This window comes from Paraburkholderia sp. A1BS-2L (genome assembly GCF_051125205.1).
Taxonomy (GTDB): domain Bacteria; phylum Pseudomonadota; class Gammaproteobacteria; order Burkholderiales; family Burkholderiaceae; genus Paraburkholderia.
Window position 1 is genome coordinate 568631 of record NZ_CP120430.1, and the last position, 56064, is coordinate 624694.

General features: G+C 62.2%; 51 protein-coding genes and 3 pseudogenes (2 of these 54 only partly in view). 24 read left to right on the forward strand and 30 right to left on the reverse strand.

Annotated elements, in window-relative coordinates:
- The 3 genes from P5W98_RS27110 to P5W98_RS27120 all read right to left on the reverse strand — a co-directional run.
- Positions 1–425, reverse strand: the 5' end (the start) of a protein-coding gene (locus tag P5W98_RS27110) for a LysR family transcriptional regulator (RefSeq protein ID WP_421027810.1). It extends 505 nt beyond the left edge of the window; the window shows 425 of its 930 coding nt (coding positions 1–425); its start codon is at positions 423–425; its stop codon lies beyond the left edge, outside the window.
- 24 nt (positions 426–449) lie between these two features.
- Positions 450–1883 carry an NAD(P)/FAD-dependent oxidoreductase gene (locus tag P5W98_RS27115; RefSeq protein WP_421028042.1) on the reverse strand — a complete coding sequence of 478 codons (1434 nt, stop codon included), beginning with the start codon at positions 1881–1883 and terminating at the stop codon, positions 450–452.
- Between the two features lie 171 nt (positions 1884–2054).
- Positions 2055–2399, reverse strand: coding sequence for a cupin domain-containing protein (locus P5W98_RS27120; protein ID WP_421027811.1), 345 nt, complete (start codon positions 2397–2399; stop codon positions 2055–2057).
- 161 nt (positions 2400–2560) lie between these two features.
- On the opposite strand from P5W98_RS27120, the gene P5W98_RS27125 reads away from it, so the two are divergent.
- The 3 genes from P5W98_RS27125 to P5W98_RS27135 all read left to right on the forward strand — a co-directional run bounded on the left by P5W98_RS27125 (position 2561) and on the right by P5W98_RS27135 (position 6122).
- Positions 2561–3406 carry a helix-turn-helix transcriptional regulator gene (locus P5W98_RS27125; RefSeq protein ID WP_421027812.1) on the forward strand — a complete coding sequence of 282 codons (846 nt, stop codon included), beginning with the start codon at positions 2561–2563 and terminating at the stop codon, positions 3404–3406.
- 228 nt (positions 3407–3634) lie between these two features.
- Positions 3635–4585, forward strand: coding sequence for an agmatinase (speB, locus tag P5W98_RS27130; RefSeq protein ID WP_421027813.1), 951 nt, complete (start codon positions 3635–3637; stop codon positions 4583–4585).
- A 16-nt stretch (positions 4586–4601) separates the two neighbouring features.
- On the forward strand, positions 4602–6122 hold the full coding sequence (locus tag P5W98_RS27135) for an aldehyde dehydrogenase family protein (protein WP_421027814.1): 1521 nt from the start codon (positions 4602–4604) through the stop codon (positions 6120–6122).
- 33 nt (positions 6123–6155) lie between these two features.
- Here P5W98_RS27135 and P5W98_RS27140 read toward each other — a convergent pair whose 3' ends face one another.
- The 4 genes from P5W98_RS27140 to P5W98_RS27155 form a co-directional block, all read right to left on the reverse strand.
- Positions 6156–7007 (reverse strand): 3-hydroxybutyryl-CoA dehydrogenase, encoded by an 852-nt coding sequence (locus tag P5W98_RS27140; RefSeq protein WP_421027815.1) that lies wholly within the window; start codon positions 7005–7007, stop codon positions 6156–6158.
- A gap of 348 nt (positions 7008–7355) precedes the next feature.
- Positions 7356–8564, reverse strand: a complete 1209-nt coding sequence (locus tag P5W98_RS27145) for a CaiB/BaiF CoA transferase family protein (protein ID WP_421027816.1) — start codon at positions 8562–8564, stop codon at positions 7356–7358.
- 4 nt (positions 8565–8568) lie between these two features.
- The gene (locus P5W98_RS27150; RefSeq protein WP_421028043.1) at positions 8569–9723 is read right to left on the reverse strand and encodes an acyl-CoA dehydrogenase family protein; all 1155 of its coding nucleotides are present in this window, start codon (positions 9721–9723) and stop codon (positions 8569–8571) included.
- Between the two features lie 49 nt (positions 9724–9772).
- Positions 9773–11119: an MFS transporter gene (locus tag P5W98_RS27155; protein WP_421027817.1), complete on the reverse strand. Its 1347-nt coding sequence runs from the start codon at positions 11117–11119 to the stop codon at positions 9773–9775.
- 182 nt (positions 11120–11301) lie between these two features.
- Here P5W98_RS27155 and P5W98_RS27160 point away from each other — a divergent pair, with 182 nt between their 5' ends.
- Both P5W98_RS27160 and P5W98_RS27165 read left to right on the forward strand, forming a co-directional pair.
- A complete protein-coding gene (locus P5W98_RS27160; RefSeq protein WP_421027818.1) occupies positions 11302–12126 on the forward strand; it encodes an IclR family transcriptional regulator in 825 nt (274 codons plus the stop codon).
- Between the two features lie 78 nt (positions 12127–12204).
- Positions 12205–12481: pseudogene (locus P5W98_RS27165) on the forward strand (type VI secretion system baseplate subunit TssF); the annotation flags it as partial.
- Between the two features lie 266 nt (positions 12482–12747).
- Here the strand turns inward: P5W98_RS27165 and P5W98_RS27170 are convergent.
- The 4 genes from P5W98_RS27170 to P5W98_RS27185 form a co-directional block, all read right to left on the reverse strand.
- Positions 12748–13233, reverse strand: coding sequence for a hypothetical protein (locus P5W98_RS27170; protein WP_421027819.1), 486 nt, complete (start codon positions 13231–13233; stop codon positions 12748–12750).
- Positions 13172–13615: a hypothetical protein gene (locus P5W98_RS27175; RefSeq protein WP_421027820.1), complete on the reverse strand. Its 444-nt coding sequence runs from the start codon at positions 13613–13615 to the stop codon at positions 13172–13174. Before P5W98_RS27175 ends, P5W98_RS27170 begins: the two co-directional genes overlap by 62 nt.
- A 194-nt stretch (positions 13616–13809) precedes the next feature.
- On the reverse strand, positions 13810–15285 hold the full coding sequence (locus tag P5W98_RS27180; RefSeq protein ID WP_421027821.1) for an amidase: 1476 nt from the start codon (positions 15283–15285) through the stop codon (positions 13810–13812).
- Entirely contained in the window at positions 15282–15506 is a 225-nt protein-coding gene (locus tag P5W98_RS27185; RefSeq protein WP_421027822.1) for a hypothetical protein, read from the reverse strand. The genes P5W98_RS27180 and P5W98_RS27185 overlap by 4 nt, the downstream gene beginning before the upstream one ends.
- 143 nt (positions 15507–15649) lie before the next feature.
- Between P5W98_RS27185 and P5W98_RS27190 the strand changes: the two genes are divergently transcribed.
- A complete protein-coding gene (locus tag P5W98_RS27190; protein ID WP_421027823.1) occupies positions 15650–16570 on the forward strand; it encodes a LysR family transcriptional regulator in 921 nt (306 codons plus the stop codon).
- Between the two features lie 396 nt (positions 16571–16966).
- Entirely contained in the window at positions 16967–18739 is a 1773-nt protein-coding gene (locus tag P5W98_RS27195; protein ID WP_421027824.1) for a sensor domain-containing diguanylate cyclase, read from the forward strand.
- Here the strand turns inward: P5W98_RS27195 and P5W98_RS27200 are convergent.
- Entirely contained in the window at positions 18729–18947 is a 219-nt protein-coding gene (locus P5W98_RS27200) for a hypothetical protein (protein ID WP_421027825.1), read from the reverse strand. The two genes, P5W98_RS27195 and P5W98_RS27200, sit on opposite strands and share 11 nt — an antisense overlap.
- A 40-nt stretch (positions 18948–18987) precedes the next feature.
- Positions 18988–19345 (reverse strand): annotated as a pseudogene (locus tag P5W98_RS27205) (YSC84-related protein); the annotation flags it as partial.
- 148 nt (positions 19346–19493) lie between these two features.
- On the opposite strand from P5W98_RS27205, the gene P5W98_RS27210 reads away from it, so the two are divergent.
- Positions 19494–19907 (forward strand): hypothetical protein, encoded by a 414-nt coding sequence (locus P5W98_RS27210; RefSeq protein WP_421027826.1) that lies wholly within the window; start codon positions 19494–19496, stop codon positions 19905–19907.
- 121 nt (positions 19908–20028) lie between these two features.
- Here P5W98_RS27210 and P5W98_RS27215 read toward each other — a convergent pair whose 3' ends face one another.
- Positions 20029–20172 carry a hypothetical protein gene (locus tag P5W98_RS27215; RefSeq protein ID WP_421027827.1) on the reverse strand — a complete coding sequence of 48 codons (144 nt, stop codon included), beginning with the start codon at positions 20170–20172 and terminating at the stop codon, positions 20029–20031.
- 291 nt (positions 20173–20463) lie between these two features.
- Here P5W98_RS27215 and P5W98_RS27220 point away from each other — a divergent pair, with 291 nt between their 5' ends.
- Positions 20464–21234: a hypothetical protein gene (locus P5W98_RS27220; protein WP_421027828.1), complete on the forward strand. Its 771-nt coding sequence runs from the start codon at positions 20464–20466 to the stop codon at positions 21232–21234.
- A gap of 174 nt (positions 21235–21408) precedes the next feature.
- On the opposite strand, the gene P5W98_RS27225 is transcribed toward P5W98_RS27220, so the two are convergent.
- Positions 21409–22422: an AraC family transcriptional regulator gene (locus P5W98_RS27225; protein ID WP_421027829.1), complete on the reverse strand. Its 1014-nt coding sequence runs from the start codon at positions 22420–22422 to the stop codon at positions 21409–21411.
- 364 nt (positions 22423–22786) lie between these two features.
- On the opposite strand from P5W98_RS27225, the gene P5W98_RS27230 reads away from it, so the two are divergent.
- Genes P5W98_RS27230 through P5W98_RS27250 form a run of 5 tightly spaced genes read left to right on the forward strand, consistent with a single transcriptional unit; the run spans position 22787 to position 27699 of the window.
- Complete coding sequence (locus P5W98_RS27230) at positions 22787–24031, forward strand: dienelactone hydrolase family protein (RefSeq protein WP_421027830.1); 1245 nt, start codon at positions 22787–22789, stop codon at positions 24029–24031.
- A 36-nt stretch (positions 24032–24067) separates the two neighbouring features.
- The gene (locus P5W98_RS27235) at positions 24068–24856 is read left to right on the forward strand and encodes an SDR family oxidoreductase (RefSeq protein ID WP_421027831.1); all 789 of its coding nucleotides are present in this window, start codon (positions 24068–24070) and stop codon (positions 24854–24856) included.
- A 55-nt stretch (positions 24857–24911) separates the two neighbouring features.
- Positions 24912–26150, forward strand: a complete 1239-nt coding sequence (locus P5W98_RS27240; protein WP_421027832.1) for a styrene monooxygenase/indole monooxygenase family protein — start codon at positions 24912–24914, stop codon at positions 26148–26150.
- Between the two features lie 23 nt (positions 26151–26173).
- On the forward strand, positions 26174–26707 hold the full coding sequence (locus P5W98_RS27245; RefSeq protein ID WP_421027833.1) for a flavin reductase family protein: 534 nt from the start codon (positions 26174–26176) through the stop codon (positions 26705–26707).
- 38 nt (positions 26708–26745) lie between these two features.
- On the forward strand, positions 26746–27699 hold the full coding sequence (locus P5W98_RS27250; protein ID WP_421027834.1) for a SphA family protein: 954 nt from the start codon (positions 26746–26748) through the stop codon (positions 27697–27699).
- Between the two features lie 291 nt (positions 27700–27990).
- Here the strand turns inward: P5W98_RS27250 and P5W98_RS27255 are convergent, their stop codons facing one another.
- The 4 genes from P5W98_RS27255 to antA form a co-directional block, all read right to left on the reverse strand.
- Positions 27991–28989: an AraC family transcriptional regulator gene (locus P5W98_RS27255; RefSeq protein WP_421027835.1), complete on the reverse strand. Its 999-nt coding sequence runs from the start codon at positions 28987–28989 to the stop codon at positions 27991–27993.
- 97 nt (positions 28990–29086) lie between these two features.
- Positions 29087–30124, reverse strand: coding sequence for an anthranilate 1,2-dioxygenase electron transfer component AntC (antC, locus tag P5W98_RS27260; protein WP_421027836.1), 1038 nt, complete (start codon positions 30122–30124; stop codon positions 29087–29089).
- Positions 30125–30140: 16 nt separating this feature from the next.
- Positions 30141–30632 carry an anthranilate 1,2-dioxygenase small subunit gene (antB, locus tag P5W98_RS27265; protein ID WP_421027837.1) on the reverse strand — a complete coding sequence of 164 codons (492 nt, stop codon included), beginning with the start codon at positions 30630–30632 and terminating at the stop codon, positions 30141–30143.
- Between the two features lie 3 nt (positions 30633–30635).
- Positions 30636–32024 carry an anthranilate 1,2-dioxygenase large subunit gene (antA, locus tag P5W98_RS27270; protein ID WP_421027838.1) on the reverse strand — a complete coding sequence of 463 codons (1389 nt, stop codon included), beginning with the start codon at positions 32022–32024 and terminating at the stop codon, positions 30636–30638.
- A gap of 362 nt (positions 32025–32386) precedes the next feature.
- Here antA and P5W98_RS27275 point away from each other — a divergent pair, with 362 nt between their 5' ends.
- From P5W98_RS27275 to P5W98_RS27290, 4 genes are all read left to right on the forward strand, one after another.
- Positions 32387–33523 carry a muconate/chloromuconate family cycloisomerase gene (locus tag P5W98_RS27275; protein ID WP_421027839.1) on the forward strand — a complete coding sequence of 379 codons (1137 nt, stop codon included), beginning with the start codon at positions 32387–32389 and terminating at the stop codon, positions 33521–33523.
- Between the two features lie 28 nt (positions 33524–33551).
- Positions 33552–33842, forward strand: coding sequence for a muconolactone Delta-isomerase (catC, locus tag P5W98_RS27280; protein ID WP_421027840.1), 291 nt, complete (start codon positions 33552–33554; stop codon positions 33840–33842).
- A gap of 76 nt (positions 33843–33918) precedes the next feature.
- Complete coding sequence (catA, locus tag P5W98_RS27285; RefSeq protein WP_421027841.1) at positions 33919–34854, forward strand: catechol 1,2-dioxygenase; 936 nt, start codon at positions 33919–33921, stop codon at positions 34852–34854.
- Between the two features lie 261 nt (positions 34855–35115).
- On the forward strand, positions 35116–36150 hold the full coding sequence (locus P5W98_RS27290; RefSeq protein ID WP_421027842.1) for an SGNH/GDSL hydrolase family protein: 1035 nt from the start codon (positions 35116–35118) through the stop codon (positions 36148–36150).
- Between the two features lie 15 nt (positions 36151–36165).
- Here P5W98_RS27290 and P5W98_RS27295 read toward each other — a convergent pair whose 3' ends face one another.
- From P5W98_RS27295 to P5W98_RS27310, 4 genes are all read right to left on the reverse strand, one after another.
- Positions 36166–37239, reverse strand: coding sequence for an MBL fold metallo-hydrolase (locus P5W98_RS27295; RefSeq protein WP_421027843.1), 1074 nt, complete (start codon positions 37237–37239; stop codon positions 36166–36168).
- A 151-nt stretch (positions 37240–37390) separates the two neighbouring features.
- Positions 37391–38083: an RNA polymerase sigma factor gene (locus P5W98_RS27300; protein WP_421027844.1), complete on the reverse strand. Its 693-nt coding sequence runs from the start codon at positions 38081–38083 to the stop codon at positions 37391–37393.
- Between the two features lie 17 nt (positions 38084–38100).
- A complete protein-coding gene (locus tag P5W98_RS27305; protein WP_421027845.1) occupies positions 38101–38454 on the reverse strand; it encodes a cupredoxin domain-containing protein in 354 nt (117 codons plus the stop codon).
- A complete protein-coding gene (locus tag P5W98_RS27310) occupies positions 38451–38993 on the reverse strand; it encodes a DUF4142 domain-containing protein (RefSeq protein WP_421027846.1) in 543 nt (180 codons plus the stop codon). Before P5W98_RS27310 ends, P5W98_RS27305 begins: the two co-directional genes overlap by 4 nt.
- Positions 38994–39363: 370 nt before the next feature.
- Here P5W98_RS27310 and P5W98_RS27315 point away from each other — a divergent pair, with 370 nt between their 5' ends.
- Positions 39364–40281, forward strand: coding sequence for a hypothetical protein (locus P5W98_RS27315; protein ID WP_421073383.1), 918 nt, complete (start codon positions 39364–39366; stop codon positions 40279–40281).
- A gap of 61 nt (positions 40282–40342) precedes the next feature.
- Positions 40343–41440, forward strand: a complete 1098-nt coding sequence (locus tag P5W98_RS27320) for a TAXI family TRAP transporter solute-binding subunit (protein ID WP_421027848.1) — start codon at positions 40343–40345, stop codon at positions 41438–41440.
- Between the two features lie 70 nt (positions 41441–41510).
- Here the strand turns inward: P5W98_RS27320 and P5W98_RS27325 are convergent, their stop codons facing one another.
- Positions 41511–43991: a DUF3772 domain-containing protein gene (locus tag P5W98_RS27325; RefSeq protein WP_421027849.1), complete on the reverse strand. Its 2481-nt coding sequence runs from the start codon at positions 43989–43991 to the stop codon at positions 41511–41513.
- A gap of 208 nt (positions 43992–44199) precedes the next feature.
- Between P5W98_RS27325 and tssF the strand changes: the two are divergent.
- Positions 44200–45549: pseudogene (tssF, locus tag P5W98_RS27330) on the forward strand (type VI secretion system baseplate subunit TssF).
- Here the strand turns inward: tssF and P5W98_RS27335 are convergent.
- The 5 genes from P5W98_RS27335 to P5W98_RS27355 all read right to left on the reverse strand — a co-directional run bounded on the left by P5W98_RS27335 (position 45518) and on the right by P5W98_RS27355 (position 53028).
- Positions 45518–45793, reverse strand: coding sequence for a PAAR domain-containing protein (locus P5W98_RS27335; RefSeq protein ID WP_421027850.1), 276 nt, complete (start codon positions 45791–45793; stop codon positions 45518–45520). The pseudogene tssF and the gene P5W98_RS27335 overlap by 32 nt on opposite strands.
- 64 nt (positions 45794–45857) lie before the next feature.
- Positions 45858–46595 (reverse strand): putative type VI secretion system effector, encoded by a 738-nt coding sequence (locus P5W98_RS27340; protein ID WP_421027851.1) that lies wholly within the window; start codon positions 46593–46595, stop codon positions 45858–45860.
- A complete protein-coding gene (locus tag P5W98_RS27345) occupies positions 46595–49438 on the reverse strand; it encodes a T6SS effector BTH_I2691 family protein (protein WP_421027852.1) in 2844 nt (947 codons plus the stop codon). The genes P5W98_RS27340 and P5W98_RS27345 overlap by 1 nt, the downstream gene beginning before the upstream one ends.
- Before the next feature lie 45 nt (positions 49439–49483).
- Positions 49484–50485 (reverse strand): DUF4123 domain-containing protein, encoded by a 1002-nt coding sequence (locus P5W98_RS27350; RefSeq protein WP_421027853.1) that lies wholly within the window; start codon positions 50483–50485, stop codon positions 49484–49486.
- Between the two features lie 5 nt (positions 50486–50490).
- Positions 50491–53028 (reverse strand): type VI secretion system Vgr family protein, encoded by a 2538-nt coding sequence (locus P5W98_RS27355; protein WP_421027854.1) that lies wholly within the window; start codon positions 53026–53028, stop codon positions 50491–50493.
- Positions 53029–53282: 254 nt separating this feature from the next.
- Between P5W98_RS27355 and P5W98_RS27360 the strand changes: the two genes are divergently transcribed.
- From P5W98_RS27360 to P5W98_RS27370, 3 genes are all read left to right on the forward strand, one after another.
- Positions 53283–53483, forward strand: a complete 201-nt coding sequence (locus P5W98_RS27360) for a DUF2905 domain-containing protein (RefSeq protein WP_421027855.1) — start codon at positions 53283–53285, stop codon at positions 53481–53483.
- Between the two features lie 83 nt (positions 53484–53566).
- Positions 53567–53842 carry a formaldehyde-responsive transcriptional repressor FrmR gene (gene frmR / locus P5W98_RS27365; protein WP_421027856.1) on the forward strand — a complete coding sequence of 92 codons (276 nt, stop codon included), beginning with the start codon at positions 53567–53569 and terminating at the stop codon, positions 53840–53842.
- Positions 53843–53881: 39 nt separating this feature from the next.
- Complete coding sequence (locus tag P5W98_RS27370; protein ID WP_421027857.1) at positions 53882–54991, forward strand: S-(hydroxymethyl)glutathione dehydrogenase/class III alcohol dehydrogenase; 1110 nt, start codon at positions 53882–53884, stop codon at positions 54989–54991.
- Positions 54992–55057: 66 nt separating this feature from the next.
- Here the strand turns inward: P5W98_RS27370 and P5W98_RS27375 are convergent, their stop codons facing one another.
- Positions 55058–56064, reverse strand: partial view of an MFS transporter gene (locus P5W98_RS27375; RefSeq protein ID WP_421028044.1) — the 3' portion only. 262 nt of this gene lie beyond the right edge of the window; the window shows 1007 of its 1269 coding nt (coding positions 263–1269); its start codon lies off the right edge, out of view; it ends in the stop codon at positions 55058–55060.

Below are 56064 nucleotides of genomic sequence, written 5' to 3' on the forward strand. Positions count from 1 at the left end.
AGCTCCTGCGGCGGCGCGACGCGCATCGCGAAGCGCACGGCCTGGTCACGCTTGCGAAATGCGCCGATGGCTTCGGCAAGACGGGCGTTCTCCACCTGCGAGGCCTGCCCGATCAAGCCGATCGACAGCGTGCCCACGAGCTTGCGGTCGATGTCGCGCACCTGCGCGACGAACTGCGAAGTCGCCGCCAGCAGCGCGCGCGCCGACGCCACGAAGCGCTCGCCCTTCGACGTCAGGCGAAAGCCGCCGCGCCCGCGCTCGCACAGCGTGAAGCCCACGCGCGCCTCAAGCGCGGAAAGCTGCGAGCTGATGGTCGACTGGCGCACACCGAGCGTGGCTTCGGCGGCGGTGATGCCGCGCGCGTCCACCACCGCGAGAAAGACCCGCACGAGGCGCAGGTCGAGGTCAGAGGTATTGGAAAACATGCCGACTCACACTCACACCGCAACTCACATCGGAAAGCCCATGGCCTTGATGCCCTTGATCCACGCGCGCTTCCAGCCGCCTTCGGCGTCGGCGCCATCGAAGGCATGGAAGGTGACCTTGGCCGCCAGCCAGCGCACCGGCTCGGGCGGAATCCAGCTCGGTCCCAGCCTGGCGATATCGAGTTCCTGCTCCGGGCTGTTGCGGCCGAACAGGATATTGAGGCCCATGAATGCGCCGAAGCGGCTCGCGGCCACGCCAAAACCCGTGTAGCCCGCAACGAACACGCCCTTGCCGCCGAGGTAGCGCTTGGCGAACACCGAGCCGCGCGAGCAATAGTCGATCGGGCCACCCCATGCATGCGAGAAGCGCACGTCGGAGAGTTGCGGGAAGGTCTTGTAGAACGCTTCCGCGAGCCGATAGTAGGTTTCGCGCTGCCCGTCCTGCGGCGGATGCGGATCGCCGTCGAAGTGATAGCTCACGAGGCCGCCGAAAATAATGTTGTTGTCTTTGGTGAGGCGGAAATAATTGAGTTGCGTGCGCGTGTCGTAAATGCCCTGGCGGTTCTTCCAGCCAATGCGCGCAAGCTGTTCTTCGGTGAGCGGCTCGGTGGCGAGCACGTGATCGCGCACTTGCAGCACGCGCCGGTTGATATCGGGAATGCCGACCTTGGCCGTGCCGCTGCCGAACAGCACGCGCGGCGCGCGCACGCTGCCGCCGAGCGTCTTGACGAACACGGTCTCACCCTCATCCTTCACGCTCGTGAGCGGCGAGTGCTCGTATAGCCGCACGCCGAGCGCGAGCGCCGCTCGCTTGAGGCCCCATGCCAGCTTGGCCGGGTGCACGATGCCACTACGATTGCGCGACCACAGCGCGCCCGCGAACAACGGCGAATCCAGCTGCTCGCGCGTGGCCTGCTCGCCCAATAGCACAACGTCGTGGCCGTGCTGCTTGTGCAGTACGTAGTCGGCGCGCAGATGCTCGACGTGGTCGGGGTCCACCGCCACCGTCATTTCGCCGTTCCATTCGATGTCGGCGTCAATGCCGTAACGCTTGAGCGTTTCTTCGAAGCCATCCAGATTGCGATGGCCGAATTCCTCGAGCTGCGCGATATCGTTCGGAAACACCCGCACCGCATTGGGCAGGCCGTGCATCACCGAAGTCGAGATGATGCCGCCCGCACGGCCCGATGCGCCATGCGCGACGCGGCCCGCTTCGATCACCACCACGTCGAGCTCGGGCATCTGCTCCTTGGCCTGCACGGCCGCCCACAGCCCCGTGAAGCCGCCGCCCACGATCAGCAGATCCGCCTGGGTGTCGCACGTGAGCTTGGGCTCGGCCGGCGGCTGGTCAGGGTTATCAAGCCAGTACGGCGAGAGCCTGGTGCGCGAGAGCGCATCTTCGACGCTCAGCGCGTTGGGCTTGCGGCCCGCCTGGCGCGCGGCGGCGGGCGCCGGCATGCCGGCTTCGTAGAGTTGCGCACTTTTACTCATGATGGCGTTCACTGCTTGAGGCGTGAGGGGAGCATGCCGCCCTCAAGAGGACGGCACGGCTTGACGCGGTTCCGGATTTAATGCCTGGTTTAATTACACGCTATTCCAGGTTATTCCTGGTTATTCCGGGTTTAAGGCTTATTGCTTTTCGAGCAGGACGTAGAACTTCCTGGCGTCTTCGATGGTTTCCCAGCGGCCTGCAAAGCCCGCCGGCAGCAGATAGCCCTCGCCTGCCTTGAATTCCTTGCGGCCGCCGTTCGCATCGGTGAGCGCGATCTTGCCTTCGACGAGCCACACGGCTTCGTCAGCGGTCGTCTCGGGGAAGTCCACCGCGCCCACCTTGCCTTCCCACCAGCCGATCACGTATTTGCCGCTCTGCCCCTCGGCCGCACGCCAGTCGCTTTCGTCCATGCCGAAATCGAGTTTGGTGAATTCGCCCAGGTCTGCGCCCAGTTGCACGATGTCCTGAATCAGCTTGCTCATGTGTGTCCTGTTTTATTCAATGAAATCAGTGACGCCAAAGTTACCGATTCGCGACGTCCCGGTATGCCCTCCCTCAGGGGGGACAACGTGCGTTTTGACGGCTTCCGGGGGGCGCTCGAGGCTTCGGCTATAATGAGTTCGCCTTTCAATCGGGGCACGCCATGCAGATTTCCGTCCCCTCCCCAGCCAGCGATCCGTCGAATTTTCCGCTCTCGTTCAAGACCCTCGGCAACGTTATCGAGGCCGTCGGCACGCCCGATTTCGTGCGGCGCCTCACGTTGCTGCTCAACGAGATCATTCCGCTGAACGTCGTGCATCTCGAGCGCTCACGCGCGGACAGCACGATGCCCAACGGCTTTCTGTGCGAATGGATCGGCAGCAGCGGCGTGGGCATGGACACCGGCGCGATCTCCGAGGTCATGACGCTCTACTACGACCGGTTCCATGAAGTCGATCCGCTGTTCGCGGGTATTCGCGGCAAGATCGGCACCCTGCTCGTGGTGCGCGACATCGGCGCGATTCCGCCCGGCGAGTTCCGCCAACGGCTTTTCGATGAAGCCTTCATCGCTCATGAATGCGTGCTCGCGCGAGGCACGCGCCACGCCCAGCACTCCATCGCTATCGAGCGCGCGCTCCATGAACCGCCGTTTTCGCTCGCGGAAATGAGCCTGTTTCGCAACGTGAGCGATTTCCTGTTTCCGCTGCTGGAACTACATGCCTCGACCAGCGCGGCCAGGCGCGTGGCCCATCCCACCTCGTATCTGCACCCGCTCGCGCAATTCGACGCGCGCATCGCGGCCGATAGCGTGCGGCTTTCGAAACGCGAATACGAAATCTGCGCGCATCTCATCGAGGGCAAAACGGTGCCCGAGGCGGCGGAAATCGTCGGCGTGCGGGCGGCCACGGCCGAAACTTATGTGAAGCGCGCATTCGCGAAGCTGGGAGTGCGCACCAAGCGCGAGCTGGTTGCGTGGGGGCATGCGCCGACTCGTCTGCAAGCGCCATAACATCCGCTGCCTCTCTGCTGCACCTCCGCCGCCGTTGCGCAGCCGGGTTATTTCCTCCGGTTAATCCCTGATACCCTTCCTCATCGCCGGCGTAACACCCCGCCAACATCGATCGGCATCGATGTAAACATCTCAACTTCGTGATTTGCATGGGCGGCGTGTCGCCTACCATCGGCGCACTCGCATCAACCCGCATCAACCTGCATCAATCAGACGGAGACACGGTCCATGCAAAGCGAATTCAACCAGCCGCTCGGCGGCAACGAGATGCCGCGCTTCGGCGGCATCGCCACCATGATGCGCCTGCCGCAAGCCGCCACCACCGAAGGCCTCGACGCCTGCTTCGTGGGCGTCCCGCTCGACATCGGCACCTCGAACCGTTCGGGCGCGCGCTTCGGCCCGCGCCAGATCCGCTCGGAATCGGTGCTGCTGCGCCCGTACAACATGGCCACGCGCGCGGCGCCGTTCGATTCGCTGCAAGTGGCCGACATCGGCGACGTCGCGACCAATCCGTATGACCTCAAGGACTCGATCCACCTGATCGAAGCAGCCTACGACGAGATCGTCGCCAACGGCTGCCGGCCGATCACGCTAGGCGGCGACCACACGATCGCGTGGCCGATCCTGCGCTCGCTGCACAAGAAGTACGGCAAGGTGGCCGTGGTTCACGTGGACGCGCACGCGGACGTGAATGACACCATGTTCGGCGAGAAAATCGCGCATGGCACGCCATTCCGCCGCGCGGTGGAAGATGGCTTGCTGCAGTGCGATAAGGTCACGCAGATCGGTCTGCGTGGCACGGGCTATCACGCCGACGATTTCGACTGGTGCCGCAAGCAGGGCTTCACGGTGGTGCAGGCCGAAGCCTGCTGGAACAAGTCGCTCGCACCGCTCATGGAAGAAGTACGCGCGCGCGTGGGCGACACGCCCGTGTACCTGAGCTTCGACATCGACGGTCTCGATCCCTCGTTCGCGCCCGGCACGGGCACGCCCGAAATCGGCGGCCTCACGGTGCAGCAGGGCCTCGAAATCATTCGCGGCATGAAAGGCCTCAATGTCGTGGGCGCCGACCTCGTCGAGGTCTCGCCGCCGTACGACCAGGCCGGCACGACCGCACTGGTCGGCGCCAACCTCGCGTTCGAAATGCTCTGCATCATGCCGGGCGTGGCGTACCGGTGATCCACGAGACCTTACGATGGCCACGATACCTTCGATTACGACGCCCGCAGAACAGCAACGCGAATTCGTCTTGCCGGCCGCAACGATTGCCGGCGCGCCTGTGAGCAACGGCGCGCAAAACGGTATGCATCACGCGACGCCCATCGTCAACGCCTCGACGGGCGCGACCATCGGCTGGCAGGAGCACGCCGATGCAGCGCTCGTCGACAAGGCGGTGCGTATGGCCCACGCCGCGCTTGGCTCATGGCGTGCCACCACGCCCATCGCGCGCGGCAAGTTGCTGAAAAAGATCGCAGAGCTGATCGAATCGGACCGCGCGCGCCTGAGCGCGATGCAGATGCAAGTGAGCGGCAAGCCGCCCGCGGAAGCCGACATCGACGTGAGCGACGCTGCGGCCACGTTCAACTATTACGCCGACCTGTGCTTCGACGACAAGACCTTCGCGCCCGAATCGCTCGCATTGCCCGACGACAGCGTGTCGGGCGAGCGTTTCTATGAAGCCGTTGGTGTGGCGGCGCTGATCGTGCCGTGGAATTTCCCGATGGTCACCACCGCATGGAAGATCGCGCCCGCGCTGGCCGCCGGCTGCACGGTGGTGCTCAAGCCATCCGAGATCACGTCACCGGTCGAGCACATGATCGCCGCCATCATCGACGAGGCGGGCGTGCCAGACGGCGTCGTCAACCTCGTGAACGGCGGCGGCGAAGTGGGCGCGCTGCTCACCGCGCATCCGCTCGTCGACAAGATCTCGTTCACGGGCAGCACGGCATCGGGCAAGAAAGTGATGCAGACAGCCGCGCAGGACATGAAGCGCGTCACGCTGGAGCTCGGCGGCAAGTCCGCGCTCATCGTGCGCGCCGATGCCGACGTGGAGCACGCCGTCACGCTCGCCGTGGGCGGCGCGCTCACGAACGCGGGCCAGATGTGCTCGGCCACCGCGCGCATCCTCGTGCACGACGACGTGTACCGCAAGTTCATGGCCGCGTTCGAAACTGCGGTGCGCGCCATCGTGGTCGGACCGCCGCAAGCGGCGAACGTCACGATGGGACCGCTCGTGTGCGCAGCGCAGCGCGCGCGCGTGCAGTCTCTCGTGGAGCAAGGCCTGGCAGCCGGTGCGTCCATCGCGTTCTCGGGCCGCCTCGATCAAGCCTGCGCGGAGGGCTTCTTCATGGCCCCGGTGGTGATTGCCGAGCCGCCAGCCGACAACCTGCTATGGACCGACGAGGTATTCGGCCCGGTGGCGTGCGTCAAGTCGTTCCGCAGCGACGAGGAAGCCATCGCGCTCGCCAACGACACGCGCTATGGACTTGTCGCGACCGTCGTAACCGCCGACCGCGACGCCGCGCGCCGCTACCAAATGCAGTTGCGTGCGGGGCTGGTGTGGATCAACACGCCGCAACTGATCTTTCCGCAAATCTGCTGGGGCGGGCTCGGGCTCAGCGGTATCGGGCGCGAGCTCGGTCTGGCCGGGCTGCGCAGCTATCAGGAACTGCGGCATGCGCTGGCAGACGCTGGCTATCAAACCGCGCCCGTTTGAATCGCCTCGGGTGGGCGTGCCCGGGCCAAGCAATCAAGCGTAGCTATAAACACCTTGGCCGGTCTTGCGCCCCAGCCGGCCCGCGGACACCAGCTCGCGAAGGAGCGGGCACGCCCGATACTTAGGATCGCCAAAATCCTTGAGATAAACATCCATCACGGAAAGGCAAACATCGAGACCCACGAGATCCGCCAGCGCGAGCGGCCCAATAGGATGATTCGCGCCCAGGCACATGCCGGCGTCGATTTCCTCTGCGGTCGCAGCCCCTTCGGCCAGCAAGAAAAAGGCTTCGTTGATCATCGGCACGAGAATGCGGTTGACGACGAAGCCCGGCGAATTCTTGACGCTGATAGGCGACTTGCCGAGCCGCGTGGTCAGTTCGCGAATCGCCTCCGCCGTGGCGGCGCTGGTCTGCAGGCCGCGAATGATTTCGACCAGCGGCATGAGCGGGACCGGATTGAAAAAGTGCATTCCGACGAAGCGCGCCGGATCGCCGAGTCCCGCGCCCAATGTCGTGATCGAAATGGACGAGGTGTTGGACGCAATAATGGCGGTGGGCGCCACTACCGATTCGATCTGCTTCAGAATGCGAATCTTCAGATCGAGGTTTTCCGTGGCCGCTTCGATCACGAGGTCCGCGCCCGCGAGACGCTGGTAGTCGGTGGACGTTTCGATGCGGCCGAGCGCGGCGTCCTGCGCAGCCGCCTCCAGTTTGCCCTTCGCCACGAGACGGCCGAGGCTGTTGCTGAGCGCGGCGATGCCTTTGGTCAGTGCGGCGTCGGCCACGTCGATCATGATGACCTTGAGGCCCGCGACAGCGGCGACCTGGGCAATGCCGGCGCCCATCGTTCCAGCGCCGATGACGCCCAATGTTTCGATTTTCATCGCAAGTTTCTCCTGCGCGCACGGTCACGCGTTGCTATTACGTACTATTACGTATCGTCATGCGGCGATCCTAGCATCGCGGGGAAAGGGGCAGCCTGGCCAAACCTGCCGCTCTAGTGACAAATTTGGCCACGGCATGCAGCGCCGCCGGTTGCCTCGTCTCAGGGGTTTGGGGTCGGACAGCAATCGGTCTGCGCGACTTACGATATTCGTGCGGGACAACCGGCACGCTCCGGTATCCCTGAGTGGCGAATTTTCCCGCTTGCCCGGGCTTTTCCAAATCGAACTCGAGTATGTAGAAGGCCTTGTTTTAAATGGCCTTTCAGCGCGCCATACCCGTCACACGGCCTAAATAATTCCTGCCGCGCGCAACGCTTCCAGTTGCGCCTCATCCATGCCGAGGCGTGCATAGATTTCCCGATTGTGCTGTCCCGTTTGCGGTCCCGTCGTCATCTCGGCCGGGGTTCTTCCCACGTAACGCGGCACGGGCGCTGGCGCGGGAACCGTGCCCAATTCCGGGTCCTGCAATTCGACGAGTACGCCACGCGCCTGAAAATGCGGGTCCGCCTCCACATCGGCAATCGTATAGATCTTGCTGAACGGCACCTCGCAATCTTCGAGCCGCTTCGCGATCTCCGGATACGGCAAGGATCTGAACCACGTTTGCACGCAGCGATCCAGTTCAGCCAGGTTCGCAACCCGGTCCGTATTGGTCAGAAAGCGTGGATCCTGTGTCAATTCGGGCTTGTCCATCGCCCGGCACACGCGCGCGAAAATGGCGTCGCCGGTGCCGACCAGCGTGACCCATTGGCCATCCTCCGTCTTATAGACGTTCGACGGCGCGGTATAGGTCGCGCGCGATCCGGTGCGCATCCGCGCCTCTCCGGTGTAACGGTATTCGGCCGCCAGAGGGTCGAGCAGACGCAGCATTGCCTCGGTGGCGGACAGGTCGATCTCCACGCCCTTTTGCTGGCCGGCCGGCAACGCGTTACGCTCGGCCAGCGCGGCAGAAATGGCGAACGCGCCGAACAGGCCTGCAACCGCATCGCCCAGCGGATAGTTCATATGCTGCGGGGGACCATCCGGTTCTCCCGTCAGGTTCGCAAAGCCGCTCATCGATTCGAAAATACGTGCGAAGCCAGGGCGGCGCGCATACGGTCCGGTTTGCCCGAAACCCGTAATGCGCAGCACGATCAATCGCGGGTTGTGCTCATGCAAAGTCGCCAGATCGAGCCCCCACTTGTCCATCGTGCCGGTGCGAAAATTTTCCACCAGCACGTCGAAATCGCGAATCAGGCGCAAAAAGAGCGCGCGCCCCCCGGGCTTGCGAACGTCGAGCGAAATGCCTTTCTTGCCACGATTGGCGGTCTTCCAGAAAAGCGGAATGCCGTCGTGCACCGGCGCCAGCGTGCGCAGGGAATCGCCTCCTCCCGGCAATTCCAGCTTGACGACTTCCGCGCCCAGGTCGCCGCAAAGCGTCGCCGAAAATGGACCGGCAAATACCGTGGCCATGTCCAGGATGCGCACGCCGTGCAGCGGGTAATGTGCGGTCTCCATCTGCCTACTTCCCCTCGCCGCGCAACACGAGCCTGGCAATATTCAACTGATGAATCTGGCTGGTGCCTTCGTAGAGGCGGAACAGGCGCACGTCGCGGTAGTAGCGCTCGATCGGGCTGAAGTCCGCCACGTAGCCGGAGCCGCCGAACATCTGGACCGCGCGGTCGGCCACCCGCCCGCACATTTCCGACGCGAAGTATTTGCACATCGATGCCGGGAGCGCGACGTCCTCGCCCCGGTCACGGGCGCGCGCGGCTTCGACGATCATCGAGCGCGCGGCGAAGATTTCGGTGCGGCAATCCGCGATCATCGCCTGAACCAGCTGGAAGTTCGCCACGGGCTGGCCGAATTGCGTGCGATGCGTGACATAGTCGATGGCGAGGTCGAGCATGCGGATCGCGGGGCCCGTGCACAATGCCGCGAGGTGCAGGCGCTGCTTGTTCAGCACCTTCATCACGGTCTGGAAGCCAACGCCTTCGCGCCCGCCGATCAGTTGGCTCGCATGCACACGGCAATCCTTGAAATATACATCGGACACCGGCGATCCGGCCTGGCCCATCTTGCGATACGGCTCGCCAGTGGTGAGTCCGTCGCTGCGTTCGACCAGAAACGCCGAGAGACCCGTGCTGCCGCGCGTGCCTTCTTCGGTGCGGGCGATTACCGTGAATACGTCCGCCACGGGAGCGTTCGTGATGAAACACTTGGTGCCGTTCAGCACGTAATGATCGCCGTCCTTGCGCGCCGTGGTCTGCACGTTGCTCGCTTCGGAGCCGGCCTCCGGTTCGGTCAAGGCAAGGCAGCCCGTGAGTTCGCCCGTCGCCATGCGCGGCAGCCAGCGACGCTTCTGTTCTTCGGTTCCATCGGCCACCAGCGCCTCGGAGCCTATTCCGGTATTGGTGCCCACGCGGGCGCGCAGGGCCACGGACGCTTGCGACAACTCCATCGCGCACAGCACCAGTTCTTCCGTGGTCAAGCCCAGGCCGCCGTAGGCTTCCGGGATGCTCCAGCCGAAATAGCCCTTGCGCCGCAGCGCTTCGACCATGTCCGGCGGCACGAGATCGTCGCGGGCGACCTGTTCTTCGATGGGGAGCCACTGATCGCGCACAAAAGCGCGAACATCGGCAATCAGGGCTTCAAGGTTTGCATTATTTCGGATCACGAATCTAACTCCGGGCAAGCGTGAATAGGGATGAGACGCCAAAGCGAATTCAGGTTCGCACGTCCGGCGATGCGCGACGGGTCGCCAACATCATGAGCACGGCGCCGCCGACTGCGATCACTCCCAGCGCGGTCAGCGCCGGATAGAGACTGCCGGTGCTGGTTTTGATCCAGCCCACCAGGGTCGGACTGGCGAAGGCGCCCGTGCCGCCGATGCTGGTGATCAGGGCAATCCCGGCGGCCTTGGCGTCGCCGTCGAGGAACGAAGGCGGGATCGTCCAGAACACCACGAACGCGCCGTACGACGCCGCGGCGGCGACACCGAGCATGGCGATGGCGAAGCCCTGGCTATGCAGCGCCAGCGGCAGCATGCCAAAGCAGATCGCCATGACGGCGCTGCTGATCAGCAGGTGCCAGCGCCGCTCCTTGAGACGGTCAGAACTCGCGCCCAGGATCCAGGTCCCCATTGCAGCGGCAACGAACACGAGGCTCGACAGCCAGCCCACGTGAATCAGGTCCTTGATGCCCATGTCCTTGAGGATGGTCGGCGTCCAGAAACCGATCGCATTGAACGGCATGATCACGCAGAAATAGGCGACCATCGCAACATAGATCCGCGGTTGTCCAAGCACCTTGAGGATCCCATGTCCCGCTGCGTGCCCCCGTGAGCCGCCGCCCTCGTCGGCGCGCAATTGCTCGATGACGATGGCCTTTTCCTTGTCGCTGAGCCAGCGTGCGTCGGCCGGGCGATCGCTAAGGATCAGGAAGGCCAGCGCCCCCAGCAGCAGCGACGGCAGCCCCTCGGCCAGCAGCAGCCATTGCCATCCCTTCAAGCCGAGCAGGCCCGCCATGTGCACCATGATCCACGCGGATACCGGGCCGCCGATAATGCCGGCAAGCGCCGTGGAGGCCATCAGATAGCCCGTTACGCGTCCGCGCCGTGCGGAAGGGAACCAGATCGTCAGATAGAACAGCACGCCGGGGAAAAAGCCCGCTTCGGCCACGCCGAGCAGCACCCGCAAGACATAGAACTGCATGGGCGTCTTCACGAACATCGTCGCGCTGGAGATCACGCCCCAGGTCACCATGATGCGCAGCAACGTGCGGCGCGCGCCGATACGCTGCATCAGCATATTGCTCGGGACTTCGAACAATACGTAACCGAGGAAAAACAATCCGGCGCCCAGTCCGTATGCCGCCTCGCTGAAGCCCAGATCGCTCATGAACTGCAGTTTCGCGAAGCTGATGTTCACGCGGTCGAGGTACGCGCAGACGTAGCAGACAATCAGGAGCGGCAAGAGCCGGAACAGAATCTTTCGATAGGTGGCGTCGACGTCGGCGGGCGCGGCGGGCGTATGGGCATCGTCCGTTGCGGTGACGAATTTGGCGGTGTTCAACGATGTCTCCTTCATGGGGGCGGGCTTCACCGGTCTTGGCTGGTGATAAGGGATGCGTCAGTGGCGACGCGCCCGACCAATGCGGCGACTCTACGCGCAAGCATCACAGGGAATGAACTAGAATTTCAAATATTGAAATCCGGTTGCAGCAAGGCCATTGGCGGCTATTTCGGGGAATTCGTATGCGCAAATCGCTGAACGCTTATTCGATGCAGGACGACACCGATCTGCGCCGCGTGAAGGAAGACGACCCATACTTTTCCGGCACCCTGGCCAAGGGCCTGCTGATCATGAAGTGCTTCGTAAGCGAGCCGCGCGCCCATGCCAACAGCGAGCTTGCGGCCCGGCTGGGACTGTCGCGCCCGACGGTTTCGAGGCTATGCCGAACGCTGCATGCGCTGGGCTTTCTCGACCACGACGAACGGCTGGACCGCTACTTTATCGGGCCCGCCGCCGTGATGCTTGCGTATCCGTACCTGATCAAGACGCCGATGCTGGCGCTCGTGCGCCCGGCCATGCAGGCGCTGGCCGATCGCGTGGAGGGCGCGGTTTCGGTCGGCGTAACGATGGATCTGGACGTGGTGTATCTGGAAACCTGCGCTTACGAGGAAGGCACGCTCAAGCGCCCCGGCGTGGGCGCGGTGAACGGCGTGCTGGAGACGGCCATGGGGCGCTCGTGGCTAGCGCAATTGACGGCGCCCGAACGGCAGGACTTCCTCAAACGCGCCCGCCAGCTTCGCCCCGAAAGCTATGCCCGCACCCACAAGCGCGCGATGGACGCCGTGGCGGGCTACGCCCAACGCGGATATGCGATCAACATGGGCGATTCGGGGCTCGGCGTGCTCGCGGTTGGCGTGGCGTCCCGAATCCATTACGGGCCGAGAAGGCTTTTGTTCAATTGCGCGGTTCCCGGCCTGCGCATGGGCGAGAAGGAACTGCACGACACGCTCGGACCTGAACTCGTGCAACTGGTCAGTCTCGCGGACAGGCAAATGGGATTGCGTTGAGGTCGGGGGGCCTCGACAATATCCGCCACCCACCCCCCCCCCGCACATTCAGCATCCTGGAAATTTTTGCCTTACACGATGGATCTGCTTCCGCATTACGAAAGGGAACCAGGTCTGCTGCGCCGCTCAATCGGCGTATTTGCGGAGCGCTACCCCAAGATTGCTGCCCGCCTCGGAATGGTTGGCGACCATGTCGAAGATCCCCATGTCGAACGGCTCCTGCAATCGTTCGCGCTGCTCGCCGCCCGTCTCGACAGCCGCCTCTGACGCTTATCCGGAGTTTGCCGACGCATTGCTCGACGTAGTGTTCCCCCAATATCTCCGAACGTTTCCGGCGTGCTCGATCGCCCGGTTCGACATCTCCGGCATGGACGGCGCGCTCAACGGAGCGAAGAACGTTCCCCTTTGGCGTGCTGCCCAGACCTGGCGTTGCGTCGGTGACGACAACTTCGAACGCGGCAGCATCATTCAGGTCGGTGGACCCATAATCCTCGAGCGTGTCGAACAGCAATGACGCCTGCAGCCAGGCGCCCACATCGGCACTTCTGGTTTCCTGCTGTTCATGAACGGAAGTCCGGAGTTTCTGGTATTGGTCGCGGAAATGGTCGAGGTCTTTTCCCCTCAGGCGGGCAGCATATTTCGACCAGTCGTAGGCCGTCGCCGAATCGATCTGCTTTTGCAGATCGCTTGCATGCTGGCCTCCTTCTTCTGTGCGTACGCACGAGCCTCCGACATGATTTCGTCGCGGTACTTGCCGGTGTAGGGCACGTTCGAACCGGGATTGGATACTGAACTGCTAATGCCCATTATGTTGAGCCGTCGCTGGTAACTGGGCGGCGTATTGTTCGCCGCCATCCAGGCCTGGTCGTCGTAGAACGCGTTGATCTGCGCAGCTCGCGCCGGATCGGCCCCCACCAGTGCCTTGGCACGCTGCTTCGCCAGCATCGTCTGCGCGTCCGGACTCGCCAGCGGGTTCATGACGACATCCTGCGCCTTGTACATCGTTTCGTTGCGCGACTCTACGATCGCTTTTGCCGCGTCGATGTCATGCTGCGCCCCGACCTGCAACGTCCGTTCGGTCGCGACGTAGCGGTCGAGCCACGACACGGGATCGCCCCGAAATCCGTTGAGTTCGTGGACGGTGCCAATACTGTCCCAGAGCGCCAAACAGCATCGGAGGGTGGTGTGAACCGGAAGCGTCCGTCCCGATCCGCGTCATCAGTTTTACCAGCGCCTGGCTCGCCGAGCGCGGCGAGACCTGCCGAATGGAGAGCGGATAGCGGGTGGCTTTCAGCTTCAGCCAGTCTTCCCTGTAATCGCCTTTTTCCGTACTGAACGGCTGCTTGTCGTCGGGCAGGCTGAGCTGCTTCGGATCGAAGGCCGGCAGATATTCAAGCACGTCGTCAATGGCGGCTTCGGTCGCGGTAACCGCATGCCCATGCGCATCCTCGCCACCGTCGATCCACTTCGAAGGCTCGATGTACTGCATCCGCGCCGTGCGCAGCTTCGGGTCCGATTTGTAGCGCTCAAATATTTTGGAATGCCATGCATGTTAGGAAAATGCGACATAGACTTTCCCGGTGCACCTCTTCGGCTGCTCGATGGCGATGACGTCCATCGGCAAATCCCGCATCTGGAATATGCAATGCGCATTGATAATGCCAATACCCCGCTGTTTGGGATTTACGTCCCAAGCCCCCCCGGCAAACGCCGCGTCACCCACTGCGTGGCTTGATCGTAGGCATGCGCCAGTTGCAGCACGGCAAGATCGGCGTGCGGCTTGCCGATCACCTGCAAGCCCATCGGCAGGCCCTGCGCGTTGAAGCCCGCCGGCACGCACATCACGGGCAGGCCCGCGAGCGTCCCGCCGATCACCACCTCCATCCAGCGGTGATAGGTGTCCATCGTGCGGCCCGCGACGGACTTCGGCCAGTGCTCCTTCGCATCGAACGGGAAGATCTGCGCGCTCGGCAGCACGAGGTAGTCGAAGCGCTCGAACAGCGCGAGCAGCGCGTTGTACCACTGCGTGCGCGCGACTGTGGCGTTCCACACGTCCTCGCCCGAAAGTTTCAACCCGCCCTCTACTTCCCATTGCGCCTCGGGCTTGAGCAGCGCGCGCCTGGCGGGATCGCGATACAGTGCGCCCAGCGTGCCCGCCACGGAGAAGTGGCGCAGCGTGAGCCAGCAGTCCCAGAGCTTGTCCATCGCATAGTCGGGACGCGTCGCCTCGACCTTGCAGCCAATTGATTCGAAGTCCTTGAGAGCGGTTTCGCAAAGAGCGAGCACGCCGTCTTCCATCGGCAGATAGCCGCCGTAATTGCCGAGCCAGCCGATTTTCGCGCCACCGAATTCACGCGCGAGCGGACCGGTAAATTGCGCCGGATCTTCGGCAATCGAGAGCGGCGCGCGTGCATCGTAGCCCGCCTGCGTGGAAAGCAGCATGGCCACGTCGGGCACGCTGCGGCCCATCGGCCCCGCGCAGCCAAGCTGGTTGTAAAACACGTCGACGGCAGGCACCGATGGCACGCGCCCCTGCGAAGGCCGGAAGCCGAAGATGTTGTTCCAACCCGCCGGATTGCGCAGTGAGCCCATCATGTCGCTGCCATCCGCCACCGGCAGCATGCGCAGCGCGAGCGCCACCGCCGTGCCGCCGCTGCTGCCGCCCGCGCTGCGCGTGGGATCGTAAGCGTTGAGCGTGGTGCCGAACACCGGGTTGTAAGTATGCGAACCCAGGCCAAACTCCGGCGAATTGGTCTTGCCGATGAAGATCGCACCTTGCGCGCGCATGCGTGCGGCCACGAGCGCGTCGGCCTTCGGCACTTCGTCGCGGAAGATCGGCGAGCACTGCGTGGAGGGAATCCGGGCCGTCGCGGTGAGGTCCTTGGGCGCTTGCGGAATGCCGTGCAGCCAGCCAAGGTATTCGCCGCGCGCGAGTTGCGCGTCGCGCTCGCCGGCCTCGGCCAGCAGGATGGCGCGCTCGCGCAACGAGACAATCGCGTTGGCCGGCGTGTTCACGCGCTCGATGTGGTCGAGGAAGGCGCTCATCACTTCGCGGCAGGAGACCTTGCGAAGGCGGATCCATTGCGAAAGTTCGAGCGCGCTGGCGGCGACGATTTCGCCATGCGTGGGCTGGGCGGGAGAAGGCGATGCCTGATTCATGCGTGACTTTCTTGAACGAAGGATTGTGGATGGGGACCGGAGAGCTTCATAGTTCCGCGCGATTCCAGCGCCAGCGCTAAATGCCGGCAAAGAAGGCCGCAGACGATAAAGTCATACCATTCGAGCGCATTACCGACAACGGCGGCGGCCCGTGCGCAGCGACGTTGCTCGTATTGGAAAGCCGGATTTCGAAAGATAATAGATACGCGGACAATCTCCATCAATCTCGTTGGCGTTCGGAACGTTACTCTCCGGCTAATGATCGCAGAGGACCGCCGGCGTCCTTCCAGCCGCCCCGCCCGAATTGCGACGGCTCGTGTTCTGGTGCAGAATTTCCTGCCGCCTCCCGAACAGCCGCCCCATCATGCTCCCCCACGTCGACGAAGAGATCACCTTCCGCAAGCTCGAAGTGCTGCTCGCGTTCATGCAATGCGGCAACCTGGCCAAGGCGGCCGAGGCGCTCGACATCAGCACGGTCAGCGTCCATCGCGCGCTGCATTCGCTCGAGAAAGGCCTGCGCTGCACGCTGTTCCGTCACGAAGGCCGCAGCCTGACCCCGACCGACGCGGCCCGTGTGCTCGCCGAAGTTGCCGGCGAAGTCCTCAATACGATGATCGACGGAATCCGCGCGACGCGCGAAGCCGCAGGCTACGGCTCGGAACATCTGAAGATCGGCTCGCTGTACTCGCTGACGATCCGCGCCGTGCCCGAAATCGTCACCGTCATCAAGAGCCGGCGCCCCGATCTGCAGGCGGAGCTGATTCTCGGCTCGAACGCCGACCTGCTCGACAAGCTCAAGCGCGGCGCGATCGACGCCTCGCTCATGGCGGCTCCCTCGCATGATTCGGAGATCGAATCGATCGAGTTGTTCGAGGACGAGATTTTCTTCGCGGCGCCAATCGGCTCCGCATACGGCCAATACGACGCGATCGACCTGCGCCAGTGCCGCGACGAGCCCTTCGTTTCGTTGAGCGAGGGATTCGCGACGTCCGAAGACTTTCTCGAAGCGTTCCGCATTGCGGACTTCACGCCGAACGTCGTGATGAAAGTCAGCGACATCTTCTCGCTGATCAACCTCGTCAGTGGCGGCGTGGGCTATACGTTGCTGCCGGGCCGCGTGCGCGACCTGTTCGCGCACAAGATCATGCTGATCCCGCTATCCGCCCGGTTCAACATGCGGCAGACCATCGGCCTGAGCTTCCTGCGCCGGCGCGAGCGCGACCCGAATCTGCTCGCGCTCGCAACCGTGTGCCGGCTCACGATCAAGGATCGGCAGGCCACCTGAGCCGATCGCGCGATGCGCGCCAGGTCACGGCCCTCCCCTGTTCATTCAGATAGGTGTTTCGCACGCGCACCGTGCGCTACAGTGTGTCCCAAGGGCATACCCCGACGCCCTTATCCGGTCTCCTCGTACTTGTGCCCGCCTTGAGCGGGCATTTTTCTGCTCAGTCGGCGGCGAAATCGCGATCGGTGTGCGCGCGATGAATGCGAACATCGTACGTATTGCCCCGAAATCAGGCCGCAACCATCCGGGTTTTGGGCAAGCCGAATGTCCCAAAGGAGCATTCACGCCCGCGTTCCTTCAATTAGCCGGAAAATCAAAACGCATTAACGACCCATGCACTCGCCGCCCCCCAGGAATCATCGCTGGACATTGCAGCCGGTCACGCGCAAATCGTGGATGCGTGAATTCCTCGTCCTGCTTTCGGTGCTGGTCGCGGCGAATATCTTTACCAATGCATGGCAGTCGTGGCACGACTTCCGCGCCGCGAATCTGCAAGCCGCCCAGCGGCTCACCGCACAAACCTCGCTGGTCGCACGGCTCATCGAGGACCGTCTTCACGATCTCGACGGCATGATGTCGGCCACCGCGACGCTCGTCGACGAAGGCAAGGCCACCAACGATACGCTCGGCGATCTCACGCAAACGCTGCAGATGTCACTGGGCGAATCCCTGATTGCAGTATTCGATGCGAACGCGCGCCTGGTGGCTGCCTCGCGCCCCAACGCGCGCAACGCGATCCCCGGCTTCGACGCGATCTTCGCGCAGGTGCGGGCCGCGCCGTCCCGGCGGCTGTGGCTGCCTGTCGTGTGGGGCAACCGGGGCGCCCTCGTGGTCGCCGAAAAGCATCTCGACCAGGCCGGCCAGCTGAACGCGGTCACGATTCACCTCGTGCCGCTCGAACAGCATCTGCTGGAGAACGTGAAGCTGGTTCCCGGCACCGCGCTGCTGCTGCGCGACAACGAGCATCGCGTCGTCGCGCGCTATCCTGACGTGCAAGGGCTCGCCATCGGGCAACGGCTCACCGACGACGGGGGTACGCGCGCTGGGCCGATGGAAGGCACGGTCTATGCGCTATGGCGGCGCGACCATACCGAGCGTCTCGTTGCGGAGCAGAGGATCGGACTCGGATCGAACACAGCGTACTGGACGCTCGATCTGGGCTATGCCATCAGCACATACCGCGACAGCCTCTGGGCGAGCTTCTACATCAATCTGGGCGGCACGGCGCTGTTGCTCGTCATGCTGGGCAGCAGCTTCGTCCTGCTGGGCCGGCAAAAGGATCTCGTCGGCCACGTGCAACGCTACGCGAGCACGGTTTCCACCATCGTCGAAAATATGCCGACGCCGGTGGCCGTGGTCGATGCAAAATCGCAACGCATTCTGCTCGGCAACGACGCCCTGCTTGCCGTGTTCGGCGCGGTGGCTGACCAGGGCCAGCCGTTTGCGCGCCTGCTGGTCGACGATACAAACTGGGTGCGCATGCAGGCAGAGGACACCATGGACCCCGAACCGTTCCAGACACGTTCGGGCGTTCGCCACATGCTGGTTCACTGCACGAGACTGCCTGCACTTGCGGAGCCCGGCGACGACGATCCCCTGCTCGTGGTGCTGACCGATATCACCCATCAGCATCTGCTGCTCAAGCAATTGCAGACCGATGCGGACTTCGACCCGCTCACGGGGCTCGCCAATCGCCGCTACTTCGAAAAGGCCGCCGGGCAGGCAGTGGCGCATGCGCGGCGGCATCATCGCCCGCTTTCGGTGCTCGCGCTCGACCTCGATTATTTCAAGCGCGTGAACGACACGTGGGGCCATGCCATTGGGGACCGCGTGCTCGCGGTGACCTCGCGGGTATTCGAGCACGCGCTGCGCGAAGACGATCTTGCCGCGCGCATCGGCGGCGAGGAGTTCACCGCGATCTTGCTGGACACGCCCGAAGAGCGCGCCCGTATGGTGGCCGAACGGATTCGGCATGCGCTGCAGGACACGCCCATCGAACTCGACGATGGCGGCACGCTCACGCAGACCTGCAGCATCGGCATTGCCTGCTACGACGAAGCGGAAGACAGCCTCGAAGCCACGCTCAAGCGCGCCGATGCGGCGCTATACGCGGCGAAACATGCCGGGCGCAATCGCGTTCAACGCTGGAGCGCGGAGATCAAAAGCTGAGCGCAATCCCGAGCGAAGCGCCCGACACATTCGGGCTGTTCTTGTTCTCGTCGATGTGCCGGTTGATCGGGACTGGGCCGCCGAGCGGGGTCATGTTCAGCGCCGGGTTGCACGTGTTGCCGTTGTTAATGCCCAGCGAACTCGCGGTCTGATCCGGCGTGACCGTGTAGCTGAGCAGCGCGAGCATGGCGTTGAGGCGCTTTTTCATCTCGGGGCCGCGGGCGGCGCCCGTGAGCCGCAACTCGGCCTCACAGGTCCAGACGGGTGATCTTGGTGCCGGAGAGCGAGAGGTCGCCCATCAAGCCGCTGTTCGTCGGCACGAACACCTCGACCGGCTTGGTGGTGGTCGTGGTGTCGAGCTGGCCATTGGCGCCCATCTTCACGACCGCAGCCGATGCGTCGCCGCTCGCCGACCAGCCCTTGGAGGCGCGGAATTTGTCGAGCGCGTCCTGCGTCCTGCGTCATGAACAGATAGACCACGGCCTTCGACTGCATGCCGAGGGTCGCGCCAAGCGAAGCGGCCAAGAGGCCGTAATATCCCGTCGTGCTGCCGCCCACGCGCAGTGCGCCGTCGCCGTGCTCGCCGCCGATGCCGATGCCCGCCTGGGCTGAATCAAATCGTCGAATTGCCGCTGAAGCGGCGAATCTGGCAGCATATGGATTCGGAGCCAGCTGATCCGCCTGCGAGCCGCAAACGTGCAAAGGCGCTGCGCCGCGCTCCTCCACCGCATGCTTTGAGAGACTGGAATTCACCATGTCGAACCACGACTCGACCGGCCTGGCCAGACGGGAAACTCACCTGGGCGCCGCACTCGGCGCACTGTTGCTCGCGCTGGCATCGGTGCCCGCCTGGTCCGCGCCTGGCGACTTTCTCGAAAGCACGCCGATGCCCCAGCTCGACAAGAACGACATCGCTGCGCTCAACAGCACGGTGCACGTCGTGCTGAACACGAAGAACGACGGCGAGACCACGCAATGGGTCCGCCCCGCCACCGCCGATCGCGCCGAAGTCAGCGCGGACATCACGCCGGAGAACACCTCGATCAAGAACCGCAAAACCTGCCGGTTCGTCGCCGTGACGGTGCATGCGGGAGACCACACAGTCAAGCTGCGCCCGCAATACTGCCGAAGCACGAGCGAGGCATGGGGGCTTCAAGACGCGCAGTGAGATCACGCGCCGCGTCGCGCGGCGTCCACTGCAAGAACCAACGACTGCCGCCCGAGGCCACGTCAACCTGCATCGCCCCGGGCCAGCCCCTCTACGCAGAACATGTGCCACGGGTCCGCCATCAAGCCCCTGCGTGGTCTTCGCCGCCGCGCTCGAAGCCCACGAAGCCCTTCAACTGCGCCCCAACCAGCCCGCCGCAGTGCATGGCGCAATCGCCTTCGATATAGACGTCGGTGGTGCGTGACAGATTGTAGTCGGCCAGCAACTGGAACTATGTTGCGTTGCCGCCGCCGCGCTGGTTATTGCCGTCCTGCCCGCTTGATGGCGACCTTTCACCTCCGCATGCAAGTTTTCGTAATTCGGCATAAACCCGCTATAGGTAGTAAGGGCAATTAATTGCCCCGCGCGGCAATTCAGAAAAAGTACGCGCCTGATACTCCATCCGAAGCCATTGTTTTTGGTGCCGCGCTGCAAGAACCCGAAACGAGTCAATTGCCGTAAAATCCTGACGCCCGGCCCTGCTACTCAATAAAACTCCAGTCCAGGAATAATTGAAATGGCCATGCTCGTTCACCACCCTGCCGTCCTGTTCGTCGCACTGATCGTGCTGTTCAGTGTGGCCGCCGCTTTTGGCGCGCTCTTCATGCAGCGCGCCTTTCCGCTCTCCGACGATGCGCGCGAGAATTACAACGTCGTGCAAGGCGCAACGCTCACGCTGCTCGCGCTGCTAATCGGCTTTACGCTCTCGATGGCGGTGAGCCGCTATGACCAGCGCAAAAATTACGAGGAAGAAGAAGCGAATGCAATCGGCACCGAATACGTGCGTGCCGATCTGATCGGCGAAGCCGAGGCGCCCAGAATCAAGGCGCTGCTGGCTCAATACCTCCAATTGCGCATTGACTATTACAAAACGCGCAATGCGCACGAACTCGATGTCATTAACAACAAAACCACGGGGCTCGAGGCTCAATTGTGGGAGAACGTGCGCGGCGCAGCGCTCGCGCGGCCCACGCCGATCACGGCGTTGGCGGTGTCCGGCATGAACGACGTGCTGAATACACAAGGTTATACGCAGGCGGCCTGGCTCAATCGCATTCCGGTGTCGGCGTGGGGCTTGATGATGGCGATCGCGTTTGTCAGCAACCTCATGCAGGGTTACGGCGCACGCGGCACGACCGGCCGGCGCGTGCTGATGTTCGTGCTGCCCGTGACCGTGGCGCTTTCGCTCTCATTGATCGCCGATATCGACAGCCCGCGCGGCGGCATGATTCGCGTGGTGCCGGTCAATTTGATCAGCTTGCAGCAATCGCTGGGGCCGTTGCCCTGAATCGGCATGCGCGGCTAGCCGACAATCGGCGCGGCGCGCCGCAGCAGATCGGCAAACGAGGTCGTCTCGAAGCGCTGCATCAGCGCGGCACGGCAACGCCTGCTGAACAAACCGCTGGGTCCATTCTTGTATGTTTAAAATCGACGGGACGCTCGCAGACTGTCTGCCGATCGCTTAGCCGGAACGGTTTCGTAGCGAAACCGATGGCGATTCACCAAACATCCGCTTGTAGTCCATTGCGAACCGGCCCAGATGGGCGAACCCCCATTTGAGCGCGACGTCCGTAACGGACATCGGTTCAGCCGCCGCGCCGCGCAGTTCATCGCGCACACGCTCAAGGCGCAGCTGACGCACCCAGGCCATCGGGCTTACGCCGTGGCAATTGCGGAAGCCGGCAAACAGCGTGCTTGCACTTACGCCTGCGAACTCGGCGAGCCGTTCAATCGTCAGGGGTTCATGCAGATGCGCGCGCACGTACTCCTCAACCCGCTTCACGTAGAACGGCGCAAGCGGTCCGCGTGAGGGCCGCATGCCACTGCGCGCCGTGTTGGGCTGCCCATAGACGAGCGCGTTGAGCAAGGTCGACTCGAACTGCTCGTAGGCCAGTGGATGACGCAGCGGGTGCGCCGGATCGTTCAATGCATTCCCCAGCACCGAAAGCAGTGACAACAGGCACATCCCCGATGACGAAGCTAGTTCGAATGCAGGCTCGAACTCCACCGCTGCGTGCTCTTCGGTGCCAAAATGGCGCGCGCAGTGGCGCTCGATCGCTTCGCGCTCGATGCGCAGCACGACCTGCGGACAACGAATCCAGCGCATCCGCAAGGGCAGCGTCGGCGACACGAGCGACGCAACAGCCGGCGACGAGTCGAAACGGCGATCCCCACATTCGATTTCAGCACCGCCACTCACGGGGATCTGCAACAGGAAGAAGCTGTCGAGACGTTCGGGATCGATCGTCACGTCGCCATCGTAGTGGAGCAGATTGAGCGACAGGCTCCCGTGCCGGGCGTGATACATGCGGCTCGGCAACTGGTGTGAAGCGCCCGGCAGCGCGAGCTTGTGAGGCTTGAACACAGAGCCGACGCACTCGCGCACCTCGTTGAGGTCGCCCGATTCGAGCAACAGGGTGTCGCTGTTGAAGCAGGCCGCGCCGACCAGCACATTCGCAGCGGGAAGATGCTCCATAGAAGCGCTCCAAGAACGTTCGCGCGCACCTGATCCGTGCACGAGTTTCCCGACTCCACGAACCGTCTGAAGGAAGCGGATAGTCGCGTGGGAGATCCAGATAGTTTCCTCGCTCCGGAAGCCTCCAGCAAGCCGGGCGACGCCAAAGGCACAGGAGCTGTGCCCTCTGCCGGAAGCTGCGTACTGTAGGCCTGCCCTGCCGCGGCAGCCATCCTCAATTACCCTCGCCCGCCTGGCAGGGTTTTCCCTCGTTCCGCACGTTTTTGGATTCCGCGGATACCCGTTGAATGAAACGGATAGAGCCCATTGTTTTGTCGCAGAACACTGGGGGCATTCGAGACACAACCTTGGTGGAGAGCCCGCAATGAAAGGAAGATACATCGATATTCCCGCACCGGAAGGCGGCGTGTTCCGGGCCTACCTGGCAACTCCTGCAAGTGGCACGGGGCCGGGTATTGTGCTGTGCCAGGAGATCTTCGGCGTCAACGAGACCATGCGCGACGTGGCCGACTACTACGCCGAGGAAGGCTACACGGTGCTGGCACCCGACCTGTTCTGGCGCGTCGAACCGGGCATCGAACTCGGTTATACGGAGGCCGGCTTTGCGCGTGCGTTCGAACTCTATCAGCAATACGACGAAAACCAGGGTGTCGAAGATATCGGCGCGACGCTCGCCGTACTCCGGACATTGCCCGAATGCCGCGGCGAGACTGGTGTGCTCGGATTCTGCCTGGGCGGCAAGCTGGCCTGGCTCGCGGCCTGCCGTCTTCCCGTGGCTTGCGCAGTCAGCTACTACGGCGTGGGTATTGAGCAGGCACTGGACGAAGCGAAGAACATCAAGGGGCGCGTCGTCCTGAATATCGCGGCGCTCGATCGCTTCTGCCCGGCCGATGCGCAGCAGCAGATCACGGCCGCGCTGGGCAACAACGAAAATGTCGAAGTGTATGTCTATCCGGGCGTCGATCACGCGTTCGCCCGCAAGGGTGGTGAGCATTTTGACAAGCCCTCGGCCATGATGGCGCACGAGCGCGCGGTCGCCGCGTTTCGCAAAACGATAGGGCCGCAATACGATCTCTCTGCACTGTGGGAGGCGCACCTCGCCCACGAGTTCGCGACGCGCGACGTCGAAGCCACGATGGCGACGATGGTGGCCGAGCCCTACGTCAACCATATTCCGACGCTCACGGGCGGCGTGGGCTACACCGAGTTGAAGCGCTTTTATCGCCACCACTTCGTGCACGCCAATCCGCCCGATACGACGATCATCCCGGTTTCGCGCACCATCGGCGCAACGCAGATCGTCGACGAAACGCTGTTCTGCTTCACGCATACCACCGAGATCGACTGGATGCTGCCCGGCATTGCGCCGACGGGCAAGCGCGTCGAGATTCCGCTGCTTGCCGTGGTGAAATTCCGCGGCGACAAGCTCTACCACGAGCACATCTACTGGGACCAGGCCAGCGTGCTGGTGCAGATCGGTCTGCTCGACCCGAGTGGACTGCCCACAACAGGCGCTGATACCGCCTGCAAACTGCTTGACGAAACGCTCCCATCAAACACGCTGATGAAGCGCTGGCGGGACAGTGCCCCCGCCAACGACGCGAACTAACCGAATCATCCTCTCAAGAACATGGAGCAAGCCATCATGAATTCACTCGCAGGCAAAACCGCCATCGTGACGGGTGGCGCCACGCTGATCGGCGCGGCTGTCGCCCGGGATCTCGCCGCCGCCGGAGCCAGCGTTGCCGTGCTCGATATCGACGTTCAGAACGGCAGACGCGTAGCCGAAACGCTCGGCACCAACGGTCTCTTCGTCGAAACCGACATCACCAGCGACAGTGCGCTGGAGCAAGCTGTTGCCAGAACCGCGCGGCAGTTCGGCAGCATCGACATTCTCGTCAATCTGGCCTGCAGCTATGTGGACAACGGCATCCAGGCAGGCCGAAACGACTGGCTCGCCGCAATGAATGTAAACGTGATCTCGGCGGTCATGCTGGTCAAGGCCGTGCATCCGTATATGGTCAAGCGCGGCGGCGGCTCGATCGTCAACTTCAGTTCGATCTCGGCCGAGTGCGCTCAAACGGGGCGCTGGCTCTACCCGACATCGAAAGCCGCGCTCAAGGCGCTCACGCGCAATATGGCGATGGACCTGTCCCAGGACAGGATCCGCGTGAATTCGGTTTCGCCCGGCTGGACCTGGTCGCGCGTGATGGACGAACTCACGCATGGCGATCGCGCAAAGACGGACCGCGTGGCCGCGCCCTTTCATCTGCTTGGACGCGTCGGCAACCCGGAGGAAATCGCGCATGTCGTCACCTTCCTGTGCAGCGATGCAGCCAGCTTCGTGACCGGGGCCGATTACGCCGTCGATGGCGGCTATTCGGCGATGGGCCCCGAGCAGGCCGTGCCGGCCATTCCGAGGCTGGCTGAGTAAGACCCATCACTTCGCAAACACTCTTCCCTGACGTATCGACTTCGAGGTATTCGCTATGAGAAAAATTGCCATCGTCGGCGCCGGCCAGTCTGGTCTGCAACTGGCGCTCTCCCTGCTCGACCGCGGCTATGAAGTCACGCTTGCGACCAATCGCGATGCACAGCAAATCCGCACCGGCAAGGTCATGTCGAGTCAGTGCATGTTCAACACTTCTCTGCAAATCGAGCGAGATCTCGGCCTGAACTGGTGGGATGCGTCCTGCCCCCCCGTGGAGGGAATTGGCTTCGCGGTGCCGCATCCGGACCTGCCGGGCCGCAAGCTCATCGACTGGTCCGCGCGCCTGACTCGACCGGCCCAATCCGTCGATCAGCGCGTCAAGATGTCGGCCTGGCTCGAAGCCGTCGTCCAACGCGGTGCCGACGTGCGAATCAGCGACGTCGGCGTACCCGAAATGGAAGAGCTCGCAAGGAGCCATGATCTCGTGCTGCTGGCAGCCGGCAAGGGGGAGATCGTAAATCTGCTGGGCCGCAACGCCGAACGCAGCCCCTTCGACAAGCCGCAGCGCGCGCTGGCGCTGACCTACGTGAAGGGCATGACGCCGTCCACGCCCTACTCGCGCGTACGCTTCAATCTGATTCCGGGCGTGGGCGAGTACTTTGCGTTCCCCGCTCTTACCACGAATGGCCCGTGCGAAATCATGGTGTTCGAAGGCATTCCCGGCGGTCAGCTCGATTGCTGGGCGGGCGTCAAGACACCCGAGCAGCATCTCGAGACCAGTCTGGCCATTCTCCGCCAATATCTGCCTTGGGAAGCCGAGCGCTGTGCAAACGTCGAACTGACCGACCCCAACGGCGTGTTGAGCGGGCGCTTCGCGCCCACTGTGCGCAATCCCTACTTCAGGCTGCCTTCCGGCAAGACCGTGTTCGGCATGGCCGACGCGATCGTCGTGAACGATCCGATTACAGGCCAGGGTTCGAACAATGCTGCAAAGTGCACGAAGGTCTATCTCGATGCCATTCTGGAGCGCAACAGCGCTGCCTTCAGCGAGGACTGGATGCAGCAGACGTTCGACCGCTACTGGTCGTATGCGCAAGAGGTCGTCAAGTGGACGAACTCACTGCTCACGCCACCGCCGCCGCACATTCTCGAGTTGCTCGGCGCGGCCGGTCAGTTCCCAACGCTCGCCTCGACGATTGCCAACGGCTTCGACGACCCGCGCACGTTCTCGCCGTGGTGGTTTGATCCGGCGGCCTGCATGGCGCTGATCGATGAACACGCTGCGCGCGCCGCGTAACGAACACGAAAAGGAGAAAGCTCATGTGCAGCACGCTCGAACTCACCGCCGCGAAACCCGATGACCAGCTCAATGCGATGCGGCAATTGCGCAACGCCTTCGGGCAATATCCGACGGGCGTTACTGTCATCACGGCCGCAGCGCGGGATGGCCGCAAGATCGGTCTGACCGCAAACTCGTTTGCGTCACTGTCGCTCGATCCACCACTCGTGATCTGGAGTATCGGCAAGACTTCACCCAGTTGTGGGGATTTCGTCCAGGCGGGCTACTTCGCGATCAACGTGCTGGCCAAAGACCAGACGGAACTGTCGCGCCGCTTTTCGAAACCGTCGCCAGACAAGTACTCCGGTGTTGCCTGCCGTGAAAGCCTTGGCGGCACCATGGTGCTCGAGGGCTGCAGCGCGCACTTCGTGTGTCGCAACCTGGCGCAGCACGAAGGCGGCGATCACCTGATCTTCATCGGGCAAATCGAACATTTCGAAGCAGATGGCCACGCGCCGCTGGTCTTCCATTCCGGGCAGTACGGCGCAGTAGCCCGTAATTCAGAATTTATTTAATCGATTTATTTAGTAATACATATATATAAGGTGACCGCATGAAGCGCTCCGCGTCCCGCCTGCTGCTCTGCTTCGCTGTGTCTGGACTGATGCACACCGGATCGGCTATAGCGGGCGACCTGCCCAACGTCAATCTCGGCTTCACGAGCTTCCTCGATGGTGCACCGCCGGCGGGGCCCGGCTGGTATGCAACGCAGTACCTCGAGTACTACACTGCAGATCGTCTCAACGAGAATGCCGGAAACAAGGTCACCTTGCCGAAGCAGAACGTCGACATCTTCGCGGGCCTGACGCAACTCGTTTATCAGTCGCCCTTCAAGATTGCTGGTGCGCATCCGGGCGTCGACGTGATCCTGCCGTGGGTGGCATCAGCCCACACCGATGACGGCATGGGCGACGTGGCGCTTAATGCGCGCACAGGGTTCGGCGATCTGCTTGTTGGGCCGTTCATCCAGTTCGACCCGGTAGTCGGCCCGGACGGACCGCGCTTTGCGCACCGTTTCGAACTCCAGATCATTGTGCCAACGGGTGCCTATGACGCAGGCAAAGCGATCAACCCGGGCAGCGGCTTCTGGTCAATCGATCCATACTGGGCCGCGACTGTCTGGATCAATCCGAAGTGGACAGTTTCCTGGCGGCTGCACTATCTCTGGAACGCCACGAATAACCGACCATATCAGGGCTTGGGGGATGGGGCAGCTTCGTCGCAGGCCGGACAGGCGCTGCACGCCAACATCGCCACGGAATACGAGGTGATGCCTGGTTTTCGAATCGGCCTCAATGGTTACTGGCTGCGCCAGATCACCGACATGAAGGTGAATGGCCAGAATGTGCAGGGGCAGCGTGAGGCGGTGTGGGCGATCGGCCCGGGGGCAATGTACAGTTTCTCCCGGCAGGACCACCTGATGTTCAATGCCTATTTCGAGGCGGATGCGCGCAACCGGCCCGAGGGAACGCGCCTGGTGCTGCGCTACGTGCATCATTTCCAGTGACACGCTTATCAAGTGTTCGCGCCATGCACGCCGGCTGGAGTCGAGTCTGCGGATATGGCGCACGCGAATGCTTGTAGAGGGATTCGCTAGTGCCCACCCCTTGGATCCCTTCCCGGCTGCTCAGTGCCACGCTGCATTGACAGTTCGCAAAATCCTGCTCGCATGTCCTGAAGCCGCCTCCACGCCATGCCACGGCGCATAGCTTGCCTCGTCAAGCGGCGCACGTCGCCTGGATGCCTGAGCGCGAGCACTCCGTCCACACTACCTTTGCTTGTCTCGAAGCCGGGCAATCTAACGTCTTGAAGCGCGCTTCAGTGTCTGCGATGGCGTTTCGCCGAAGAGTTGCTTGTAGTCGTTGGAGAATCGCCCGAGATGTGAAAATCCCCAGTTCATCGCGATTGACGAAACGTTGCGCTCCGAGCAGTCCGAGAGCATCTCGCGGCGTACCGCTTCGAGCCGGTGCCTCTTGAGCCAGGCCATGGGCGCAAGCCCAAAGTGCTGCCGGAAGCCTTCGAACAACTTGTAGCGCGACACGCCCGCAGCACGCTCGATGTCTTCGAGTGCGATATTTTCGCGTGCGTTGTCGTGAATGAACTGTTTCGCGCGCAACAAATAGTGCGGACATGAAGGACGCATTGCCTCGGCAAGCGCCTTCGAGTAGTTGTGGGGCTGAGCAAGCAGCAGCCCTTTGATCAGCGCCTGCTCGAGATCTCCTGCCATTTGCTGGTGACTGAGCAGCGGCCCCGCCTGCCCCATCTCGGCCAGCAGGAACTTGACCATGCGCCACCAGGCCGCCTGGTCGCCTTCGGCGGCATTCATCTGCGGCTCAAACGTCAATGCAGCGTCGAGCGGACGTTGCAGAAGTCCCTCAAGCACCTGACGCAGGGCCGGAATCGGAATCGAAACGATGATCTTGCGACAGTTGCCCATGATCGCAAGGTCCTGCGTCTCATGCGGCGACAGAACGAGCCCCCTGTCCTGGTCCGACAGCCACAGGCGGCCCTGCGCGGCGAGCTCCTGCTGGCCGGTGAGTGGCAGGCTGACGCTATAGCTGTTTAGCGGCGCATCATTGTGCACCGAGACGGTGACATCGGTGCCGTACTCCACATACCCCAGCGTGCTGGCCATGGAACGCATCACCGTTCCAGAATGATGGAATTGCAGTTCGTTCGGGCTGCGTACCTGCAGCCCATGGGGTCCGCAAATCGACGCCATCCAGTCCCGCGCGCCCTCAAGATCGCGACTCAGCGCGTCAATACCTCGACTGTCGTTGAAGGCGGGGGAAGGCATGGCGTTTCACGGGAGGATTGACGAATGCTCAATGGTAAACCACCCCGTGCCCGGACAAAATACCGAAACACCCCAAGGCGCTCCGGCATCAGCAGCGTCAGGCGGACGACTGCGCACTGTTGCTGTCCCCGAATTTTTCGTAGTAGAGACGGCCTTCCAGTTGTTCGCTTGCAAGCCACGTCTTGATTGCCTCAACCATCGGCGGCGGTCCGCAAACATACATGTCGAACGGGTTCGCTTCGAGCATCCCGCGGTCGAAATGCTCGGGAATGAGCCCCGTCTTGCCCTGCCATGCTTCAGAGGGATTCATCACAACGATATCGCATGCGAAGTGCGGAATGCGTTCCTCGTAGGACTTCAAACGATCTAGCTCGCATAGATCCCGCACGTTCGTCACACCATAGTACAGATGAACCCTCTGGCCACAGCCGCCCTTGTGAGCGATATCGTCGAGCATGCCCAGAAATGCGGACAAGCCCGTACCGCCTGCGACCATCACCAGCGCTCGCTCGACCTCGCGTAGATAGAACGTGCCCAGCGGCGCCTCGAACTCGACCGTCTGGCCCGGCTGGCAGCGCTCGCGCATATAGCCGCTCATCGCGCCGTCGGGCAGCAGACGGATCAGGAACTGGATCTGGTTTCCGTCCTCGGGACGGTGCGCAAACGAATAGGATCGCCAAACGTCTGCGCCCGGCACCTTCACGCGGGCGTACTGGCCCGGCAGAAAATCGAGCCGCCCGGGATGGGCACTCGCGTCCAGATGCAGGATCGCCGACGTTTCTGAAACCTGCTTCACGGCGGTGACCTTGCCGGTGAGCAGCGTGGTGCCGCCGGCGCTGCACAGGTTCGAATCGAAGTCGAAGTAGAAGGACGCATCGGATTGCACGCGCGTCTGGCAGGACAGGATCTTGCGCGCAGCGAGGTCGTCGGCAGACAGTGTCTCCTCGTCGACATAGTCCTGCGTATAGCTGCCCGATTCGCAGCGCCCCTGGCAAGTTCCACACACGCCCTCACGGCAATCGAGCGGGATGTTGACGCCATTGCGCAGTGCGGCGTCGAGCAGGAGTTCACCCGCCCGGACATCAAAGAACGCCGTCCTGCCATCGGCAAAACTGAAGGCAACCTTGTGGCTCATCTCGTGGCACTCCCGCTTACAGATGGTAGAAATCGAGCACTGCGTTGATCGTGTCGTTGAGCAGGAGCACGTGCTTGCGAGCGATTTTCCAGGTCTCGCCGGCTGGGCGCAGCTGGTAGGTGACGTGTCCGAAGAAGTGTTCGGCAGCGCCATGCCGGGCGTAGAACGTGGCCCAGTTGGCCTTGACTTCCAGCTCGCCGCGATCACGCTCCGAAATACGGACGTTGGTGATCTGGTGCAACGTGCGCGGCAGCGGCGTCGACGCCGCCGACTTTCCCGTGCGCAGGCGGAACACGCGATCCTCGAGCCCCGTGCGGTTCGCATAGTAAATGAGCGACATGCCGCGCTTCGGGTCGGTCGTGTACACGTGCTCGGAGTCCCACTGGGGTACGTGGAATTCGCTGTTCTCGTCGAAGAGGGCGAGGTACTCGTCCCAGCTCTGCGCGTCGCAGAGCTCGGCCTTTCGATAGAGAAACTGCTCGACTGATTGTTGCAGGGTGACGGACATGATTCAGGCTTCCTTCGTAACGTTCGACTTCTGTGCGAGCCCCTTCATGAGGTAGGTCTGCCACGCACCGTGCTGGTTGACGTAAAGCCCCTCGTGGGTCAGCTCCGTGCCGCACAGCACGGGTTCGATGCCGAGCAGGCGCGTATTTGCCGTCTCGCCTGCCACCCACTTGTGGTGTCCGCGAGAGATGTCGCTCCAGCGCTCCAGGCGCGCCTGGAAGCCGCGTTGCTGCTCGCGAAACTCCACGAGATCGTCCGGCGTGCCCATGCCCGAAACATTGAAGAAGTCTTCGAACTGCCGAATGCGGCTCTCGCGATCCTGATCCGATTCGCCCTTCACGCCGATGCACTGGCTGATGACCTCCGTCTTGTTCCAGGAGACCGGACGCACGATGCGAAGCTGGGAGCTGATCTGATCCATGAAGAACAGGCTCGGATAGATGTTCAGGTTGCGCAGGCGATGCATCATCCATTCGGCCTTCTGCTGCCCCTGTGCCTCGACGAGGCGCGGCATGACGCTGCCGTAGCCCGGACGCACACTGGGGTTCGGCATGTCGCTGAACAGCACGCTATGGCCGTTCCTGAATGCGAACCAGCCGTCGTCGGTCTCGGAATCGCCTGCGCCAAGCTTGCTGTAGTCGAGCGTCCCGCTCGTTGAGCCGCCGCTTTGTGCATTGGCCTCCTGACGGCGCTGCACCGTGGCGACGTAGTTGTAGTGCACCGTGCTCACGTGGTACCCGTCGAGGCCGTTTTCGTTCTGCAGCTTCCAGTTGCCTTCATACGTGTACGTGGATTTGCCCTGCAGCACCTCGAGCTCGCCGATGGGAGATTGCGCGACCATCATGTCGAAGAAGATGCGTGCATCGCCGAGGTAGTCCTCGAGCGTGTCGGTCGCATCGGCGTCGAGGCTGATGAACACGAAGCCCTTGTAGCTTGCAATGCGCGCTTTTTTCAGGCCGCGCGAGGATTTGTCGAAGTCATCGCAGTATTCACCCGGCGCCTTGACCTTGACCAGACGTCCGTCGCTCTTGTAGCACCACGCATGAAAGGGGCAGGTGAAGGTCGACTGATTGCCTTTGCCCATACGCGTGAGGGTCGCGCCGCGATGCTGGCACGCATTGATCATCGCGTTGAGCTGACCGTTGCCGTCGCGCGAGATGATCATCGGCTGTCGGCCCGCGCGCATCGTCATGAAGTCGTGGGGCTTTGGGATCTCGCTTTCGTGGCACGCGTAGATCCAGTTCTTCTCGAAGATGAACTCCATCTCCAGGTCGAACAATTGGGGCTCCGTGAACATCTCCCGCGCAATGCGATAGACGCCCTCCGCCGGGCGGAAATCGAGGCATCCGCCAATGAAATCCTGCCATTGCGACGTGTTTTTCTCTGCACTCACGATGGGTTCTCCTCCTGCTGTTCAGCGGTCTTGCGACCGGGGTCTTGATGAACTGGATTGAATACCCGATTCGGTGCGGACGCTATCCACCTGGTCGCCGTTCGCTATCCGTTTTTTTTGCAGCTTTTTCCGCTTCGCTGGAAGCGTCTTCGCGACGCCGCACAACCGGCCCGGCGCCTGGCGTTTCGCGCCGCGCCGGAAAAAACGGATAGTGAGTGTCCAATAGACGGATAGCGCTCGCGCGGGCCCGGATATCTAATGCCGTCAGCGCCCCAACATGCCCATCGGGGCTACAGACACCAAGTTCAAGCGCCCGCGGGCTGATGTCCACCGGATTCCACGTACACCACTGATCTTCTGCCATGACCGCAACGACGATTGAACGTATCGAAACCCGCCTCGTCGATGTGCCGACGATTCGCCCTCACAAGCTGTCCGTCGCCACGATGTACGGGCAAACTCTGATGCTGGTGAAGGTGTATTGCAGCGATGGCGTAACTGGCATTGGTGAAGGTACGACGATTGCCGGCATGGCCTACGGTCCCGAAAGCCCGGAAGCGATGAAGCTGGCGATCGACGCGTACTTCGCCCCCGCGATGATCGGCCAGGACGCCACGCAAATCCAGGTGCTCATGGCGCAACTGGGCAAGCTCGTGAAGGTCAATCATTTCGCCAAGTGCGCGCTGGAAACCGCGCTGCTCGACGCGCAGGGCAAGCGCCTTGACGTGCCGGTGAGCGAACTGCTGGGCGGCCGCCGCCGCGAGCGTCTGCCGGTAGCATGGACGCTCGCTTCGGGCGATACCGCCAAAGACATCGCCGAAGCCGAGGCGATGCTCGAAGTGCGCCGCCACAAGATCTTCAAGCTGAAGATCGGCGCGAAAGACCTCAAGACCGACATCAAGCACGTGGCCGACATCAAGAAGGCGATGGGCGATCGTGGCGCCGTGCGCGTGGACGTCAACATGGCCTGGAGCGAGACGCAGGCGGCGTGGGCGATTCCGGCGCTGGCGGAAGCCGGCTGCGAACTGGTCGAGCAGCCGGTGGCTTCGCCCGCGGCGCTGGCGCGCCTCATGCGCCGTTTCCCGGTCGCATTGATGGCCGACGAAATCCTGCAAGGACCGGAAAGCGCGTTCGAGATCGCGAAGAACGAGGGCGCCGATGTGTTCGCCGTCAAGATCGAGCAAAGCGGCGGACTGTTCGCGGCGCAGCGGGTGGCGACGATTGCGGACGCCGCGGGTATCGAGCTGTACGGCGGCACGATGCTCGAAGGCGCGTTCAGCACGGTGGCGTCGGCGCACCTGTTTGCTAGCTTCGCCAACCTGCAGTGGGGCACCGAACTGTTCGGGCCGCTGCTGATCACCGAAGAAATTCTGACGACCCCGCTGGACTACAGCAACTTCGAGCTGACGGTGCCGAACGGCCCGGGCCTGGGGATCGAACTGGACGAAGCGAAGGTCAAGCGCTTTACCCGTGACGGCTTCATGAAAGCCACCAAATAATCTGGATACCTGATAAACGGAATTGACGATGCTTTTCCACGTACGCATGGATGTGAACATCCCGGCCGACATGCCCGCCAATGTCGCCAGCGAAATCAAGGCGCGCGAAAAGGAGTACTCGCAGGAGTTGCAGCGCAGCGGAAAGTGGCGCCATATCTGGCGTCTTGTCGGCGAGTACGCGAACTACAGCATCTTCGACGTGGGGAGCAACGCGGAGCTCCACGACCTCCTGAGCGCTTTGCCGCTGTTCCCGTACATGGAGATTGAAGTAACCCCGTTGTGTCGCCATCCGTCGTCGGTCCGTGACGGCGACGCGTGAACCGGAAATGCTGATGTTTTAAAGGATGCCCCTGCTCACCCGCGCCACCCCCCAATACCAACTGGAGACAGTCATCATGAGCGTGAAAGTATTCGAAACCAAGGAAGTTCAGAATCTGCTGAAGGCCGCCACAAACATTGACGGCAACGACGGAAACACACGTTTCAAGCAGATCGCCCACCGTCTACTGGGCGATCTCTTCAAGGCCATCGACGATCTCGACATTTCGCCCGACGAAGTCTGGACCGGCATCAATTATCTGAACAAGCTCGGCCAGGACGGTGAAGCGGCCCTGCTGGCCGCAGGCCTTGGTCTGGAAAAATATCTCGACATCCGCATGGACGCCTCGGACAAGGCGATCGGCATTGACGGCGGTACACCTCGCACTATCGAAGGTCCGTTGTATGTGGCGGGCGCGCCCCTGCGCGATGGCGTTTCGAGGATCGACATCAATCCCGACGCCGATGCGGGTCCGCTCATCATCCACGGCACCGTCACCGGTCCGGATGGCAAGCCGGTCGTTGGCGCCGTGGTCGAATGCTGGCACGCGAATTCGAAGGGCTTCTACTCGCACTTCGACCCGACGGGCGCGCAAAGCGACTTCAACCTGCGCGGCGCAGTGAAGACCGGCGCCGACGGCAAGTACGAATTCCGCACGCTGATGCCTGTCGGCTATGGCTGTCCTCCCCAAGGGGCGACTCAGCAACTCCTCGACGAAATTGCCCGTCACGGCAATCGTCCTGCGCACGTGCACTTCTTCGTCACCAGCGACAGCCACCGCAAGCTCACGACGCAGTTCAACATCGAAGGCGATCCGCTGATCTGGGACGACTTCGCCTACGCCACGCGTGAGGAACTGATTCCTCACGTCGTCGAGAAAACCGGTGGTACGGCATTGGGCCTGAAGGCCGACACGTACAAGGACATCGAATTCAACATTTCCCTGAGTCCACTGGTCCAGGGCAAGGATAACCAGATCGTCAATCGCCTTCGCGCTTCGGCCACAGCGTAATGGGTCGACCCGGCGGCAGAGCCGCAACGCTGCCGCCGGTCAGTGTGGTGGATTGGCCGCTGCTACCCGCGAGACGCGTGCTAGCTGCAAGCACCAGTTCGAGAGCCTCATTGATCAAGCGCATTCACGAAAGCGGCTATAGGGGACAAATAAACGAATGACGAAAAAATCTCCGCCTGTGGAGCGGGCACCCTTTTTGCCTCTTCCCCCTGCGCGAGCCCGCCATGCGGGCATGGCCGCCTTGTGCGGCGAGGAGGCGCGATGCAACGAACCCGCAACAACCTGCGCGGTGTAACTTCTGCAATAACCTCGACAATCCTGCTTGCACTGCTTTGCGCGTGCGGCGGCGGTGGAGGCGGCAACAGCCCAGCCCCCAGCGCAGCTCCCCCGCCCGGCGGCGTGCATCTGCAAATCGTCTCTTTCGGCGACAGCCTTTCCGATGTCGGCACCTATGCGCCAATAGCCAGCGCGGTGGGCGGCGGCCGCTTCACGACCAATCCCGGCCAGGTGTGGACGCAAAACGTTGCGCAGTATTACGGCGACAACCTGAGCGCGGCGTACACGATCGGCATCGACCACCGGCTCAGCGCGCAAAGCGGTTTGGGCTACGCGGAAGGCGGCTCCACCGTGGCCACGCCGGCCAACCAGTACGACTTTCTCTCCGACGTGATCGGCAACGTCGAAATGCCCGTGACTCAGCAGGTTTCGAGCTACCTGTCCGCGCATGGAAATTTCAACGCCAATCAACTGGTGCTGGTCTGGGCCGGCTCAAATGACGTGCTGCGCGCCGGCACGCCACCTGCCGCCAATGCGACCGTGGACCAGGCCGCCAGCACGCTCGCCCAGATCGTCGCGCAGATCGTCCAGAGCGGCGCCACGCACGTCGTGGTGGTCAACGTGCCGAACGTGGGCCTCTCGCCCAAGGGCATCGCCGAGGCCGACCACGGCGCGAACCTCACCCAGCTGTCGCAACGCTTCAACACGACATTGAACGCCGCGCTGCAAAGCAATGGCCTGCAAGGCAAGGTCATCGAGATCGATTCGTACACGTGGGCCACGCAGTTGATCGCCAATTACCAGGCGAACGGCTTCACGGTGTCCAACACCGCGCAGGCCTGCGATCCCGCGAAAACGCCTGACGACACCGCGCTGCTATGCTCGCCGAACACCTACGTCACGCCCAATGCGGACCAGACCTATATGTTCGCCGACGATCTCCATCCGACCACGCGTATGCACGCCCTGTTCGCGCAATTCGTCGAGCAGCAGATCGCCAGGTCGGGGCTGGGGCATTGAACGGCGCAACGGGGGTTAAACGCTGTCCGTCGCAACCGGCAAGCCTTCGGCCTTCCAGCGCAGCATGCCGCCCGCGAGGTTGGCGACCTTGCCGAAGCCGGCCTTGCCCAGCAGCACGCTCGCCTGCGCCGAGCGCACGCCCGAGCGGCACACCGCCACCACGGGCCGCTCGCGGTCGAGTTCATCGAGCCGGCCCATCAACTGCGAAAGCGGCACCAGCGTCGCGCCTTGCAGATGGCCGAGACGATCGATAAATTCCGGCACCTCGCGCACGTCGACGATCTGGAAATCGGCGGCATGCTCGAGCAGCGCCATGGGCTCGATTTCCCATACGCCGCTAAAGCGCAAGGTCAGCGGCGCCCAGTCGGGCGTCTCCATCGCCGCCTGTGCCTCGCCCTCCGGCTTTCCGCAGCGCAGGTTGGCGGGCACCGCCACGGCCATCTGCTTCGGATGCGGCAAGTTCAGGTTGTCCATGTAGCCCGCGAAATCGCCGAGATCCACGTCGCCACCCAGGCGCGGATTGAAGCGCCGCTCCTCCGCCACGCTCGTGACCGTAATGCCGCGATAGTCGTGCCCGGGGTAAAGCAGGCAGTCGCCGGGCAGCGTCAGGATCTGCTCGCGCACCGACGCAAACAGTTGCTGCGGACTGCCGCCCTGGAAATCGGTGCGGCCACAGCCGCGAATCAACAGACTGTCGCCGGTGAAAGCCATGCTCTCGTCGTCGAGCACATAGGTCAGGCAGCCGCTCGTATGCCCCGGCGTTGCGCGCACGCTCAAATAGCGCTTGCCGAACGCCACGCGGTCGCCATGCTGCAGTGGACGCGTCACGCCCTCGGCATGCACCGTGGCCGCAAGCGCGATCTCGCTGCTGCAGCGCTGGCGCAAGCGCCACGCGCCGGTCACATGGTCGGCGTGCACATGGGTGTCGAGCGTCGCCTGCAAGCGCAGGCCCAGTTCCTGCAACAGCGCGAGATCGCGCGGCACCTGCTCGTAGACGGGGTCGATCAGCAGCGCCTCGCCGCTTTCGACATCGCCAAGCAAGTAGGTATAGGTAGACGAAACGGAGTCGAATAGCTGGCGAAAAATCATCGCGGACCTCGCGGAGGAGAAAGGCATGACGCTGGCCGGCTGGCGCGCACGTGTGAATTCTCCGCCGATTTTCGCAGACGCGGACGCTCATCGGTCAAGCGTGCGTGTTCGACAACGCACGCATCGACCCATGCATTGATTCACTGCGCCGCTAGATCCAGCCCAGCTGCGCGAGCACGGCGGCAACGATGCGGTCGCAGCACGAGCCGCCAAATTCGAACAGCGCCGGCCCCAGCCGATCGACCTCTTCTGCCAGTGCGTCGCGCAACATCTGGCGGGCCCGGAAATGGCGGCTGCGCACCGTGGCCTCGGGGATGCCCAGGCACAGCGCCGTTTCCTCGATGCTCATCTCCTCGACCGAGCGCAGCACGAAAACCGTGCGAAATCCCACCGGCAGCGCATCGAGCTTGCGCTCCAGCAGCGCGCGGATCTCGGCGCGGGAGGCCGCCTGGTCGGGGGCAACATCGTCGTGAGCGTTGATCGGGTCCATATCGAAAGCCATCTGCTCGTCGTCGGCGCAATGCACAAGCGTGGGCATCAGGTGCTGGCGGCGGGCCTCGCGGCGCATCCGCGCGAAGCACTCGTTGAGCACGAGGCGCGAGAGCCACGTCGCGAGCGCGGCATCGCCGCGAAACTGCCCGAGCGCCCTGAACGCCTTCAGATACGCGTCCTGCAATGCGTCTTCCGCTTCGGCGTCGTTGCGCAGCGTGGCGCGCGCGAGCCGGAACAGGCGGCGGTTATGGCGGCGCATCAACAACTCGAAGGCCGCGAGATCGCCAGCCACGACGCGGCGCACGATATCCGCGTCGGCATCGTCCAATGCGCTCACGTGCGAGTCCGGCATTGCAGTTCCTCGTTCCATCATGGTTTCGGCTCGACAATCAGTGTGCCACGCATAGCCGGATGAAACAGGCACTGGTACGGGTACGAGCCGGGCGTGCTTGCAACGTATCGCCACGACGCGCCAGGCGCGATGCTGCCCGAATCGAAGATCTTCGTCCGCGCGCTCGCCGTATGGGCCACGAGGTCCTGGTTGACCCACACGATACGCTCGCCGCGATGCACTTTCACGATTGGCGGGCTAAAGCGCATTTGCGCGATCGCCACCACGTGATCGCCTGCGGCGGCGGCCCCGGCGAAGGCCATCGGCGCGAGCGCGCAAATCCCGCAAGCGCCGACTCGAGCAAACCGGCGGACAATCGGCAGCCGGTTCATTGCGCTCTCGCCATGGCAGCCTGCACGTGCTTCGCGTGGTCGAGATGCGCGACGAACGCAGGCCGCACCTTCACCAGCAGCGCTTTCAATTCAGCGTTTTGCGCGCCGGGAATGAGTGTCTTGTCGAGCGCATCGATTACCTGCTCGTGATAGCTCACCTCGTGATCGATATAGGCACGGTCGAATTGCGCGCCGTGCAACGACCGAAGATTCGCAATATTGGCTTTGCCGCCCTGTTTGAGGCTGTCACTGGTCGGATTGTCTTGCGGCGTCACGCCGAGCTTGTGCACGAGGTCGACCGCCGCCTGGTTCACGCTCGTGTGATCGGCGACCATGCGCTGCGCGAACGCCTGAACCTCCTGCGAATGGGTTTTCGATTCGGCGAGCTTGCCCGCGTCGATATCGGTCTGATTCGCGGCCACGACGATGGCGGCAATCTGGGGATCGGTCGGGCCCGCACTCTGCGCCCGCACCAGCGCGGGCGCGCATGAAAATGCCAGTGCAAACCCGGTGCACAACAACCTGCCTGCGATTTTCATGTGTCTCTCCTCGAAATGGTCAATGGCCGGGACTTTCCCAGCTTTCGAGGAAATAGATGTCACGAACCGAAGCGCTGTTCCCGGTCTATGAACAGGCAGCCCCACGCATGGGTACGGCACATGCATACTAAAAAAACGCGCGATGCAACCGTTCAAGTAACACTTCCAAAACGCATATGTGCGGTAGGTAACAGCTGCGGTTGACTCGCTGTGGGAAATCACCCATATTTTCCTCACCAGCGGCGGCGCACGGACCAACGCCTCCGCTTTCTCGCACATGCAGATCGTGGCTTCAGCGACGCCTCGCCGATCGCTTCGACGACGATTCTGAACATGCCGAACGGCATCGGCATATCGGTGGAGCATCAATATGTCCACTCAGATTTCACGTGACCCGAGTTTTCGCCCGGCGTGCAGGCGCTGCGGCGGCGTGCTCCACGATGACGTCGACCTTTGCCCTTACTGCGGCGTGAATCATCCACTCGACAGGATTGCGTTGGATGCGCGCGCGAGAATCATGCCGGGCGCTCCTGGCCCCCTGGCGGCGGGCCCGCCCGCGCCTGCGGCGACGAAGCGCGCACCCGCGGGCGAGCCTGCACCCGATCATGCAGCAGTAAAGCCCGAATACCAGGACGGACCGCCCGGACCCGGGACGCCATCCTGGTTCATCCCGCGCTGGATCTTTACGAAAGGCTTGTTGCTCGCCGGCATTTTTCTCGCCATCGCCTACGCGGCGCATCTTCTGGTCGCCGAGATCCGCAAGCCCGACAGTGCCGTTGACGAACAAACCGCACATGCTTCCGGCGGCCCCATTGTTCATGACGCACTCGCGCAACAAGCGAGTGTGCTGCCCACGGCTGCCGATACGGGATCGCAATCCGCCACGACAAAACCGCAAGTCATGTCTTCGTTCACGGATATATCCGACAATCCACGCGACCAGCGGCGCGACAGTGCGTTGCGAATCGCAGAGCAATGCGCGTCGGAGCATGTCTGGGGTTGCGTGCGGCAAAAGGCATCGGAAGCGCTCGCGATCGATTCGAACAGCCAGCGCGCGCGAGCGTTGATGGAACGCGTCATCCTCGCCACGGGCTGGAAACCGCTGAGCCCACCGAATCCGCCGGGTGCGCCCAACGCCAACGCCATGGCGTCCGCCGCGACTCCATCTGCTGCCGCCCACGCCGCCAGTCCGGCCAGCAATAAAAATAACAACAGCGTCGATACGCAGCAGCGAGCGATCGTGCAAGATGGCTGGAAACGCCCGGCGCCGGCAAATGGCGCGCATTGAGCAGGATTCCATATCATATTGAACGTCTGTTGGTCATCAGATTCCATGCGGGAGACAGACCATGCTGAAAACGACCCTGGCGGCCCTCGCGGGCGCGTTTGCCCTGTTTTTTTCCACCTTCGCCGCCAGCGCTACGGCAGACGCAGAAGCACACTATAAGATCGTGACGGGCCCGGAGCGAGGCACGTACATTCAGATCGGCCAGGACTTGTCAAAATGGGTCGCGCAACCCGCCGGCATCGACCTCGCCGTGATTCCCTCGAAAGGGTCGGCGGAAAACGTGCAGCGCATGCGGTTCGAACCGGGCGTAAAGCTCGCGCTCGTCCAATCGGACGTCTATCAGGCCTATGTCGATATGGCCAAATCGGGCAACGAAGAGGCCGGCACGACGATTCGCCCGTTGCGGCTCATCATGCCCCTCTACGACGAGGAAATTTATTTCGTTGTTAGAAACGACTCGCCGATGAAGACAATCAACGAAATCAAGGACAAGGTGATCAGCGTGGGCCTGATCGGCAGCGGAACCGCACAATCCGCAACGACACTGTACCGCCTCATGTTCGGCCAGCAGATTCCCGCGCAGAACGCACAGAATCTGAGCAACGAAGATGCCCTGGCCGCGCTGATCGTAAAGAAGATCGACGTTGCGATTGTCGTCGCGGGGCAACCCGCGAAGCTCTTCACCGATATGAACCCCGACTTGCTTCAGCAAATCCGCTTCCTGCGCGTCGACCCGAATGCCCCAGAAACGGCCCGTGCGAAGCAAACCTATTTTCCCGCGACCATTCATGCATCGAGCTACCCGAACTGGCTGAAAGAAGACGTACCGACATGGACGGTCAAGGCCTTTCTCGTGACGTATGACTACAATCTGCGCGACACGGTTGGCAACCTGAAACGATTTGCCGATTCGCTCTGCGAGAACTTCGGCAATCTGCAGAGCCAGGGCCACCCGAAATGGAAGCAGGTGAAGCTCGAACTGCCGGGCCTTGGCAAAGGGTGGCAATACTATCCGCCTGTCGAGCGGCGCCTGAGAGCGTGTATCGCGCATCGCGCCACGACGCAGGCCGCGATGCCGCCAGGCCCCACCGCCCAGCAGAAAATCACCGGTCGGCCGTGCTCGGACCAGGAGCGCCTGCTCCTGCTTTGTGGCAAATAATCGCCATTTGACCGTTTGAATTCAATCGTCTTGAACTCATGAATCATCAGCCGGCTTGCCTTATTGCGGTCTATGTCTGTGCCGAGTCCGGCGTCGGCCAGCTCTGCACCATCACCTTGTGCGGATTCACAAGCGTGATCCCGGCGGCCCGCAATTGCTTGAGGATGGCGAAGAGAAGATCGCTCTTGGTCTTGGCGGCGATGCGCGGGCTGCCGACATAACCCGTCACGCTGAGCGTGATGCCCTGGGGCGTGAGCTGGCTGAACAGGACCGATGGCGCGGGCTCGGTCAGCACATCGGGATGCTCGAGATAGACCTCGAGCAACAGGTCGCGCACCTGCTCCGGGTCGGTATCCAGCGGGAACGTCAAGACCAGCGTGGCGACGCCCTGGGTGCTGTCGCCCATGGTGACGTTGCGCACGTTCTGCGAAATCAGCTGCGAGTTGGGCACGATCATCGTCGAGCGGTCGAGCAGCTGGATTTCGGTCGCGCGCACGTTGATGCGGCGAATGTCGCCTTCCATGTCCGCGATGCTGATCCGGTCGCCCACCTTCACGGGCCGCTCGGTCAGCAGGATCAGGCCCGAGACGAAATTCTTCACGATCTCCTGCAGGCCGAAGCCGATACCGACCGAGAGCGCGCTCACGATCCACGCGAGGCTGTCCCAGCGCACGCCGAGCAGCGAGAACGTCATCAGCACCAGCAGCACATAGCCCACGTTCGTGAACAGCGTGATGAGCGACATGCGCATGCCGGGGTCCATGCCCAGCGCCGGCATGAATTCCTGGTCGAGCCAGCGGCGCACCGAGCGCAGCAGGTAAAAGCCGACCGCGAACCCGATCACGGCGTTCACGATATGCGCGGGCATGATATCGAGGCTCTTCAGCCGCTGCCCGCCAATGATGCCGATGAGGCTGTTGAGGAGATCTGCCGGCGTCGTGCCGAAGCCGCCCGTCAACAGCGCCACCACCGCGAGCAGCATCAGGACGCTCGTGCCGGCGCCCGAGAGCACGGCTTGCACCTGTTCGAGATGCTTGTCCTCGAGCCCGAGCAGATTCTTCAGTTGCTTGCCCGACGAGAAATTCGCGCTGAAGAGACTCGCGCAGATATCGCGGTTCAACTGCGTGAGCACGTAGATGCTGCACAGCACGATCTCGAACCATACGAGTTCGTAGGTAATGAAGCGCGCAACCGTGATGTAGCCGATCACCAGCGCGATCAGCGACGCAATGATCGCCAGCGCGGTGCCCGCGTGAATCAACCCCGCCACCGTCGAGTGCGATTCGGGCGCCTCGCCGGCCGCGGCCATCGCGGCGCGCACACGGTTCGCACGCAGCAGCGCCGCGCCAATGGTCAGCACCGTGACGAGCGAAACGAGGCCGCGGCCGAGCAGCGTGACCGAAAGGCTCGTGTCGACGATGCGGTTGATCGCCTCCACCGCACCGGCGACGAACAGTAGCATCGCGAGCGTGCTCGGAAACGGCCGCAGCGCACGCGCCACCGGATCGGCCAGCGCAGGCAGCCGCCACGACGGATGATTGGTGCACAACAGCGCGCGTCCTAGCCCCGAGATCAGCGCGCAAGTTAGCGTGAGCTTCGTGAATTCGCCCCACAGGTCGCTCAGCGCGGGGGTGAGATCGACGCGGCGCGCGAGCGCCAGATAGAGGACCTGCAGCGCAATGGACGTTGCCAGCAGCGTGGAAATGGCCATCGACAGTGCAAGCGCGCTGCGGCGCAGACGCGTCGGCGGCAAGCGGTGCAGACAGAACCATGCGAGCGCGCGCTGCACGAGCTTGCGCCCGCCGAGCCAGATCACGAGCGCGGCCATCAACAGCAGCGAAGTCAGGAAGCGCTGACCCGGCTCCCAGACCGAGCGCAACATCTCGCGCACCTGGGCGTCGAACGCGTCGAGACGCTGCCCGTCCTCGGGCGGCTGATGCAGGAGCGGCACCCAGAATTGCGCACTGAAAATGCCGCCCGAGCGCAGCGCGAGCTGGTTTTTCAGCAAGCCCCGGTGCAGCTTCGCGAACTGCGCGGACAGAATGTCGAGATTGCTTTTCTGGTCGTCGGCCAGCTTCAGCACGGCGTCGATCTGATCCTTGCGCGCGTTCAGGCTGGCGCGCTGGCGGGCCACCGCCTGGGTGCCGGGCGGCTCGCCCGGAGCAGGCGCCGGCCCTAGCACATCGAGTTGAGCCTGCACCTGGGCGCGCAGCGGCACGATCCGGCTGCGTAATTTGTCGACGTCGGTACTCAGTTGCTGGGTCGCGTCAGAAAGCGCATCGAGATCCTTGCTGCCGGTCGCGGTCGAGGTCTGTTGCTTGATGCTGTCCTGCTTGGCCTGCATCTGCTTGAGCAGCGCTTGCGCATCGGTCAGCGAAATGGAGGGCGACGTCGCGTCCACGCCGCTTGCGGTCGCGGCGGTTGCGATCGTGACAGCCGGAAACGCCAGCGCGGGCGCAACCAGGGCAAGCGACAAAAGCGGGGACAAAAGCGCGATCAGCGCAATTCGTGCAATTTGGCGCGCGAAAGCGGAAGGTCGGTGCAATACCATGGGGGCTTTCAAATATTACAGGTAGTTCGCGTAGGGAATTATGCCTTGAGTGCCGTAAGCGCTACCGATTCGTGAACCGCCCCTAAATCGCGGAATCTCCATCGGACCATTTGGCCCTGCGCAAGTGACAGGAACATATCGATCGATCCACCGATCGACTGCATATTATGACGACGCATCACGCACTACCCGCGCCGCGCCTCCAACCATGGATCACCTGCTTTCGAACTACGAACGAGAACTTGGACTGCTGCGCCGGTCCATGGCGATTTTCGCGGCGCGCCATCCCACGATGGCCGCGCGCCTCGGCATCGTCGGCGACCACTCCGAGGACGTGCATATCGAGCGTCTCCTGCAGTCGTTCGCGCTACTGGCCGCGAACCTCGACAACCGGCTCGACTACCGTTATCCGGAGTTTACGGACGCGCTGCTCGGCATGGTGTATCCGCAGTACCTGCGGCCGCTTCCCGCGTGCGCGATTATCCGGTTCGACATCGCGGACACGTTCGACAAGACCAGCAAGCCCGCCACCATTCCACGCGGCACCGAAATCAGCAGCAAGACAACAGGCTATCGCTTCCGGACCGTCCACGACGTGACGCTTTCGCCCGTGCGTATATCGAATGCACGTTACACGCCAACTACGAGCACTATTCCGTCCGGCGTCGTGCTGCCCGCCGGCACGACCGGGATACTCTCCATCACCTTCGCGGTGATTCGCCCGGATTTTCGCATCGAGGACATCGCGGGTCCGTTGCGCATCTATGTTGATGGTCAGAGTGAAATCGTCAGCACGACGATGGATGCCATGATGCTGAATACAGTGGGATCCTTCGTTGAAAATGCCACGGGTCGCTAGACGCAGTTGAATGCACCGCCGCTCGCAGCAGTTGGCTACGACGACACAGAAAAGCTGATCGATGAAGATACCTCTCAACCCGCCTTGCGTCTGCTGACCGAATATTTTGCGTTTCCGAAAAAATTCGATTTCGTCGACCTCGATTTCAAGGCGCTCACGCGCGCCGCAGGCTCCGGTCAGCATCTGACGCTGCACCTCGCCATTCGTCGCGTTCATCCGGATTTGTGGCCTGCGCAACGATTGAAACACTTGTCCGCAGAAAATATCCAGCTCCATTGCACCCCCGTCGTCAATCTGTTCCGGCTTGCCTCGCTGCAGCTCAAGCGCGATCCGGTCAAGGACGCATATCCAGTCCAAATGCCGAAAACGGTGGTAGCGGGCAGCGAAATCTGGTCGGTCAATGCCGTCCACGTGACAACGGGGAGAACGAGAAAAATGGCCATCCACCCATTCACTTCGCTCATGCACGGCAGCTCCGAAAAGCTCACGGGCCCTTACTGGATTCTTATGCAGGCCGAGAAAAACGCCGGCTCCGGGAAGACCGAAACTGCGATTGGCCTGGTCGGGCTCGACGGCAACTGGTCGTGCTTTCCGCGAATACGGGGGTGGAAATTCAGCGGTGTGTACCGAGGCCCGGTACGGCGCCGCTTGTTTGAAGGGGTGTTTTTCAGGCTACTGTACAGCCGGCGTTGGCGCTAGCTGTGACGTGATTCGCTTCGCACGGGCACTGGACCAGATCGCCATCCAGCACGCACGCCCGGCCGTTGTCTTGCGTGTCGGTGCCCGTGGCGCGGATTGGATGCTCGCCCGGGCAATTGCCGCACGTCGCCATTTCCTGATCCAGCGCGATGCGTCTGTTGCCGTCGTACAAGCTGGAGGTTGTTGCGATGACGTGGCCGCCGGTGGTGGTGGGGTCGCCGTTGCAGATCAGGGATTTGGTCATGGGAGATTTCGTGGGTGGATGATTCCGCCGTTTGAACGGCGATTCAGGGTCGATATCGGAAATGTTAGTAGCGGAAATACAGGACGCCGAGCGCACCCGGATCTCCGGGTTTCTTTCCCTTCTTGGTAATTGCGGGAAGATCGATACTCTTAGGGTTTTTCCAACCGAATCCCTCAAATATCCCTTCGGCCAGGAGAACGAAGCCCATCATTTTTCGTGAAACACGATAGATGATAAAGGCAAAAACTGTCGCGGAAACTAAACTTGATATAACACAACCTACAATCAAATTCTCGATTGGGACCCCACCTTTGAAAATTGCGAAGCAGGCCATCACGAAATATGCCGCGATCAACAGTGATGCAAAGAAGACGCCGCCCCACTTGAACGAAGCCCGGTAGTGAGCAAAGCGACCTCGACTGCAGTGTGGATGGAGTGCTACGATTTTGTCGGCGATTCGTCGAATACCGAATGCTTGCCACGTTTCGCCCCAGCGTTCAGCAACAAGTTCCACTTCATCGCCTTCTGAGAATACCGAACACCATACCCACCCCTTGACTGGCTCACCGCCAAGATCGAACTCCAGCAGATCTGCCTCCTCGGTGGTATCCATTGCCATGCCGCTTAGCCCTACGGCTACGCCACCCAAGCCGGCCAAGCCCGCCGCGACCGCCGTCGCGCCCATCCTGGCACGATCCGCATCATTAAAAAAGAAGTCCTGACTGCGACGCGTCTTTCGAAGATTGTCAATGCGCCCGCGAAGCAGGACCGTAGAAGGTGGCTGCACAGTGCTCGTCGTCATTACATGCCCTCACTGGTCTTCAAGCCGACAGCGGCCAAAGCCTTTTCAAATTCCTCATGCTGTTTATCCGCTGCCCAGGACGGACTCTCCGGATATCTGCCAAACGAGCACTTCTCAAACCATGCTTGTAGTTCATTGTCCGAAAAATATGCAATCAACACCTGCAATACAACAAGTGCTACAGCAACTTCCCAACCTGCGAGGAACAAAACCACCCGACCAATCAACAATAATGCAGCACGTTCTCCGACAACTACACCAGCTTCTTCAGCGACTGTGCCGACTGCAATTCTTCCGACAGCGTTTGCCGCTCGTTGCCGTGCAAGCCATCCCCCTGTTTCATCGGCAGCCAGCGCACTCGATCGAGCGGTTGCTCCGGCAATACCTGCTTGAACTTTACCAATAAAGACAACACCTCGCGCACCGGTAATCCGCGCAACCAACGGAGCAGATGAGGTCAACGCCGTAAGGAAATTTGCGGCCGTTACCCCAAATCCGAGCAAACCTTTAAGAAAGTATCCGGCCATGACGGGGTACGCACCTTTCCCGGCACTTTCGAATGCCTTCCCAAAATCCACCACAGCACCAATCAATGACGAAGCACCACCAAAATACCCCGTAATCGCCTTCAAATTAGTCAGCGTGCGCCCGGCATCCTTCCCAAGCCCCGCCATCAATTTGCTCGACGCCTGCAAACACGCCGACATCGACGAGAATCCGCCTGCCACCAGCATCGCGTAATCCTCGCCCTTCTTGTTTGCTTTCGCGAGATTGCAACCGAAGCTCAACAGTTCGATCACCGCAAGCGTTCCGCCTATCCTTACCCCGAGGTTGATCGCCTTGCCTTCCTCGGTAAGCTTGACCGCCGCCCATTTCGCACGATAAAGCTGGCCGCCTTCGTCCTCTGCAAGCGACTGCACCGTTCTCACGAAAGCGTCCTTCGCCGCAATGCCCTGGCTTCTGAGTGCCCGGTATCCCTGATCAAGTTTCAAACGCAATGCGGGCTCGACTTTAAACCCTTGTTTGACGAGGTCGATCGTATCCTGCTTGCTGATACCCACACGCATCATGAGTGCGCCACGGATCATGAACGTGCCCGCGCAATCTCCTAAAACGCCCAACCCCGTCCATTTGAAAAGCGCGTTGCCCACCGTGATGATGAGACCGTCACCGTGGATATTCTTCAAATACTTCTCCGATACGGAAACAGGGTTTTCATGTTCGTGGACTTCGCTCATCTTTTCCCGGAACTCAACGAACGTTTTCAGATTCTCCAGTACCTTGCTGATCTTCTCGATGACCTCGCCGGTCGCATCCGGCTTCGTGGTCTTGTTTGCAATAGCCTGCGCCAGAAGCGCCTTGATCTCCGCTTTCGGATGCTTCTGGTTATAGGCAAAGGCGCGCCAAACGAGACTGGCGGGCTGCGTCGGGTCCATGTTATTCACCAGGTCGTAGACAATGGCCTCGCCATGCTCCTCCGAAGGCAAACCGCTGATTGCCTGAATGATGACCTTTTCAAATTCGCGACCATCGCCAGCGTTTTCTTCGTGATAGTCGTGCAACGTCGTGATGAAGGTAGGCGCCTTCAGCCACGCCTCCACATCGGGGGCGCGTTTGGCCTGAATCGCGGTGACCGCATCCTGCATCGACTTGAACCAGGGCCGAAAATCCCTGAGCTTTTTCAGCGCCAGCTTGTCTTCGTATTTCGGCCACTCGGCATCGCCAATTTTCCTGGCTTCCTCCGGGCTGATCACGCCGGCATCCTGTATCCGCTTCGCCGAAGCCGCCTCCTGCTGCGGAGTCAGCATAGGGAAGCTCGGGATGCCATCCATCGCCCCCGGGTTGTTCATCATATTTTCCCAGCCGGCCTGCATGCCGGAGCGCAAGCGGCTCTTGAACGCCACCGCCCCATTGCGCACAGCGGCTTCGGCCGCATCGATCGACTGCATTGCGTCGATCTGCACAGCCCGCTCATTGACATACAAGGCCAGCATGCTGCCGGCATCGTTGCGGAAGTCGTTGAGTTCGTGAACGTTGCCTACGCCGTCCCACAAGGCCAGCATCATCGGCGGATGATGCTGATCTTTTCCAGTCGAGCCGATCTGGTTCATCAGCTTGACCAGCGACTCGCTCGATGAAAGCGGCGACGCCTGGCGGATGTGCAGCGGGTAACGCGTCGATTCGCGCGCCATCAGCGCCGGTTTGTACGCGCCGCTTTTATCCGTCAACGGCTCGTCTTTCGGCACGAGCAGTTTGGGATCGAGACCCGGCATATATTCGATGATGCTGTCGATACTCTGCTGAGTCGCAACAGTAGCGTGCTTTTGCGGATCCGTGGGATCCTTGAGCCACTTGGACGGCTCGATCCACTGCATACGTTTCTTGAGCAGCGCTTGGTCCGACTCGTACTGCTTGAAGGTGTCTTCGATCCACGCATGCTCGGAGAACGCAATGTAGACGCGATCGGTGCATTTCTCTGGATGCTCGATCGCAATGACATCCATTGGCACAGCAATCGCGCATTGAGCACATGCAGGATGCGTGGTGGGTGTCGCAGGCAAGGGACGCGACTGTTTCCACAGACGTCCGTCCTCGGTCACCTTGTACACCTCCCAACGACCGGGACCTCTCGCACTCGCGACATAGTAGAGATAAAGCCAACCGTCCCGAAGCGTGCGCAACCCATATCGGTGCGTAGTCAACGGGACATCCGTGACACCCGCGCCCGTAATTCCCTCGGGCAGTTTTGCGGGAACGGTATGTGGCAGGACGGTGTAGCGAACAGGCAAGATCGCCAAGCCGGTCTTCTTGCAGTTCACGCAATCTTGTTGGGTCATAGCCATTTCTATTCTTCGCACTGTGCACTGTGTATAGGTCGCAAACCAGATTCACCCGATCCGCGACGAGGCTTTCATCGTGTCGTACCACGCGCCGCGTCGAATTTCCTCGATTGCATCGGGCTGAAGCGCATCGATGGCCGCCGTGTAGTAATCGCCTGGCTGCATCTGCTGCAACGCATCCGCAACCCTGGAATGCCGATCGAACTGCGGATGCCACTCGAGCGCATGCCCGATGAACGCAATCTGATCCTCACGGTCATGCAAGCCGTGCTGCTGCGCGCGCGCCGCAGCAGCAACTGCCGCGTCGACTTCCGCCGGCTCAGGCTGACGGCCGTTCGCCAGCGCGTGCAGCGCAAGCGCCCGGTTGATCAAGCCATGCCGGTGAACGTCCGGCCATTGCACCCTTTGAATTGAAAGACTCCGCCTCGATTGCCCCATGCCGCTATAGGCATGCGGCTTCGCGCAGGCATCGAGTGCATGCCAGACCTTGACCGGCCCCAGCAGGGCTTGCTGCTGAGATTCGGTCAGAATCTGCCAGATCAGGCTGAGCGCACGCGCGTCGTAGAAGCGCAGTGCGCAAGCGCGTCCTTGCTCGTCGTACTGCAGCGCCTGGCCGGACCAATGTGCCGCCACTTCGTCGAGCGTGGCCTCGCTTGCCAGCCACCCGCCAATGCACTGCCCCTGGCCCTGGGCCATCGATGCGGGGCGCCGGTCTTCAAAGGCGAGCCGCACGCTCGCATCGAGAAGCGCCCTTCCTTCGCGCGTATCGAGGTCCATTTCGACCAGATATGGCCGATGGGCTTCCGGAAACGCCTCGTGGTCGATCTGCACGAACGTCCGCGGCAATTCCGCCATGGCATCGGCCCCGTCCATTTCGGCGAAATCGCGCTGGCTCGGGTCCACGGCCAGAATGCAGCGCATCGCGGGATGCTTGCTGAAATACGCGCGTAGCATGTCGACCGTCCTCTCGATTGCCGCCGCCTCCCGAGCTTGCGGCGACTCGATCGCGCCTTCCTGCGGTCCTGCGCCGTGAATGCCTGTCTGTTCCACCGTCCTTACTCCAACACGACACTCGAAGCACTATCGGCGGCAGCGGAGGCCGTCTTCCATGCGCAACCGTTCGGCACGCTCTGAAGCGACGCCGGCAACCTCATCGCCGATGCCTCCAGCTTGCTCCACGACGCGCCCTTCTCCAGGATCTGTCCACTCGTCCCGTTCTCGATCGACTCCGCCGTGATCTTGATGTACGAGCCTCCCGCACCGATCCAGATTTCCTTGTCCGCCGAAATCACGACCTTGCCATCCGTGCTCGTGATCGTTATATCGTTGAGCGCCCCAAGTTTCATCTCATCGCTTTTCGCCTGAATCTCGACCTTCCCTTTCGCCGCAAAAAGCTTGATCCCCGCGTTTTGCGCGAACAGGCTGATCTTTTCCATCACACTGGCGATCAGCGACTTGCCGGCGGCCACATGCGTGCTATTGCCGCTGACGATGTTGACGTGCTGGTTCGCCGTGACCTGCGCCGATTCCTGCGTCGAGAGCCCCACGCCGGCCGGGCTCGCCATCAGCATGATCGGCGTGGAAAATCCGTTGGCGTTGCCCATGCCGCCACCGCCCGTATTGCCGCCACTGCCTGCGCTGCTGCCACTCACGCTGTACTGCGTGGCGTCGGTGAATTTTTTCAGCGCGTCCTGTCCGTCCTGCAGACTCTCGGCCTGGTTCGACGCGCTCGCATGCGACGCCAGTTCCGCCACGCTTTCGGCGCTTGCCAACTGCTCGCTCGCAGCCGCCACGTTCATCGGCTGTGCGACAGTCGCTGGGTGAGTCGACACGTACAGGCCCTGGCCGGCACGGACGGCGCCGTACCCTTCCGACTTGAGGTCGAAGCCGCTGCCGAGAAAAACGCCGCGCGTATTGCCGGTGTGCTGGATCAGATAACCCAGATGCAGGTGCGACTGGTAGCTGCTCGAATAAAGATGAACACGGTTCTGCTGTGTCGAGTCGTCCATGACGAGCTGGTTGTAGCCCGTGCCCCCGTACTCGCGCGAGCGGTAACCGGACAGCAGGCCGTTCGAATGCCACACGGGTTGCGTCGCGCCGCCGTAAAGTCTGGCGATGATGACAGGCCTGTCACAATCCCCTTCCATGAAACCGACCAGAACCTCATCGCCCTTTCTGAGCGGCTGCACGCCGCCGCGGTTGGCTCCCGCATCCGGGAATGTCGTGCGCACCCAGCACGACGCGCGTTCGTCCTGGCCGTTGCGCCGGTTCCACGGAAACCAGACCTTCGCGCGGTTCAGCTCGTCGGTATAGACTTCCGCGCCGCCCGGTACGGAAACGATGCCGTTTTGCAACTGCATCACCGGCTTGTTGTGCTCGAACGGGCTGCGGAACGGCACGTTGCGCGGCAGCGCCTCGACCGTCACCTGAAAGAGGCCTTCGCTGCCGTCGGCATGGTGCACCGTCGCGCCGTTCCTTGCGTCCGCAATTTCCCGCGCCAATCCGTCCGGGAAATCCGCTACGCCGTCCAGACCCGGCAAATTGTTGCGGATGAGCCAGTCGACCCCCAGCAGCACGAATTCGCGATCCGCCTTGCTGCCCTTGTCGTGCACCGGATGCCCCCGCAGTTCGAAGCGCCGCCCCGGCATCGCGCAGCGCAATGCGCCCGAGCCGTGAAAGCGCTTCATCCGCGACATGCGTTCTTCCAGCCTGATCAACGCGCGGCGGTCGCCCTGCTCCTGGTTCGACCACATGTACGCACCCGGATAATCGTAGATCTCTCCATCGGTCGGCAGCTCGCTTCCGCTCTCTGTGGTGACGCCCTGAACCTGCCTTGGCAGATCGGGCCGCTTGTAGTCGAACGAACGCGACGTCAACTGCGCGCTCTCGATCTGCCGCTGTTCCTGCCACTGCGTGAAGCCGTCCAGTTCGTCGCCAATGCCCATGCGGCCGAACTGCACCACGGCTTGCCTGAGCTCAGGGAGAAAATACGAATCGTCCGTGACGACCATCGTGTGCGAGCGCCCGTCATCGGCGTGTTCGAAGTAAGGAAATATTCCGACTTCTTCCATGCTGCGATAGACGAAATTCAGGTCGAATTCCCACTGCACGCGGTTCGAATACGAGGGGAGCGGCTTATACAGGTCGAAGCGGAATGCGCCGTGCGCCTGCGGGTGCTCGTTATAGACATCCGTGAGAATCTGCTCGCCGTTCTGCTCCTGCCAGTCGCGCATGTCGCGGCGCAGGCGCAGAAAGTACAACCACGACGAGAAGCGGAGCTGGTAAAAAGTGAGCGGCCCGTCCGCCCCCAGCCGGCTGAAGCGGTGAACGTAGCCATGGATCGGCATATACGATCCGTCCATCTGCTGGATCCGCAACGTGATGGGTTTTCCGATCAGCGCATTCAGATCGATCTGGTCGCCGCGCGACGATACCGCATCGATCACATATTCATAATCGCGGCCCAATCTGGCCGTGCCTTTCACGTGAAGCGGCAATAGCCAGTTTGTGCCGAGCGGAGAATCGAGCTTGATCAGGCGGTTATATTGCGAATCGCGCTGGCTGAGCGCGTTATATAGCGTGGTGTATTCCATGCCGCTTTCCCTTGATTGGCATCCGTCATAGTTTCTGCCAGCCGGCGATTATAAATGCCCAATTGGTCAACAAGCGCAATGAATACAAGGATTTTTGGTTTTTTGACAAAATGGCAGGCATTTTTACCGATAATCGAGAAAATCAGTGTTCTTTAGAGAAAATAATCCCGCATCCGGAATATGCCAGGTGCATTGATTTTGTTTGCCGTCGGCCTATCATAATCTGATCCATCCAACGCAAGGGAGCGCGCCGCATGAACCGTTTCCTGATTGTCGTCGGCATCGCCTGCATCCTCGCCGGCATGGGGTGGCGCTGGCTCGTGCGCATTCCGTTCGGCCGGCTGCCGGGCGACATTCATATCGTTACGGACGGCCTCGACTTCTATTTCCCAATCGTGACCGGCATTCTCGTGTCGGCCGTGGTGTCCTTGCTGCTATGGCTGTTGAAGCATTGAGCGCGCGGGCTGCTTCGCGCCCCCTATACTCCCCGGCAGTATTGACCTATACTCGCTACCAGTATCACCATTCCGGTAACGCCATGCCCCATTCCCCTGAAGAAAAGAAACGCGTCCTCACGCGCGTGCGCAAAGTGCGCGGGCAGCTGGACGCGCTGGAACGCGCGCTGGAGGAAGGCGCCGATTGCGCTCCCGTGCTGCAGCAACTCGCGGCCATTCGCGGCGCAATCAATGGGGTCATGGCCGGCGTGCTCGAAAGCCATCTGCGCGAAGAGTTCACGCAACTGACTGGAACCACGGAGTCTGCGTCCGGTTCGATCGACGATGTCGTGAGCCTCGTCCGAACCTATTTGCGCTAGGACACCCCCAGCGTTCGACCACCATTCTTAAGGATTCCCATGAAATCACGTGCTGCAGTCGCATTCGAGGCGGGCAAGCCGCTCCAGATCGTCGAGATCGATGTCGAACCGCCCCGCAAGGGCGAAGTGCTGGTGAAGATTACGCACACGGGCGTATGCCACACCGACGCCTTCACGCTTTCGGGCGACGATCCGGAAGGCCTCTTCCCCGCCGTGCTGGGCCACGAAGGCGCCGGCATCGTCGTGGAAGTGGGCGAAGGCGTGACCAGCGTAAAACCCGGCGACCACGTGATTCCGCTCTACACCGCCGAATGCGGCGAGTGCCTGTTCTGCAAGAGCGGCAAGACCAACTTGTGCGTTGCGGTGCGCGCGACCCAGGGCAAGGGGGTGATGCCGGACGGCACCACCCGCTTCAGCTATAACGGCCAGCCCATCTATCACTACATGGGCTGCTCCACGTTCAGCGAATACACCGTGGTGGCCGAGGTGTCGCTCGCGAAGATCGACCCGCAAGCCAATCCGGAGCAGGTCTGCCTGCTGGGCTGCGGCGTGACCACGGGCCTTGGCGCGGTGAAGAACACGGCCAAGGTGCAGGAAGGCGATACGGTTGCGGTGTTCGGCCTGGGCGGCATCGGCCTCGCCGTGATCCAGGGCGCGAAGATTGCCAAGGCTGGCCGCATCATCGCCATCGACACCAACCCCGGCAAGTTCGATCTGGCGCGCGCCTTCGGGGCCACCGACTGCGTCAACCCCAAGGACCACGAAAAGCCCATCCAGCAGGTGATCGTCGAGATGACGGGCTGGGGTGTGGACCACAGCTTCGAATGCATCGGCAACGTCAACGTGATGCGCGCGGCGCTCGAATGCGCGCACCGCGGTTGGGGCCAGTCGGTCGTGATCGGCGTGGCCGGCGCGGGCCAGGAAATCTCCACCCGCCCGTTCCAGTTGGTGACGGGCCGCCGCTGGCTGGGCACGGCCTTCGGCGGCGTGAAGGGCCGCTCGGAACTGCCGGGCATGGTGCAGGACGCCATGGAAGGCAAGATCCAGCTCGCGCCGTTCGTCACGCACACGATGCCGCTCACGGGCATCAACGATGCCTTCGATCTGATGCACGAAGGCAAGTCGATCCGCTCCGTGGTTCACTACTAAGACAAGCAATCGTTGCGGCGCGCAGGGCAATCCGCTGCCCTCGCGCGCCGTGGCGTGCCCTTGACCTTACGCCGAGACGCCCGCGCCATCTACGTACCCATGCTCGGAGCGCGCCCAGGCAATGAGCGCGCCCACGCCGAGCACGGCGAGGCAGACGATGGGCACGATCATCGGGCCGAACGCGGTGCCGGTGGCCTTGCCCGCGAATGGCATCAGGTTCTGGCCGAAGAAGCCGCCGAGATTGCCGATCGAGTTGATGGCCGCGACACTGGCTGCCGCGCGCGCGCCGGTGAAGTAGCGCGGCGGCATCGACCAGAAGCACGGGTACAGCAGCGGAATGCACGCGCCGCCGAACACGAGCGCGATAAAGCGCAGCGGCGTCGAAGGCAGCAAGAGACTCAGCAGGAAGCCCAGCGCGCCCAGTGCGGCGACGATCGCGATGGCGCGCAGGATGCTTTTCGCGCGGCGCAGTTTCCCCGGCAAATACAGCAGCAGCAACACCGAGATCGCCCACGGCAGCATGCTCAGCAGACCGTTCGTGCTGCTCGACACGCCGAACGATTTCACGAGCGTCGGCAGCCAGTAGGTCACGCCGTAAAGCGACGTCGACATCATCATGTAGGTCGCGGCAAACAGCATTACGCGCGGGTCGAGCAGCGCCTTCCACGGATGCGCGTGCTCGGCGTGCTCGGGCTTCTCGCGTTCGTGTGCGCACGCAACGATCTCCTTCTCGTGCGCGCTCAGGAAGCCCGCCTCGCGATACGAAGCCGGCAGCAGCCTGAACACCATGACGCCCACCAGCACGGCCGGCAGGCCCGTGGCGATGAACACCCATTGCCAGCCCTCGAGGCCCCACACGCCGCTCAGGCTCAGCAGCCAGCCGCCGACGAGCGAGCCCAGCATGTTGGCGAGCGCGCTGCCGAGCGTGAACACGCCGAGCACGCGGGCGCGGTAGCTTTGCGGAAACCACAGCGTGAGGTAATAGATCACGCCCGGATAAAAGCCGGCCTCCGCAATGCCGAGCGCGAGGCGCAAGCCGCAGAACACCTGCATGGAGGTCGTGAAGCCCATCA

What these genes read in the sequence shown, in the direction of transcription:
- P5W98_RS27115 (WP_421028042.1), bottom strand. Translation starts at nt 1,883, where the DNA reads ATGCCGGCGCCCGCCGCCGCGCGCCAGGCGGGCCGCAAGCCCAACGCG.
- P5W98_RS27120 (WP_421027811.1), bottom strand. Translation starts at nt 2,399, where the DNA reads ATGAGCAAGCTGATTCAGGACATCGTGCAACTGGGCGCAGACCTGGGC.
- P5W98_RS27125 (WP_421027812.1), top strand. Translation starts at nt 2,561, where the DNA reads ATGCAGATTTCCGTCCCCTCCCCAGCCAGCGATCCGTCGAATTTTCCG.
- speB (WP_421027813.1), top strand. Translation starts at nt 3,635, where the DNA reads ATGCAAAGCGAATTCAACCAGCCGCTCGGCGGCAACGAGATGCCGCGC.
- P5W98_RS27135 (WP_421027814.1), top strand. Translation starts at nt 4,602, where the DNA reads ATGGCCACGATACCTTCGATTACGACGCCCGCAGAACAGCAACGCGAA.
- P5W98_RS27140 (WP_421027815.1), bottom strand. Translation starts at nt 7,007, where the DNA reads ATGAAAATCGAAACATTGGGCGTCATCGGCGCTGGAACGATGGGCGCC.
- P5W98_RS27145 (WP_421027816.1), bottom strand. Translation starts at nt 8,564, where the DNA reads ATGGAGACCGCACATTACCCGCTGCACGGCGTGCGCATCCTGGACATG.
- P5W98_RS27160 (WP_421027818.1), top strand. Translation starts at nt 11,302, where the DNA reads ATGCGCAAATCGCTGAACGCTTATTCGATGCAGGACGACACCGATCTG.
- P5W98_RS27175 (WP_421027820.1), bottom strand. Translation starts at nt 13,615, where the DNA reads ATGCAGTACATCGAGCCTTCGAAGTGGATCGACGGTGGCGAGGATGCG.
- P5W98_RS27180 (WP_421027821.1), bottom strand. Translation starts at nt 15,285, where the DNA reads ATGAATCAGGCATCGCCTTCTCCCGCCCAGCCCACGCATGGCGAAATC.
- P5W98_RS27185 (WP_421027822.1), bottom strand. Translation starts at nt 15,506, where the DNA reads ATGGAGATTGTCCGCGTATCTATTATCTTTCGAAATCCGGCTTTCCAA.
- P5W98_RS27190 (WP_421027823.1), top strand. Translation starts at nt 15,650, where the DNA reads ATGCTCCCCCACGTCGACGAAGAGATCACCTTCCGCAAGCTCGAAGTG.
- P5W98_RS27195 (WP_421027824.1), top strand. Translation starts at nt 16,967, where the DNA reads ATGCGTGAATTCCTCGTCCTGCTTTCGGTGCTGGTCGCGGCGAATATC.
- P5W98_RS27200 (WP_421027825.1), bottom strand. Translation starts at nt 18,947, where the DNA reads ATGAAAAAGCGCCTCAACGCCATGCTCGCGCTGCTCAGCTACACGGTC.
- P5W98_RS27210 (WP_421027826.1), top strand. Translation starts at nt 19,494, where the DNA reads ATGTCGAACCACGACTCGACCGGCCTGGCCAGACGGGAAACTCACCTG.
- P5W98_RS27220 (WP_421027828.1), top strand. Translation starts at nt 20,464, where the DNA reads ATGGCCATGCTCGTTCACCACCCTGCCGTCCTGTTCGTCGCACTGATC.
- P5W98_RS27225 (WP_421027829.1), bottom strand. Translation starts at nt 22,422, where the DNA reads ATGGAGCATCTTCCCGCTGCGAATGTGCTGGTCGGCGCGGCCTGCTTC.
- P5W98_RS27230 (WP_421027830.1), top strand. Translation starts at nt 22,787, where the DNA reads ATGAAAGGAAGATACATCGATATTCCCGCACCGGAAGGCGGCGTGTTC.
- P5W98_RS27235 (WP_421027831.1), top strand. Translation starts at nt 24,068, where the DNA reads ATGAATTCACTCGCAGGCAAAACCGCCATCGTGACGGGTGGCGCCACG.
- P5W98_RS27240 (WP_421027832.1), top strand. Translation starts at nt 24,912, where the DNA reads ATGAGAAAAATTGCCATCGTCGGCGCCGGCCAGTCTGGTCTGCAACTG.
- P5W98_RS27245 (WP_421027833.1), top strand. Translation starts at nt 26,174, where the DNA reads ATGTGCAGCACGCTCGAACTCACCGCCGCGAAACCCGATGACCAGCTC.
- P5W98_RS27250 (WP_421027834.1), top strand. Translation starts at nt 26,746, where the DNA reads ATGAAGCGCTCCGCGTCCCGCCTGCTGCTCTGCTTCGCTGTGTCTGGA.
- P5W98_RS27255 (WP_421027835.1), bottom strand. Translation starts at nt 28,989, where the DNA reads ATGCCTTCCCCCGCCTTCAACGACAGTCGAGGTATTGACGCGCTGAGT.
- antC (WP_421027836.1), bottom strand. Translation starts at nt 30,124, where the DNA reads ATGAGCCACAAGGTTGCCTTCAGTTTTGCCGATGGCAGGACGGCGTTC.
- antB (WP_421027837.1), bottom strand. Translation starts at nt 30,632, where the DNA reads ATGTCCGTCACCCTGCAACAATCAGTCGAGCAGTTTCTCTATCGAAAG.
- P5W98_RS27275 (WP_421027839.1), top strand. Translation starts at nt 32,387, where the DNA reads ATGACCGCAACGACGATTGAACGTATCGAAACCCGCCTCGTCGATGTG.
- catC (WP_421027840.1), top strand. Translation starts at nt 33,552, where the DNA reads ATGCTTTTCCACGTACGCATGGATGTGAACATCCCGGCCGACATGCCC.
- catA (WP_421027841.1), top strand. Translation starts at nt 33,919, where the DNA reads ATGAGCGTGAAAGTATTCGAAACCAAGGAAGTTCAGAATCTGCTGAAG.
- P5W98_RS27290 (WP_421027842.1), top strand. Translation starts at nt 35,116, where the DNA reads ATGCAACGAACCCGCAACAACCTGCGCGGTGTAACTTCTGCAATAACC.
- P5W98_RS27295 (WP_421027843.1), bottom strand. Translation starts at nt 37,239, where the DNA reads ATGATTTTTCGCCAGCTATTCGACTCCGTTTCGTCTACCTATACCTAC.
- P5W98_RS27300 (WP_421027844.1), bottom strand. Translation starts at nt 38,083, where the DNA reads ATGCCGGACTCGCACGTGAGCGCATTGGACGATGCCGACGCGGATATC.
- P5W98_RS27305 (WP_421027845.1), bottom strand. Translation starts at nt 38,454, where the DNA reads ATGAACCGGCTGCCGATTGTCCGCCGGTTTGCTCGAGTCGGCGCTTGC.
- P5W98_RS27310 (WP_421027846.1), bottom strand. Translation starts at nt 38,993, where the DNA reads ATGAAAATCGCAGGCAGGTTGTTGTGCACCGGGTTTGCACTGGCATTT.
- P5W98_RS27315 (WP_421073383.1), top strand. Translation starts at nt 39,364, where the DNA reads ATGTCCACTCAGATTTCACGTGACCCGAGTTTTCGCCCGGCGTGCAGG.
- P5W98_RS27320 (WP_421027848.1), top strand. Translation starts at nt 40,343, where the DNA reads ATGCTGAAAACGACCCTGGCGGCCCTCGCGGGCGCGTTTGCCCTGTTT.
- P5W98_RS27325 (WP_421027849.1), bottom strand. Translation starts at nt 43,991, where the DNA reads ATGGTATTGCACCGACCTTCCGCTTTCGCGCGCCAAATTGCACGAATT.
- P5W98_RS27335 (WP_421027850.1), bottom strand. Translation starts at nt 45,793, where the DNA reads ATGACCAAATCCCTGATCTGCAACGGCGACCCCACCACCACCGGCGGC.
- P5W98_RS27340 (WP_421027851.1), bottom strand. Translation starts at nt 46,595, where the DNA reads ATGACGACGAGCACTGTGCAGCCACCTTCTACGGTCCTGCTTCGCGGG.
- P5W98_RS27345 (WP_421027852.1), bottom strand. Translation starts at nt 49,438, where the DNA reads ATGGCTATGACCCAACAAGATTGCGTGAACTGCAAGAAGACCGGCTTG.
- P5W98_RS27355 (WP_421027854.1), bottom strand. Translation starts at nt 53,028, where the DNA reads ATGGAATACACCACGCTATATAACGCGCTCAGCCAGCGCGATTCGCAA.
- P5W98_RS27360 (WP_421027855.1), top strand. Translation starts at nt 53,283, where the DNA reads ATGAACCGTTTCCTGATTGTCGTCGGCATCGCCTGCATCCTCGCCGGC.
- frmR (WP_421027856.1), top strand. Translation starts at nt 53,567, where the DNA reads ATGCCCCATTCCCCTGAAGAAAAGAAACGCGTCCTCACGCGCGTGCGC.
- P5W98_RS27370 (WP_421027857.1), top strand. Translation starts at nt 53,882, where the DNA reads ATGAAATCACGTGCTGCAGTCGCATTCGAGGCGGGCAAGCCGCTCCAG.